This is a genomic window from Pseudomonas sp., assembly GCF_030683065.1.
GTDB lineage: Bacteria > Pseudomonadota > Gammaproteobacteria > Pseudomonadales > Pseudomonadaceae > Aquipseudomonas.
The window spans coordinates 1-57365 of record NZ_JAUXMX010000032.1 but is presented as its reverse complement, the minus strand read 5'-3'; the positions used below and the strand labels follow the sequence as shown (position 1 = coordinate 57365).

49 protein-coding genes and 2 pseudogenes are annotated in these 57365 nt (G+C 62.7%); 23 read left to right on the top strand and 28 right to left on the bottom strand.

Features of this window, described 5'->3' with window-relative positions:
• Positions 1-101: 101 nt before the first annotated feature.
• The 5 genes from Q8K09_RS09895 to Q8K09_RS09875 form a co-directional block, all read right to left on the bottom strand.
• Entirely contained in the window at positions 102-446 is a 345-nt protein-coding gene (locus Q8K09_RS09895; RefSeq protein ID WP_305254798.1) for a cupin domain-containing protein, read from the bottom strand.
• Positions 447-1578: 1132 nt separating this feature from the next.
• Positions 1579-3516, bottom strand: coding sequence for an ATP-dependent DNA helicase RecQ (locus Q8K09_RS09890; RefSeq protein WP_305254797.1), 1938 nt, complete (start codon positions 3514-3516; stop codon positions 1579-1581).
• Positions 3517-3752: 236 nt separating this feature from the next.
• A complete protein-coding gene (locus Q8K09_RS09885; RefSeq protein ID WP_305254796.1) occupies positions 3753-5294 on the bottom strand; it encodes a phosphoenolpyruvate carboxykinase in 1542 nt (513 codons plus the stop codon).
• Between the two features lie 160 nt (positions 5295-5454).
• On the bottom strand, positions 5455-6342 hold the full coding sequence (gene hslO, locus Q8K09_RS09880) for an Hsp33 family molecular chaperone HslO (RefSeq protein ID WP_305254795.1): 888 nt from the start codon (positions 6340-6342) through the stop codon (positions 5455-5457).
• A 134-nt stretch (positions 6343-6476) separates the two neighbouring features.
• Positions 6477-6758, bottom strand: a complete 282-nt coding sequence (locus Q8K09_RS09875; RefSeq protein WP_305254794.1) for a hypothetical protein — start codon at positions 6756-6758, stop codon at positions 6477-6479.
• A 130-nt stretch (positions 6759-6888) separates the two neighbouring features.
• Between Q8K09_RS09875 and Q8K09_RS09870 the strand changes: the two genes are divergently transcribed.
• The 4 genes from Q8K09_RS09870 to ppk2 all read left to right on the top strand — a co-directional run bounded on the left by Q8K09_RS09870 (position 6889) and on the right by ppk2 (position 12547).
• Positions 6889-8040 (top strand): glycerophosphodiester phosphodiesterase, encoded by a 1152-nt coding sequence (locus Q8K09_RS09870; RefSeq protein WP_305254793.1) that lies wholly within the window; start codon positions 6889-6891, stop codon positions 8038-8040.
• Positions 8041-8185: 145 nt separating this feature from the next.
• Complete coding sequence (locus tag Q8K09_RS09865) at positions 8186-9574, top strand: DUF2868 domain-containing protein (protein WP_305254792.1); 1389 nt, start codon at positions 8186-8188, stop codon at positions 9572-9574.
• 120 nt (positions 9575-9694) lie between these two features.
• Positions 9695-11071 (top strand): GTPase/DUF3482 domain-containing protein, encoded by a 1377-nt coding sequence (locus tag Q8K09_RS09860; RefSeq protein ID WP_305254791.1) that lies wholly within the window; start codon positions 9695-9697, stop codon positions 11069-11071.
• 657 nt (positions 11072-11728) lie between these two features.
• Positions 11729-12547: a polyphosphate kinase 2 gene (gene ppk2, locus Q8K09_RS09855; protein WP_370869502.1), complete on the top strand. Its 819-nt coding sequence runs from the start codon at positions 11729-11731 to the stop codon at positions 12545-12547.
• Positions 12548-12843: 296 nt separating this feature from the next.
• Here the strand turns inward: ppk2 and Q8K09_RS09850 are convergent, their stop codons facing one another.
• The 3 genes from Q8K09_RS09850 to Q8K09_RS09840 are packed head-to-tail and all read right to left on the bottom strand — an operon-like array spanning position 12844 to position 15231.
• On the bottom strand, positions 12844-13638 hold the full coding sequence (locus Q8K09_RS09850) for a thymidylate synthase (protein WP_305254789.1): 795 nt from the start codon (positions 13636-13638) through the stop codon (positions 12844-12846).
• Positions 13635-14438 carry a prolipoprotein diacylglyceryl transferase gene (gene lgt, locus Q8K09_RS09845; RefSeq protein WP_305254788.1) on the bottom strand — a complete coding sequence of 268 codons (804 nt, stop codon included), beginning with the start codon at positions 14436-14438 and terminating at the stop codon, positions 13635-13637. Before lgt ends, Q8K09_RS09850 begins: the two co-directional genes overlap by 4 nt.
• 10 nt (positions 14439-14448) lie before the next feature.
• Positions 14449-15231, bottom strand: coding sequence for a sulfite exporter TauE/SafE family protein (locus Q8K09_RS09840; RefSeq protein ID WP_305254787.1), 783 nt, complete (start codon positions 15229-15231; stop codon positions 14449-14451).
• Between the two features lie 268 nt (positions 15232-15499).
• On the opposite strand from Q8K09_RS09840, the gene Q8K09_RS09835 reads away from it, so the two are divergent.
• Positions 15500-16246, top strand: coding sequence for an NRDE family protein (locus Q8K09_RS09835; RefSeq protein WP_305254786.1), 747 nt, complete (start codon positions 15500-15502; stop codon positions 16244-16246).
• 193 nt (positions 16247-16439) lie between these two features.
• Here the strand turns inward: Q8K09_RS09835 and ptsP are convergent, their stop codons facing one another.
• On the bottom strand, positions 16440-18719 hold the full coding sequence (gene ptsP, locus Q8K09_RS09830) for a phosphoenolpyruvate--protein phosphotransferase (protein ID WP_305254784.1): 2280 nt from the start codon (positions 18717-18719) through the stop codon (positions 16440-16442).
• A 20-nt stretch (positions 18720-18739) separates the two neighbouring features.
• On the bottom strand, positions 18740-19219 hold the full coding sequence (locus Q8K09_RS09825) for an RNA pyrophosphohydrolase (protein ID WP_305254783.1): 480 nt from the start codon (positions 19217-19219) through the stop codon (positions 18740-18742).
• A 138-nt stretch (positions 19220-19357) separates the two neighbouring features.
• Here Q8K09_RS09825 and Q8K09_RS09820 point away from each other — a divergent pair, with 138 nt between their 5' ends.
• Positions 19358-20011, top strand: a complete 654-nt coding sequence (locus tag Q8K09_RS09820; protein ID WP_305254782.1) for an HAD family phosphatase — start codon at positions 19358-19360, stop codon at positions 20009-20011.
• Positions 20012-20177: 166 nt separating this feature from the next.
• Here the strand turns inward: Q8K09_RS09820 and Q8K09_RS09815 are convergent, their stop codons facing one another.
• Both Q8K09_RS09815 and ilvA read right to left on the bottom strand, forming a co-directional pair.
• Positions 20178-20615, bottom strand: coding sequence for a DUF2269 family protein (locus tag Q8K09_RS09815; RefSeq protein WP_305254781.1), 438 nt, complete (start codon positions 20613-20615; stop codon positions 20178-20180).
• A gap of 26 nt (positions 20616-20641) precedes the next feature.
• Positions 20642-22156 carry a threonine ammonia-lyase, biosynthetic gene (gene ilvA / locus Q8K09_RS09810; RefSeq protein WP_305254780.1) on the bottom strand — a complete coding sequence of 505 codons (1515 nt, stop codon included), beginning with the start codon at positions 22154-22156 and terminating at the stop codon, positions 20642-20644.
• A gap of 190 nt (positions 22157-22346) precedes the next feature.
• On the opposite strand from ilvA, the gene rpiA reads away from it, so the two are divergent.
• Positions 22347-23021 carry a ribose-5-phosphate isomerase RpiA gene (gene rpiA, locus Q8K09_RS09805; protein ID WP_305254841.1) on the top strand — a complete coding sequence of 225 codons (675 nt, stop codon included), beginning with the start codon at positions 22347-22349 and terminating at the stop codon, positions 23019-23021.
• Between the two features lie 219 nt (positions 23022-23240).
• Here rpiA and Q8K09_RS09800 read toward each other — a convergent pair whose 3' ends face one another.
• The 4 genes from Q8K09_RS09800 to Q8K09_RS09785 form a co-directional block, all read right to left on the bottom strand.
• Positions 23241-23588, bottom strand: coding sequence for a NirD/YgiW/YdeI family stress tolerance protein (locus tag Q8K09_RS09800; RefSeq protein WP_305254779.1), 348 nt, complete (start codon positions 23586-23588; stop codon positions 23241-23243).
• A 233-nt stretch (positions 23589-23821) separates the two neighbouring features.
• A complete protein-coding gene (locus Q8K09_RS09795; RefSeq protein WP_305254778.1) occupies positions 23822-24754 on the bottom strand; it encodes an SdiA-regulated domain-containing protein in 933 nt (310 codons plus the stop codon).
• Between the two features lie 100 nt (positions 24755-24854).
• Positions 24855-25520, bottom strand: a complete 666-nt coding sequence (locus Q8K09_RS09790) for a fumarylacetoacetate hydrolase family protein (protein ID WP_305254777.1) — start codon at positions 25518-25520, stop codon at positions 24855-24857.
• An 87-nt stretch (positions 25521-25607) separates the two neighbouring features.
• The gene (locus Q8K09_RS09785) at positions 25608-27002 is read right to left on the bottom strand and encodes an FAD-binding oxidoreductase (protein ID WP_305254776.1); all 1395 of its coding nucleotides are present in this window, start codon (positions 27000-27002) and stop codon (positions 25608-25610) included.
• A gap of 188 nt (positions 27003-27190) precedes the next feature.
• On the opposite strand from Q8K09_RS09785, the gene serA reads away from it, so the two are divergent.
• From serA to modC, 6 genes are all read left to right on the top strand, one after another.
• Positions 27191-28420 carry a phosphoglycerate dehydrogenase gene (gene serA / locus Q8K09_RS09780; protein WP_305254775.1) on the top strand — a complete coding sequence of 410 codons (1230 nt, stop codon included), beginning with the start codon at positions 27191-27193 and terminating at the stop codon, positions 28418-28420.
• A 196-nt stretch (positions 28421-28616) separates the two neighbouring features.
• On the top strand, positions 28617-29837 hold the full coding sequence (gene gltS / locus Q8K09_RS09775) for a sodium/glutamate symporter (RefSeq protein WP_305254774.1): 1221 nt from the start codon (positions 28617-28619) through the stop codon (positions 29835-29837).
• 105 nt (positions 29838-29942) lie between these two features.
• On the top strand, positions 29943-30569 hold the full coding sequence (locus Q8K09_RS09770) for a bifunctional 2-polyprenyl-6-hydroxyphenol methylase/3-demethylubiquinol 3-O-methyltransferase UbiG (protein WP_305254773.1): 627 nt from the start codon (positions 29943-29945) through the stop codon (positions 30567-30569).
• Between the two features lie 248 nt (positions 30570-30817).
• Positions 30818-31603 carry a molybdate ABC transporter substrate-binding protein gene (gene modA, locus Q8K09_RS09765; protein WP_305254772.1) on the top strand — a complete coding sequence of 262 codons (786 nt, stop codon included), beginning with the start codon at positions 30818-30820 and terminating at the stop codon, positions 31601-31603.
• Positions 31604-31717: 114 nt separating this feature from the next.
• Positions 31718-32395, top strand: a complete 678-nt coding sequence (gene modB, locus Q8K09_RS09760) for a molybdate ABC transporter permease subunit (protein WP_305254771.1) — start codon at positions 31718-31720, stop codon at positions 32393-32395.
• A gap of 3 nt (positions 32396-32398) precedes the next feature.
• The gene (modC, locus tag Q8K09_RS09755; RefSeq protein WP_305254770.1) at positions 32399-33487 is read left to right on the top strand and encodes a molybdenum ABC transporter ATP-binding protein; all 1089 of its coding nucleotides are present in this window, start codon (positions 32399-32401) and stop codon (positions 33485-33487) included.
• Between the two features lie 107 nt (positions 33488-33594).
• Here the strand turns inward: modC and Q8K09_RS09750 are convergent, their stop codons facing one another.
• Positions 33595-34176, bottom strand: a complete 582-nt coding sequence (locus Q8K09_RS09750; protein ID WP_305254769.1) for an alpha/beta hydrolase — start codon at positions 34174-34176, stop codon at positions 33595-33597.
• A gap of 260 nt (positions 34177-34436) precedes the next feature.
• Here Q8K09_RS09750 and oscA point away from each other — a divergent pair, with 260 nt between their 5' ends.
• The 6 genes from oscA to Q8K09_RS09720 all read left to right on the top strand — a co-directional run bounded on the left by oscA (position 34437) and on the right by Q8K09_RS09720 (position 39486).
• A complete protein-coding gene (oscA, locus tag Q8K09_RS09745) occupies positions 34437-34619 on the top strand; it encodes a sulfur starvation response protein OscA (protein ID WP_305254768.1) in 183 nt (60 codons plus the stop codon).
• Positions 34620-34787: 168 nt separating this feature from the next.
• Positions 34788-35783, top strand: a complete 996-nt coding sequence (locus Q8K09_RS09740; RefSeq protein ID WP_305254767.1) for a sulfate ABC transporter substrate-binding protein — start codon at positions 34788-34790, stop codon at positions 35781-35783.
• A 34-nt stretch (positions 35784-35817) separates the two neighbouring features.
• Positions 35818-36636, top strand: a complete 819-nt coding sequence (gene cysT / locus Q8K09_RS09735) for a sulfate ABC transporter permease subunit CysT (RefSeq protein ID WP_305254766.1) — start codon at positions 35818-35820, stop codon at positions 36634-36636.
• A gap of 10 nt (positions 36637-36646) precedes the next feature.
• Positions 36647-37519, top strand: a complete 873-nt coding sequence (cysW, locus tag Q8K09_RS09730) for a sulfate ABC transporter permease subunit CysW (protein ID WP_305254765.1) — start codon at positions 36647-36649, stop codon at positions 37517-37519.
• A 2-nt stretch (positions 37520-37521) separates the two neighbouring features.
• Complete coding sequence (locus Q8K09_RS09725; protein ID WP_305254764.1) at positions 37522-38505, top strand: sulfate/molybdate ABC transporter ATP-binding protein; 984 nt, start codon at positions 37522-37524, stop codon at positions 38503-38505.
• A 237-nt stretch (positions 38506-38742) separates the two neighbouring features.
• Entirely contained in the window at positions 38743-39486 is a 744-nt protein-coding gene (locus tag Q8K09_RS09720) for a hypothetical protein (RefSeq protein ID WP_305254763.1), read from the top strand.
• Between the two features lie 90 nt (positions 39487-39576).
• Here Q8K09_RS09720 and Q8K09_RS09715 read toward each other — a convergent pair whose 3' ends face one another.
• Positions 39577-40101, bottom strand: a complete 525-nt coding sequence (locus Q8K09_RS09715) for a DUF962 domain-containing protein (protein ID WP_305254840.1) — start codon at positions 40099-40101, stop codon at positions 39577-39579.
• A gap of 92 nt (positions 40102-40193) precedes the next feature.
• On the opposite strand from Q8K09_RS09715, the gene Q8K09_RS09710 reads away from it, so the two are divergent.
• Both Q8K09_RS09710 and Q8K09_RS09705 read left to right on the top strand, forming a co-directional pair.
• Entirely contained in the window at positions 40194-40877 is a 684-nt protein-coding gene (locus tag Q8K09_RS09710) for a Crp/Fnr family transcriptional regulator (protein ID WP_305254762.1), read from the top strand.
• A 113-nt stretch (positions 40878-40990) separates the two neighbouring features.
• Positions 40991-42949, top strand: coding sequence for an alkaline phosphatase D family protein (locus Q8K09_RS09705; RefSeq protein ID WP_305254761.1), 1959 nt, complete (start codon positions 40991-40993; stop codon positions 42947-42949).
• A 116-nt stretch (positions 42950-43065) separates the two neighbouring features.
• On the opposite strand, the gene Q8K09_RS09700 is transcribed toward Q8K09_RS09705, so the two are convergent.
• The 9 genes from Q8K09_RS09700 to arsS form a co-directional block, all read right to left on the bottom strand.
• The gene (locus tag Q8K09_RS09700; protein WP_370869501.1) at positions 43066-44367 is read right to left on the bottom strand and encodes an NAD(P)/FAD-dependent oxidoreductase; all 1302 of its coding nucleotides are present in this window, start codon (positions 44365-44367) and stop codon (positions 43066-43068) included.
• Between the two features lie 148 nt (positions 44368-44515).
• Positions 44516-45880, bottom strand: coding sequence for a glutamine synthetase family protein (locus Q8K09_RS09695; protein ID WP_305254759.1), 1365 nt, complete (start codon positions 45878-45880; stop codon positions 44516-44518).
• A gap of 572 nt (positions 45881-46452) precedes the next feature.
• Positions 46453-47985: a methyl-accepting chemotaxis protein gene (locus tag Q8K09_RS09690; protein WP_370869500.1), complete on the bottom strand. Its 1533-nt coding sequence runs from the start codon at positions 47983-47985 to the stop codon at positions 46453-46455.
• Positions 47986-48265: 280 nt separating this feature from the next.
• On the bottom strand, positions 48266-49342 hold the full coding sequence (locus Q8K09_RS09685) for an FAD-dependent oxidoreductase (RefSeq protein ID WP_305254757.1): 1077 nt from the start codon (positions 49340-49342) through the stop codon (positions 48266-48268).
• A gap of 88 nt (positions 49343-49430) precedes the next feature.
• On the bottom strand, positions 49431-50141 hold the full coding sequence (locus tag Q8K09_RS09680; RefSeq protein ID WP_305254756.1) for a DUF3047 domain-containing protein: 711 nt from the start codon (positions 50139-50141) through the stop codon (positions 49431-49433).
• Complete coding sequence (locus Q8K09_RS09675) at positions 50141-52282, bottom strand: FAD-dependent oxidoreductase (protein WP_305254755.1); 2142 nt, start codon at positions 52280-52282, stop codon at positions 50141-50143. Before Q8K09_RS09675 ends, Q8K09_RS09680 begins: the two co-directional genes overlap by 1 nt.
• On the bottom strand, positions 52275-53243 hold the full coding sequence (locus Q8K09_RS09670) for a hypothetical protein (RefSeq protein ID WP_305254754.1): 969 nt from the start codon (positions 53241-53243) through the stop codon (positions 52275-52277). Before Q8K09_RS09670 ends, Q8K09_RS09675 begins: the two co-directional genes overlap by 8 nt.
• Positions 53243-54622 carry a sodium:solute symporter gene (locus tag Q8K09_RS09665; protein WP_305254753.1) on the bottom strand — a complete coding sequence of 460 codons (1380 nt, stop codon included), beginning with the start codon at positions 54620-54622 and terminating at the stop codon, positions 53243-53245. The genes Q8K09_RS09670 and Q8K09_RS09665 overlap by 1 nt, the downstream gene beginning before the upstream one ends.
• Positions 54623-54723: 101 nt before the next feature.
• A complete protein-coding gene (gene arsS, locus Q8K09_RS09660) occupies positions 54724-55689 on the bottom strand; it encodes an arsenosugar biosynthesis radical SAM (seleno)protein ArsS (protein WP_305254839.1) in 966 nt (321 codons plus the stop codon).
• Between the two features lie 734 nt (positions 55690-56423).
• Here arsS and Q8K09_RS21275 point away from each other — a divergent pair.
• Positions 56424-56699: pseudogene (locus Q8K09_RS21275) on the top strand (methyl-accepting chemotaxis protein); the annotation flags it as partial.
• A 3-nt stretch (positions 56700-56702) separates the two neighbouring features.
• A complete protein-coding gene (locus Q8K09_RS21270; RefSeq protein WP_370869499.1) occupies positions 56703-57089 on the top strand; it encodes a CZB domain-containing protein in 387 nt (128 codons plus the stop codon).
• Between the two features lie 135 nt (positions 57090-57224).
• Here Q8K09_RS21270 and Q8K09_RS09650 read toward each other — a convergent pair.
• Positions 57225-57365: pseudogene (locus tag Q8K09_RS09650) on the bottom strand (4-aminobutyrate--2-oxoglutarate transaminase); the annotation flags it as partial.

Genomic DNA, 57365 nt, shown 5'->3' with positions numbered 1-57365 from the left:
CGGCAATCAAGTGGCCGGGTAAACCTTGTTGGCTATCGCTGCGCTCAACGCCAACCTACATACGCGCCTGGCTTGGCGGCATTGCTTTACGCAATTGTTTGTCAGGCGAAGACAAAGTATTTGCGCACCGTCTCAACCACTTCCCAGGTGCCGCACATGCCCGGCTCAACGATGAAAATATCGCCGGCCTTGAGGTGGATCGGCGCCTGACCATCCGGCGTGATGATGCAGTAGCCTTCTTGGAAGTGGCAGTACTCCCACTTCTCGTAGGCGACCCGCCATTTGCCAGGGGTGCAGATCCAGGTGCCCATGATCTTGCTGCCGTCTTCCGAGGTGTAGGCGTTGAGGTTGACGGTATGCGGGTCGCCGGCCAGTTTTTCCCACTTGCAGGCATCGAGCAGCGGCATAGGGGTGGTGTCGCGAAGAACGGTAATCGGGTTAGGCATGTCTGCTCCAAGTTGTTCGGCTGAAATAACACCTGCCTAACCTAGAGCGTCTGGCGCCTGCGTGGATGCCTGAAGTCGACCCATAAATGCCTGGAAACGCGCTGTTTGAGCGTGACGACCCCTCATCGCGGCGCCCCATCGCATGCCACACGCCAGCGCTGGCGGGGTTTATGCCCGTTCATTCCTGAGGCATTTGGTTTTATCGCCACATGTACTAAACGTCTCGCAAGAAACCGGACTATCTTATGATTCAGATCAGCAACAAGGAGGGCTAAAGCGAATGACGACACGCAGTATCACTTGTCCCCTAGTCAGCACCCGCGTGGTTCTGCACGCTGGCCACAGCGTCAATGTGCAGAATGCACGTGTAACCATGGAGTCGAAATATCCGGCCGTGGGTGCAGGTCAACAACACATGATGGCAACCCATCTGCGCGCTTAGCGCGTAATGCCGCAGTTCGCGTAGGGGTTAAATCGCACAAGGCGAAACAGGAGTACGGCAACACCCGGCCATAGGCCAGGATAGATAGCCATAGCGCTAACGAATATCCGTTCAACTGCAGAGCATGGCGACCCAACGCAACATCCTGGAACTCGTCCAGGCGGCCAACAACACAGATCCAGCGCCCCGCAAGGGGCGTGCATCAGAAAAATCCGGGACGGCCACTGACCCTTACCAGCGCCGCCTCGATTCTGATTCTCTCCTTCCCCTTGACGCACTTCATCCTGATCCAGCATCAGGATGAAGTGCGTTGTGCACGGCCATGATTTTGCTCGGGGATACCGTCCAACGCGGCGCCGTACCCAAATAGACCGTGCCCTGCGCAGCAACCGTGTTCCGCCTGCGGTGCGCACGGCGCACCCTACCGAACCGCAAAGGCCAGCATCAGAGTGGCGATTCAGGGTCTGCGGCGTGGCATCGACAGCATGGCTCAGCACCCTACTCACGCGGGCGGTGTTCTAGGCAGCAACCGCGTGTTGCCTGCGGTGCGCACGACGCACCCTACCGAACGGTACAAGCCCGCATAAGAGTGGCGATTAAGGGGCTGCGGCGAGGCATCGACAGCATGGCCCAGCACCCTACTCACGTAGGGTGCGCCGTGCGCACCAACTGCTGCCGCATCTGGTGGCGTCAGTGCGTGGCCAGTTGCTGCTCGGCCCAGGTACGCACCTCGGCATAGGGATAATCCGCCAAGACTGAGAAGCCGCCGAGCTGGCGTGCCTTGAGCTTGGTGAACAACGGCACGCTAATGCCGCAGAGGAAGCGGGTCAGGCATTCGCCGCTTGGGGTGTGGCCTTTCAGCTCGGCGTGGCGCTGGATAAAGCTGCTGCATAGCTGTTGCAGGTCATGCTCGGCCAATGCGGGCAGTGGCGGCGGCTCCGGTAGGTGGGCGACCTGCCCACGACACACCGAACAATGCCCGCACTGCTGCGGCGCATTGGCGTCACCGAAGTAGACAGCCAGGCGCTGGCTCAGGCATTGCTCGCTGGCAAACAGCGCGAGCATGGCGTGAATGCGGCGAATCTCACTGGCCTCTTGCTGGCTGAAATAGTCATGCAGTTCGGCGCTTAAGGCCGCAGGCTCGAAGTCTGGGTCGAGCAGTGCATAGACCTCGGTCATCTGTTTGCTTTCCAGCTCGATCCAGCCCTTTTCCTGGAAGTAGTCCAGCGCCTTGATCACCCTTCCGCGCTCGGCCTGGTGCTGCTGGTAGAGCGCATCGAAGTCCAGGGTGCACCAGGTGCGGGCGCGTTGTGAGCTGTTGAGGATGGCTTCGACGAACTGGCGCCGCTCGCCGTCAAACTTGGCCAGCAGGGCCTCGGGTTCGAGCAGGTACTTGAAGCGGTATTCGGCGAAGTAGGCGTAGCGTGGGGCGATGATGCCGCGCAGTTCCAGCTGTACCAGCAGGGTTTTCAGCGGCAGTTGGCGGATATTGCTCTGTTCGGACAGGGCATTGAGCATCAACTCCCATTGCCCGCCCTGGCTGTTCGCCAGCAGCTCATCGAGCACGCAGCGGATGCCTAGCTGCTCGGGCGTGTCGCCATAAACGAAGTTTTCCAGCACGTTGAGGCTGTCGCGGTTGGCCAGCACCAGACAATCAGACGGCTGGCCGTCGCGCCCGGCACGGCCGATCTCCTGGCTGTAGTTCTCGATCGACTTGGGCAGGTCGAAGTGCACCACGTTGCGAATATCGCTCTTGTCGATGCCCATGCCGAAGGCGATGGTGGCGACGATGCAGTTGATCTGCCCCGCCATGAAGCGGCGCTGGATCGACTCGCGGGCCTCATGGGCCATGCCGGCATGGTAGGCGCTGGCAGCGATACCGCACTGGCTCAGGCGTTCGGCAACCTGCTCGGCAGTTTTCTGCTGGGTCACGTAGACGATGCTCGGCTGCCCGGCCTTGGCACCCAGCCACTCTACCAACCGGCGCTGTTTGTCGGCGCCGCTGACCGGCTCGACCAGCAGGTTGAGGTTAGGCCGGTAGAAGCCGGTGGTAACCACGTCCGCCGGGGCGATGGCGAACTTGGCCTGCATGTCGGCGATCACCGGCGGTGTGGCGGTGGCGGTGAGCAGCAGCACTTGGGGAATGCCGAACTGACGCTGGTAGTCGGGCAGCTTGAGGTAGTCGGGACGGAAGTTGTGGCCCCACTCGGAGATGCAGTGGGCTTCGTCGATCACCAGCAGGGAAATCGGCACCTGGCTGATGAAGTTGCGGAAGCGTTCGTTTTTCAGGCGCTCGACCGAGATCATCAGAATCTTCAGCTCACCGGATTTGGCCTTGGCCATTACCGCACTGGCATCTTCGCGGCTCTGCGCCGAGTCGATGCTGGCGGCGCTGATACCTCGGGCATGCAAAAATGCCAGCTGATCCTGCATCAGCGCCAACAATGGCGAGACCACCACGGTCAGGTGCGGCAGGTGCAGCGCCGACAGCTGGTAGCACAGCGACTTGCCCGAACCGGTGGGGAAAATCGCCGCCGCCGAGCGCCCGGCCAGCACGGCACTGATCGCCGCCTCTTGGCCGGGGCGCAGCTGCTTGAAGCCGAAAACACGTTCGAGTGTGGTGTACATGAGCTGTCACTCCATTGACCGCTGAATGGCCTGTGACCATAGCGCGGTGAGGGTGTCTTGGGTAGGGTGCGCCGAACGCACCGCCGCCCGGGCACAGGAGAACTGGTGTGCTGCTCGCGTACGCCCTGCGCGGCTGCAAGGATCGCCAGCAAGCTGGCTCCTACAAGGATCCGCGCGCCTGCGCAATAACGACAAAGCCGCCCGAAGGCGGCTTTGTCCAAGGACTCGGCTACAGCTTAGAGCTGCGGGCCGGCCTGTTTGATGGCGTCGCTTACATCGAACTTCTGGAAGTTTTCGACGAACAGCTTGGCCAGGCCTTTGGCGGCTTCGTCGTAGGCGTTCTGATCAGCCCAGGTGTTGCGCGGGTTGAGCAGGTTGGTATCGACGCCCGGTACCGAAGTCGGCACGCTCAGGTTGATGATTGGCAACAATTCGGTCTCGGTGCCAATCAGCGCGCCACTCTGGATCGCCGCGATCACGCCGCGAGTGGTTGGGATGTTGAAGCGCTTGCCGACACCGTAGCCACCGCCGGTCCAGCCGGTGTTGACCAGGTAGACCTTGGAGCCGAAGCCTTGGATGCGCTTGATCAGCAGCTCAGCGTACACACCAGCCGGACGCGGGAAGAACGGCGCGCCGAAGCACGTGGAGAACGTCGACTTGATGCCGCTGCCGCTGCCCATTTCGGTGGAGCCTACCAGCGCGGTGTAACCGGACAGGAAGTGGTAAGCCGCCTGCTCTTCGTTGAGGATCGACACGGGTGGCAGTACGCCGGTCAGGTCGCAGGTCAGGAAGATCACCGCATTGGGCTCGCCACCCAGGTTCTTCTCGGAGCGCTTCTCAACGAACTCCAGCGGGTAGGCGGCGCGGCTGTTTTGAGTCAGGCTGTCGTCGGTGTAATCCGGCACGCGCTCCTCGTTGAGAACGACGTTTTCCAGCACGGTGCCAAACTGGATGGCTTTCCAGATCACCGGCTCATTCTTCTCGGACAGGTCGATGCACTTGGCATAGCAACCGCCTTCGATATTGAACACCACGCCTTCGCCCCAACCGTGCTCGTCGTCGCCGATCAGGTAGCGCGACTCGTCGGCTGACAGGGTGGTCTTGCCGGTGCCGGACAGGCCGAAGAACAGGGTCACATCGCCCTCTTCGCCGATATTGGCGGCGCAATGCATTGGCAATACGTCTTTTTCCGGGAGCAGGAAGTTCTGCACCGAGAACATGGCTTTCTTCATCTCACCGGCGTAACGCATGCCGGCCAGCAGGACCTTCTTGGCGGCGAAGTTGATGATCACACAGCCGTCGGAGTTGGTGCCGTCACGCTCAGGCACGCACTCGAAGTTGGCCACATTGAGCACCTTCCACTCGTCCTTGCCGGCCGGGTTGTAGGTTTCTGGATTAATGAACAGCTGACGACCAAACAGGTTCTGCCAGGCCGTGGCCGTGGTCATCTTCACTGCCAGGTAATGTTCCTCAGCGGAACCTACGTGGACATGGGAAACGAAGAAATCCTGGTTCCGATTGAATTCCTCAACACGGTCCCACAGGGCATCGAATTTGTCTGCCGGGAACGGACGGTTGATCGGGCCCCAGGCGATCTGCGCCTCAGTGCTTGGCTCTTGGACGATAAACCGATCAGCTGGTGAACGACCGGTGCGGTGCCCGGTACGTACAACCAGGGCGCCACTGGCGGCCAGTTCGCCCTCACCGCGGCGGATGGCTTCTTCGACCAGTTGTGCTGCGCTGATATCGGTGTACACGGCGTTGTTAGCTTGCGTCATGTGGGTCCCCGTCGGCCAAAGGGCCGAGTCTTCCAAACGTTTTGTAGTAAAAGCAAAAACACTACTACAGCGAGAAAAAAGTCGCCGGAGTATGCCAGAAAGGCTATGCCTTGGCAGCATCCGATCCGCTAAGCGGATCGATAGACGAACACTATCAGGCCTAGTGGCGGGTATCCGCAGGCTCTTCGCTACCGCCCCCGGCGAACAACTGAGCGATGTCAGCAGCGTCGAATGCATAGCGCTGATTGCAGAACTGGCAGTCGATCACCACTTCGCCGGCATTCTCGCTAAGCAGGAGTTCGGCATCGGTCTCACCCAAACTTACCAGCGCGCTGGCCGATCGCTCGCGCGAGCAGCTGCAGCGAAATTGCAGCGTGCGCGGCTCAAACAGGCGCAGCGGTTCTTCGTGGTAGAGACGATGCAGCAGGGTTTCATTGTCCAAGCCGAGCAACTCTTCGTTGCTCAAGGTGCCGGCCAGGGTCGCCACATGCTGCCAACTGGCCTCGCGCTCGTCTGGATCGGTCAGCCGGTCGGCGGGCAGCTGCTGGAGCAGCAGGCCGCGGGCGCGCTGACCGTCTGCGCACAGCCAGAAGCGGGTCGCCAATTGTTCGGACATGGCGAAATAGTTGGACAGGCAATCGCTCAATGTAACGCCATCCAGGTCGACGATGCCTTGATAACGCTGACCCTGAGTCGGATCAATAGTCATCGCCAGCACGCCATCGGGCATCAGCTCGGCCAGGCCGGCATCAGCACCAATTTGCTCGGCATGGTAGCGCGCGATACCGCGCAGCTCACCGGCGCTGGAGCATTCGACCATCAACAACGGCAGCGCACCGGATGAGCGCGCCTGCAGAATCAGCAGGCCGTCGAACTTCAGGGTGCCAACCAGCAGGGATGCAGCGGCCAGCAGCTCGCCAAGCAATTGCTCGACCGGCTGCGGGTAGTCGTGTTTAGCCAGCACGTGCTGGTAACTGTCGCCCAGGACGACCAACTCGCCGCGAATGTCGGTGTCGTCGAACAGAAAACGTTGGGTGAAATCGGGCATAGCGGGCTCGCCTGCAAGGGGAACTGCGAAAGGCTGGCGATTTTATGCACAAATGCCGGCCTAACCAAGGGCTGTGCGTCGAATGGCCACTGCGCGCGGCCAGATTGATGAGCCGGCCTTGAGCAATTTGCCCGTCAAGCCACACGCAAACCCCAGTCAACTTCTCTAAAAATGCGCACCGCCCGGGAAGGTACATGATTAGTTCGACCAGGGAGCGGCGCCATGCCCAGTACGTTCCTCCACAGCCAATGGCGCCTGCGCCCTTTGCTGATCTGCCACGCTGCTGCCTTGATGAAAAAATGCAGGGTCGAGGGGCGCGCCAATGGCCAGCGGATCACGGCACCTTCCCCGTCACTCGGCGCAGGCAGCGCCAGCCGCTCGCGGCACGCCGCGGCGATATGAATATCGAGCGCCATGACGATCACGTGCACGCGTATGCCCGCACATGAGCGCATTTCACCGCGGTTCATCTCACCCGGGCTGCCGGGTCGTCACCTTCGCCGGTGCATACTGGGGGCCCAAGATCCCGCACAAGGAGATGCCGCCATGTTCCAGAGCGCCCGCACACTACTTTGTGCCAGCCTGCTGACACCTCTACTGGCCACTGCGACTCCGGCCACCACCGACAACGTGCAAGCCGCCATCGACTGGGCCAGGCAGCAACCGCATCTGCACACCGGCAAACCCACCAGCAAAGCCCAACCACTGATCATCGCCCACCGCGGCGCCAGCGGTTATGTGCCCGAGCACACCCTCAGCGCCTATGCCCTGGCCATTCTGCAAGGCGCCGACTACATCGAGATGGATCTGGTAATGACGAAAGACGGGCAACTGGTGGCCCGCCACGACAACGAACTGAGCCTGACCACCGACGTCGCCCAGCACCCCGAGTTCAGCGACCGTCAGCGCACCCAAATGGTCGACGGGGCGAGCATGCACGGCTGGTTCAGCGAAGATTTCAGCCTGACCGAACTGAAGACCCTGCGCGCCATCGAGCGCATCCCGCAGATCCGCCCCGACAACACGCGGCTGGACGGCCATTTCGAGGTGCCAACCCTGCAGGAGATCATCGACCTGGTTAAAAACCTGCAACTCAGCCAGCAGCGGGTGATCGGCCTGTACCCGGAAACCAAACACCCGAGCCACTTCCAGCAGTTGGGCCTGGCCATGGAAGCGCCGCTGGTGGAGGTACTCAAGCGCAACGGCTACGACAGCGCCGAGGCGCCGGTGTTTATCCAGTCGTTCGAGGTGGACAACCTCAAGACCCTCAGCCGCCTGACACCGCTGCCCCTGGTGCAGCTGCTGTGGTTCGAAGGCCAGCCCTACGACCAGCAGTTGCAGGGCAACACGCTGAGCTATACGCAGATGATCACACCGGCCGGTCTAGAGGCCATCGCCCGCTATGCCGCCGCTATTGGCCCGGAAAAAAACATGGTCATCGCGCGTGATGCCGATGGCAGCCTTGATCCGGCCAATACCACCCAGCTCGTCAGCCGCGCACATGCCGCCGGGCTCAAGGTGCACCCTTACACCTTCCGCGCGGAAAACAGCTTTCTACCCGTCGATCTGCGCAGCAACGACGATCCGCAGGCCAAGGGCGATCTGGCGGCGGAAATTCGCGTCTTTCTCGATGCGGGTATCGACGGCCTGTTTATCGACCAGCCGGATAGTGCCGTGCGCTTGCGCGAGGAACCCTAGGTGACTGCCCGAGAATAGCGATTGACTGCACATTGCAGGCTGGCGCTGAGAGCATGCCGACTGCGGCAGCGCCGGCCGGATCAGAGTTTCTCGCAACCCACGCCAAGGGTTATGCTCAGGTTCGATATGGCCAACGAGACGCCGCGTGACCACCGACCCTGCTCCGAACAAACTCCAGCGCCTCTGGCTCAGTGAAGCGATTCGCCTGCGCGAAGAGCATGCCGGCCCACTGGACGACCGTGAAGCCAATCGTCGCGCCCAAGCCGGCGGCGGCAGTCTGGCCGAACGCATTCAGGCCCGCGCCCTGCTGCTCGCCGAGCGCGATGGACAGATGCAGGCGCTGCGCCACTGGCTGCAGGGCGCACGCCTGGCCCTGGCGGCGCTATTGCTGCTGGCCCTGCTCAGCGGCATCGGCCTGGCAGTGGCAGCGCTCGGCGACGGCCAGCGCCCGGTCAATGTGTTCTGGGCGCTGGGCAGCCTGCTCGGCCTCAACCTGCTGCTATTACTCGGCTGGGTCTTGGGCCTGCTGCTGGCGCGCGACAGCAGCGGCGCCCTCGGTCGGCTGTGGTTGTGGCTCAGTGAGAAGCTCGCCCGCGATGCCCAGGCCGCACAATTGGCGCCGGCCTTGCTGGTCATGCTGCGCCGCCAACGCCTGAATCGCTGGGGGCTGGGCGTGCTGGTTCATGGCCTGTGGCTGCTGGCCCTGCTGACGGCACTGTTGAGCCTGCTGATACTACTTGCCACCCGCCGCTACGGCTTCGTCTGGGAAAGCACCATCCTCGGCGGCGAAACCTTCATTGCCATGACCCAGGCCCTCGGCGCACTACCGGCACTGCTCGGCTTCAGCCTGCCGGATGCCGAACTGATCCGCGCCAGCGGCGACAATCCCCTGGCCAGTGAAGCCGCGCGCCTGAGCTGGGCTGGCTGGCTGGTCGGCGTGCTGCTGGTCTACGGCCTCCTGCCACGCCTGCTACTAGGCTTGTTTTGCCTGTGGCGCTGGCGCCGCGGTTGCGCCGCCCTGCAACTGGACGTCGGCCTGCCCGGCTACAGCCTGCTGCGCGAGCGCCTGCAACCGAGCAGCGAACGCCTCGGGGTATGCGATGCGGCGCCCGCACAATTGCCGCGGCCAAGCGCCGGCAGCAACTCACAAGACACCCAGGGCGCCGTACTGGTGGCCATCGAACTGGATGAGCGCCGGCCTTGGCCACCGGCACTGGCCCAGGGCATCAGCGATGCAGGGGTGATCGACAGCCGCGAACAGCGCCAGCGTCTGCTCGAACAACTCACCCGCTTCCCGCCGGCACGCCTGGCGATCGCCTGTGATCCGCGCCGCTCGCCGGATCGCGGCAGTCTGGCGCTGCTTGGCGAGCTGGCCCGCACGGCCGCCGCCACGCGCATCTGGCTGCTGCCGGCGCAACCCGGCGAAGCCTTGGACAGCGCACGCCTCGGCGACTGGCACCAGGCACTGGATCAGTTGCAACTGGCGCACAGTGACAGCGCCCCGTTGCACTGGCTGGAGACTGGACATGATTGACATCGACCCATGCGTAGCCCGGATGCAATCCGCGAGCTTTATCCGGCCCGGCAACCCTCCCCGGATTGCATCCGGGCTACCAGAACGACACAGACCTTGCACATGCACACGGGCACTAGGATGAGCAATCCGCTGAAACTCGCCGTGGTCGGCCACACCAATGTCGGCAAGACCTCGCTGCTGCGCACCCTGACCCGCGACGTCGGTTTCGGCGAAGTCTCGCATCGTCCCAGCACCACCCGCCATGTCGAGGGCGCGCGGCTGTCGGTGGACGGCCAGGCGCTGCTGGAGCTGTATGACACCCCCGGCCTGGAAGACGCCATCGCCCTGCTCGACTACCTGGAGCGCCTCGACCACCCCGGTGAACGCCTGGATGGCCCGGCGCGCCTGGCGCGCTTTCTCGATGGCAGCGAGGCGCGCCAGCGTTTCGAGCAGGAAGCCAAAGTGTTGCGCCAATTGCTCGCCTCGGACGCCGGCCTCTACGTGATCGACGCCCGCGAGCCAGTGCTGGCCAAGTACCGCGATGAACTGGCGATCCTCACCATGTGCGGCCGGCCCTTGCTGCCGGTGCTGAACTTCGTCGCCGGTCGCCAGCACCGCGAAGACGACTGGTACCAGGCCCTGGCCCGGCTCGGCCTGCATGCGCGGGTCGCCTTCGACAGCGTGGCGCCGCCGCTGGATGGCGAACGCCGCCTCTACGAGAGCCTGGCCCTGCTGCAGGAAAAAGCTCGGCCGCAGCTGCAACAGCTGATCGACGACCATCAAGTGCAGCGCCAGGCCCGCCGTCACAGCGGCACCCGGCTGATCGCCGAACTGCTGCTCGACTGCGCCGCCTGCCGACGCAGCGTGGCGGCCCAGCCAACCCTGGAGCAAGGCGCGATCCGCGAACTGCGTGAAACCATCCGCCAGCGCGAACAGCGTTGCGTCGAGGCCTTGCTGCGGCTTTACGCCTTCCGCCAGGACGACGCCAAAGCCGAAGCCGTGCCCCTGCTCGATGGCCGCTGGGGCGACGATTTGTTCAACCCGGAAACCCTCAGGCAGCTCGGGGTCAAGGTCGGTGGCGGCATGGCCGCTGGCGCGGCCACCGGGGTCGGCATCGACCTGTTGGTGGGCGGCGTCACCCTCGGCGCTGCGGCCGCCCTCGGCGCCCTGATCGGCGGCGGCGCACAGACCCTGCGCGGCTACGGTGCTCGCCTGAAAGGCAAACTCAAGGGCCAGCGCGAACTGACCGTGGACGACGCCGTACTGCGCCTGCTCGCCCTGCGCCAGCAACTGTTGCTGCAAGCTCTGGAAGCCCGCGGCCACGCGGCCATGGGCACCCTCGAACTGGCCGCACCGCAGGAGGCGCTATGGCGCGAGGGCAAACTGCCCGATGCCCTGCACAAGGCCCGCGCCCATCCCGAATGGTCATCGCTCAATCCTGGCGCGCGCCTGCAACAGCTGGAACGCCAGGAGCAGGTCGAGGCACTGAGCGCCACGCTGCTTGCCGCCGCCTAGCCGGATCGCGGCCAAGGGCGTTTAACCGCCGCCATGGACGTTGATCACCGGTCTGCCTAAGTACCGCGCATAGGCGAACGCCTGCGGCGCAAAGGGCTGCGAGCGCTGACTTCGGCATGGATCAATACCCTGGCAAGCGCTTGGCCCGCAGACCAAGCCGATAAGGCGACAGCCGTTGGGCACCGCTTGAGACAATCTGCGACGGACATGACCTGCGTCTATGTTTGTCATCTGCGGCAGAGTGAAAATCCTGAAGATTGATGCCGCGCGCAACGCAATTCGCCATTTAGAGAGCTGACCATGAGCGACACTTCTGCTGATACCGTAACCCCTCCCATCGCCCCAGCCACACCCGAGGCGGTCACACGCAGGCCGCGTCGCTCGTCCGTGCCAGCAGAACCGACCGGTGAAGCCATTCTCGGGGGTGCTCAGCTGCAAGAGAAAATGGTCCATGACTCAATCCAGGCGGCACACGATTCGACAGCTGTAGCGATTGAAGACATCCTCGCGCACGTTGACCAGAAGGACGTTCCGGGACTGCGCGATACGCTGGAAACTTTTATCAGCGGCCTTTCTGGCGACGACGCCGAGGCGCTACGCAAGGCTCTGGTGGTTGATGCCGCCAAGCCAACCAAGCCGGCGAACCCGGATGACGAGTTGGCCCCCGATTGGCGGCAGGGCGGTTACCCGTACAAGAACCTGATGTCGCGCAAGCGCTATGAATATGAGAAGTATCACCTTCAGGTCGAGCTGCTCAAATTGCAGGCGTGGGTCAAGGACACCGGGCAAAAGGTGGTCATTCTATTTGAAGGGCGCGACGCGGCCGGCAAGGGAGGATCAATCAAGCGCTTTATGGAGCACCTCAACCCACGGGGTGCGCGGATTATCGCGCTGGAGAAGCCTACCGAGGTCGAGCGCGGGCAGTGGTATTTCCAGCGCTACGTACAGCATTTGCCAACGGCCGGCGAGATCGTCATGTTCGACCGTTCCTGGTACAACCGCGCCGGGGTTGAACGGGTGATGGGCTTCTGTTCCGAGACCGAGTACCTGGAGTTCATGCGCCAGGCGCCGGAGTTCGAGCGCATGCTCGCGCACAACAACGTGCACCTGATCAAGTTCTGGTTCTCGGTCAGTCGCAAGGAGCAGCGCCGGCGCTTCAAGGAGCGCGAGAAGCATCCGCTCAAGCAGTGGAAACTCAGCCCGATCGACCTGGCGTCGCTGGACAAGTGGGACGATTACACCAAGGCCAAAGAGGCCATGTTCTTCTACACCGATACCGCTGATGCGCCATGGACGGTGATCAAGTCCACCTGCAAGAAGCGCGCGCGCCTGAACGCCATGCGTTATGTGCTGCACAAGCTGCCTTACACGGGCAAGGCCCTGCAAAACATCGACAGCCTTGATCCCCTGATCGTCGGCCGGGCCAATGTGGTTTATGAGCGCGGCGAAAAGGTCGCAGATCTACCTATTCTCTGATCCGCACTGAAGGGCTGGACCTGAAGCGTTGGTACCAGCCCGGGTTCGGCCGCGACCGGCAGCGCAGCGCTGGCGCTGCTGTTGCGCTACAACAGCCATTCCACCCCCAAACGGCCTGCTTAAGGACCGATATGCGGTGTGTATGGATGCTTCTTTCTAAATACCAGTGAGCGGGGCAGATCCGCCCCAAAGCTGCGCGCCTGAAGCCACTTCCCGGGTTACGCCTTCGGCTAACCCGGGCTACCGAAGGGCGTTACATCCCGTAGCCTGGGTTGAGCGCAGCGATACCCAGGGGCTTAGACCGCGACGGGCGCGCTGATATGCGGGTGCGCCTGGTAACCGAGCAGCTCGAAATCCTCGAATTTGAAGGCGAAGATATCCTTCACGTCGGGGTTGAGCTTCATCACCGGTAACGGCAGCGGCTCGCGGCTCAGTTGCAGGTCGGTCTGTTCCAGGTGGTTGGCGTACAGATGGCAGTCGCCGCCGGTCCAGATGAACTCACCAGGTTCGAGGTCGCAAACTTGGGCGACCATCAGGGTCAGCAGCGCGTAGCTGGCGATATTGAAAGGCACACCGAGGAAGATGTCGGCCGAGCGCTGGTACAGCTGGCAACTGAGCTTGCCGTCGGCGACGTAGAACTGGAACAGCGCGTGGCACGGCGGCAGGGCCATCTGTTCGACCAGCGCCGGATTCCAGGCCGAGACAATCAGCCGGCGCGAGTCCGGATTCTGCTTGATCATCTCGATCAGCTTGGCGATCTGGTCGATCGACTCGCCGTTCGGCGCCGGCCAGTTGCGCCATTGGTAGCCATAGACCGGGCCGAGGTCGCCGTTGGCGTCGGCCCACTCGTCCCAGATGCGTACGCCGTTGTCCTTCAGGTACTTGATGTTGGTGTCGCCCTGAAGAAACCACAACAGCTCGTGAATGATCGATTTCAGGTGGCACTTCTTGGTGGTCACCAGCGGGAAACCATCGGCCAGATTAAAGCGCATCTGCTGGGCGAACAGGCTGTAGGTGCCGGTGCCGGTGCGGTCGCTCTTGAAGGTGCCGGTCTCGCGCACCAGGCGCATCAGGTCGAGGTACTGCTTCATCGAGCGGCTCCCTGGGCAGCTTGGCGGTGGTAGGCGAACCAGATCAAGCCGATCCCGACCAGAATCATCGGCACGCTAAGGACCTGGCCCATGGTCAGCCAGCCACCGGCCAGGTAACCGAGCTGGGTGTCGGGCACGCGGACGAACTCGACGATAAAGCGGAAGACCCCGTAGCTCAGGGCAAACATGCCCGACACCGCCATGGTCGGCCGCGGTTTACGCGAGTAGAACCAGAGGATGGCGAACAGCGCCAAGCCTTCCAGGGCGAATTGATAGAGCTGCGAGGGATGGCGCGCCAGTTGCTGGGGATCAGTGGGGAAAACCATGGCCCAGGGCAGGTCGGTGGCCTTGCCCCAGAGTTCGGCGTTGATGAAGTTGCCGATACGTCCGGCGCCCAGGCCAATCGGCACCAGCGGCGCGATGAAATCCATCAGTTCGAAGAAGCTCTTGCCGTTGCGCTTGCCGAACCACCAGCTCGCCAGCATCACGCCGATAAAGCCGCCGTGGAACGACATGCCGCCCTCCCAGATGCGCAACATCTTCGCTGGTTCGGCGATATAGGCGGCCAGGTCGTAGAACAGCACATAGCCCAGACGGCCGCCGAGGATCACCCCCATGGCCACCCAGAACACCATGTCGGAGAGTTTGTCCTTGTTCCAGCTCGGCGCAAAGGCGTTGACCCGGCGCGAGGCCAGCCACCAGGCGCCACCGATGCCGATCAGGTACATCAGGCCGTACCAGTGAATTTTTAGCGGGCCCAGGGCGATCGCCACCGGGTCAATCTGCGGGTAAGGCAGCATCAGTAACTCCTCAAATCAAAAAACTCAGGCCCACGCTAAATAGCAGCAAGGCGAACAGACGCTTTAGCAGGCGTGGCGACAGACGATGCGCCAGGCGTGCGCCGAAACGGGCAAAGAACATGCTGGTAAAGGCAATCCCGGCCATCGCCGGCAGGTAGACGAAGCCCAGGCTCCAGTCCGGCAGTTGCGGATTATCCCGGCCCAGCCACATAAAGGTCAGCGCGCCGGCCACGGCAATCGGCAGCCCGCAGGCTGACGAAGTGGCCACCGCCTGCTGCATGGGTACGCCGCGCCACGTCAGGAAGGGTACGCTGAGCGAACCGCCGCCAATCCCGAAAATCGCCGAGGCCCAGCCAATCACCCCGCCGGCCGCAGTCAGGCCCAGCTTGCCTGGGACAACGCGAGTGGCCTTGGGTTTCAACTCCAGGGCCATTTGCAGGGCGATGATAATGGCGAATACACCGATGATCTTCTGCAGCAGCGCGCCCTGGATTGCGGCGGCGGTCACGGCCCCAAGGGCCGCGCCCAGCAGGATGCCCAGGGTCATCCAGACGAAGATCGGCCAGCGCACCGCGCCCTTGCGCTGATGCTCCAACACCGAATTGATCGAGGTGAAGATGATGGTCGCCAGCGAGGTGCCTACCGCCAGGTGGGTCAGCACGTCCGGCGCAAAGCCCTGGGCGGCGAAACTGAAGACCAGCACCGGCACGATGATAATCCCGCCACCGACGCCAAACAGCCCGGCCAGCACTCCGGCAGCAGCGCCAAGCAGCAAATAGAGCAGCAGTTCCATCGAAACCCCCGAAAACAAAGCGGCATGGTAATCGCCGCAGCCGGATGCGGGAAGCTGGACGTGACACTTGCGCAAGCCCATGTTCACGCTTCAAGCTTGAGTCATTGCGCTCAGCGACCAGGAACATAGCCAGCGCTACCGCCAGGGGCGTCGCAGTATGGTGCGCCAGCATGTAGTGCGTTAAATAACCCTGCGTTCACCTAGCGCAACGTCAGCAGTGGCGGCCGTGTTTTTTCATACACGCTCATGACTTTCTGGAGGGTGCTCCATGTGCCTGATCGTTTTTGCCTGGCGCCCCGGCCACTCGCACCCCTTGCTGCTGGCGGCCAATCGCGATGAGTTCTATGCCCGCCCCAGCTTGCCGCTGGCTGAGTGGACGGATGCGCCGGGGGTGTTCGCCGGACGTGACCTGGAAGCCGGCGGCACCTGGCTGGGCATTGGCCCGCGGCGCCGCTTCGCCGCCCTGACTAATATCCGCGACCCAAGCCAGCCTTCCGGCCTGCTCTCACGCGGTGAGCTGCCCGCGGCTTTCCTGCGTGGCGAACTGACGCCGCAGGCATATCTGCAAGACCTCGGCAAACGGCTAGAGGCCTACGCCGGCTTCAACCTGCTGGTCGGCGATGACCGGGAGTTGTGGCACCTCAACTCCCGTAGCGGCCAGGCCACCGCCCTGAGCAGCGGGGTTTACGGCTTGTCGAATGCCGGTCTGGACACGCCCTGGCCCAAGGTGCAGCGCGCCAAGCGTGCGCTGCAGCAATGCCTGGACGACCCACAGCCAGGCCGGCTAATCGAGTTGCTGAGCGATAACAGCCTGCCCATGGACAGCGCGCTCCCCGACACCGGCGTCGGCTTGGCCATCGAACGCCTGCTGGCGAGCGTATTCATCAACAGCCAGAGCTACGGCACCCGCGCCAGCAGCGCATTGACCGTCAACGCCGACGGCTCATGGCAACTGGTCGAGCGCAGTTACGGCCCGTATGGCGCACATCTGGGCGAGGTCAGCATCGAGCGCTAGCGCAGGCATGGGGCTAGCCATGCGGAGTGGCTACCCACCGTAGGGTGCGCCGCGCGCACCGACTATATGGATCATCCAGAGCCCGACCAAGCGCCCCGCCACCCTGGTGCGCACGGCGCACCCTACGACAGCTGAGCGCGACGACATCCATGGAGCCTGGCCCAACCTAGGTTTTGCGCCCGCCCTTGGCCGTTCAGGCCTGGATGTTCGACGCGGGATTGATCATGCGGCCAAGGCCGAGATTGCGCAGGGCCAGTTGCAGGGTGCTGTGGACCATATGCGGGTTGTCGATGGTCATGACCTGGCCCAGCAGCTCCTTGGCCTTGCCCAGGCTGATCTGACGCAGCAGCCACTTGACCTTGGGCAGGTTGGTGGCGTTCATCGACAGGCTGTCGAAGCCCATCGCCATCAGTAATACCGCAGCGGCGGGATCGCCGGCCATTTCGCCACAGATGCTCACCGGCTTGCCTTCGGCATGGGCACCTTCGACCACCTTGCACAGCGCTTGCAGCACGGCTGGATGGAGGAAGTCGTAGAGGTCGGCAACCCGCGGATTGTTGCGGTCCACCGCCAGCAGGTATTGGGTCAGGTCGTTGGAGCCGACCGAGAGGAAGTCCACCTGGCGCGCCAACTCGCGCACCTGATAGACCGCCGCAGGAATTTCGATCATCACCCCTACTGGCGGCATTGGAATATCCACGCCTTCGTCGCGCACTTCGCCCCAGGCACGGTGGATCAGGTGCAGCGCTTCTTCCAGCTCCTGAATCCCGGAAATCATCGGCAACAGGATGCGCAGATTATCCAGGCCTTCACTGGCCTTGAGCATGGCGCGGGTCTGCACCAGGAAAATTTCCGGGTGGTCGAGGGTGACGCGGATTCCACGCCAACCGAGGAAGGGGTTTTCTTCCTTGATCGGGAAATAGCTCAGGGCCTTGTCGCCGCCGATATCCAGGCTGCGCATGGTCACCGGCAGCGGATGGAAAGCCTGCAACTGCTCGCGATAAATCGCCAGTTGCTCCTTCTCGCTGGGGAAGCGCTCCTTGATCATAAACGGCACTTCGGTGCGGTACAGGCCGACACCCTCGGCACCGCGCTCCTGGGCGCGCTTCACATCGGCGAGCAGCCCGGTGTTGACCCACAGCGGCATGCGGTAACCATCCAGGGTCTCGCACGGCAGGGCGCGCAGGGCATCGAGTCCCTGGGTCAGCTGGCGTTCTTCCTCGACCACTTCGGCATACTGCTTGCGCAGGAGCTCGCTGGGGTTGGTGAAGACCTCGCCGTGGTAACCGTCGACGATCAGCTGAATGCCATCGATCTTCGAATACGGCAGATCGACCACGCCCATCACCGTGGGGATGCCCATGGCGCGGGCGAAGATCGCCACATGCGAGTTGCCCGAACCCTGCACCGAAACCAGGCCGACCAGTTTGCCTTCTGGCACCTCACCGAGCATGGCCGGCGACAGTTCCTCGCTGACCAGGATGCAGTTATCGGGGTACACCAGCGTTTGCTGCCGGGCCTGCTGCAGGTAGGCAAGCAGGCGCCGGCCGAGGTCCTTGACGTCGGAGGCGCGCTCGCGCAGGTAATCATCGTCCATCAGTTCGAAGCGATTGACATGCCCACTGACCACCTGGCGCAAGGCACCCTGGGCCCACTGTCCGGTCTTGATGAGCTTGACCACCTCGTTACCCAGGGCGGCATCTTCCAGCATCATCAGGTAGACGTCGAACAACGCGCGCTCTTCGGGGCGCAACTGGCTGGCCATTTTCGCCGACAAGGCGCGCATGTCGGTGCGTACACCTTCAAGGGCGGTATTAAATAGCAGCAGCTCGGCGGTGATGTCATCGACGTTCTTATCGGGCACCACTTCCAGATCGGCCGGCGGCAGCACCACCACCGCCGTGCCCACCGCCGCACCAGGCGAACCCGGCACACCGACGAACTTGGCCTCCTGAATACCTTTGCCCTGCCTGCCCAGGCCGCGGATCGAGCCGGTCGCCTCGGCATGCGCAATAACCCCGGCGAGCTGGGCACTCATGGTCACCAGGAAGGCTTCTTCGCCCTCGTCGAACTGACGGCGCTCCTTTTGCTGGATCACCAACACGCCCATCACCTTGCGGTGGTGAATGATCGGCGAGCCGAGGAAAGAGGCATACCGCTCCTCACCGGTTTCAGCGAAGTAGCGGTAGCGCGGGTGTTCGGAGGCGTTCTCCAGATTGAGCGGCTCCTCACGGGTGCCGACCAGACCGACCAGCCCCTCGTTGGGCGCCATGCTGACCTTGCCGATAGAGCGCTTGTTCAGGCCGTCGGTAGCCATCAACACAAAGCGATTGCTCTCCGGGTCGAGCAGGTAGACCGAGCACACCTGGCTGCCCATGGCCTCCTTGACGCGCTGCACAATGATGCCCAACGCCGCCTTGAGATCCTTGGCGGCATTAACTTCCTGGACGATCTTGCGCAGCGTATTGAGCATGGCTCGGCTCTAGTCCGTAATCAGTCCCGCACCAGCAGGCGCGGAGCGAGTTCCTTGAGTGCGCGGCGATAGACCTCGCGCTTGAATGTGACTACCTGGCCCAGCGGGTACCAGTAACTGACCCAGCGCCAGCCGTCGAACTCAGGCTTACCGGTCAGGTCCATACGTACCCGCTGCTCGTCCGACGTCAGACGCAGCAGGAACCACTTTTGTTTCTGGCCGATACACAGCGGTTGACTGTGGGTACGAACCAGGCGTTGGGGCAGACGATACCTCAACCAACCCCGAGTGCAGGCGAGAATTTTCACATCCTGCTGCTCCAGGCCCACTTCCTCGTTCAGTTCGCGGTACAGCGCTTCTTCAGGCGACTCATGGTCGTTGATCCCGCCTTGCGGAAACTGCCAGGCGTCCTGGTTTATCCGACGCGCCCATAGCACCTGACCAACATCATTGGTCAGGATGATGCCGACATTGGGGCGAAAACCATCAGGATCAATCACGGCGCACAACCTCGTAAACGCATGTTTCGGCATTGTTCCACAAAGGTCGCAACAGCAGCAACGCGAGCACCCGATTGGGCAGGCCTGGGAAAAGCCGTTATTCTGATCGCCCTTCTAGATTTTGTTCAAAGGTGCCCTGTGCGTCTGGCTTTATTCGATCTCGACAACACCCTGCTCGGCGGCGACAGCGATCATGCCTGGGGCGATTATCTGTGTGAGCGCGGCATCCTCGACGGGATTGCCTACAAGGCGCGTAACGATGAGTTCTATCAGGACTACCTGACTGGTCGCCTGAACATCACCGATTACCTGAATTTCAGCCTGGAAATCCTCGGCCGCACCGAAATGGCCCAGCTGGACCAGTGGCACCGCGAGTTTATGCGCGACTGCGTGGAGCCGATCATCCTGAGCAAAGGCGAAGCGCTGCTGGCCGAACACCGCGAAGCCGGCGACAAGCTGCTGATCATCACTGCCACCAACCGCTTCGTCACCGCACCGATTGCCGCGCGCCTTGGCGTCGAAACGCTGCTGGCCACCGAATGCGAAATACATGACGGCCGCTACACCGGGCGCACCACCGATGTGCCGTGCTTCAAGGAAGGCAAGGTCACCCGCCTCAACCGCTGGCTCGCGGAAACCGGCCACAGCCTGGAAGACAGCTGCTTCTATAGCGACTCGATGAACGACCTGGCGCTGCTGGAACAAGTCGCCCGCCCATTCGCCGTCGATCCCGACCCGAACCTGCGCGCTGAAGCCGAGAAGCGCGGCTGGCCGGTGATCTCGCTGCGCTAAATAACCGGAGGTACCGCACCCTTGTAGCCCGGATGCAATCCGGGGATCGGTTGTGCGGGCGCAATGGTTACCCCGGATTGCATCCGGGCTACGGCGCTCGTTGCGCTAAATCCGCCGCACATAAAAACGCCGCCTGATCAGGCGGCGTTTTTGTGTGAGGGACAGATCAGGCCGGCTTGGCGCCCATCAGGCCCATGATCACCAGCAGCAGCAATATGATCAGCCCGGCGTAGACGGCGCTTAGGCGCGGCACGCTAGCCGCGACGCTGGCGCCAGCCGCCTGCCAGGCTGCAAGGCGACCGGCCAGCAGCAGGGTCAACACCACCAGCACAACAAACAGCACATTGCTGAGTAGCAACCAGGTTTGGCTCAGCGGCAAGCCGACTATGCCAACCAGCGCCATCCCGGTTACCGGCAGGCTCAGGGCCAGCAGGCCGAGCACGGGCAGGCTGATCAGGCGGGTGCGTTTGAGCTTGCGTTGCAACACAGCGGCGTCGCCACTGCGCGAGGCTTTCCACAACATAAACAGATGCACCAGCACCCCAACCAGCAAGAGGATGCCAGGCAACATGTGCAGCATTTTCAGCAACGGGTAGTGTTCCATTAATTCAGTCCTACCGGGTTTCCGGCTTATCCAAGAAAGAGTTTATAGGCCGGGTTATCGCTTTCATCCCAGTAGGGATAACCGATGGCTTCGAGCGCGGCCGGCAGCAGATGACGCTCGTCACTGGGTACTTGCAGGCCTGCGACCACGCGACCATCGGCAGCGCCGTGGTTACGGTAGTGGAACATCGAGATGTTCCAGCGGCCACCGAGTTTTTGTAAGAAATTAAACAGCGCACCCGGTCGCTCGGGGAATTCGAAGCGCAGCACCACTTCATCCGGCACAGCGGCAGCATGCCCGCCGACCATGTGACGAATATGCAGTTTGGCCAGCTCGTTATCGGTCAAATCCAGCACCGGGAAGCCCTGATCACGCAGCCCTTGTACCAACGCGGCACGCGGGTCGGTGTCCGGATTGGTCTGCACGCCGACAAAGATGTGCGCCTCTTTATCCTGGTGGAAGCGGTAGTTGAATTCGGTGATTTGGCGCTTGCCGATGGCCTCGCAGAAAGCCTTGAAGCTGCCTGGCTGCTCGGGAATGGTCACGGCGATGATCGCTTCACGCTTTTCGCCCAGCTCGGCGCGCTCGGCGACATGGCGCAGGCGGTCGAAGTTGACGTTGGCACCCGAGTCGATGCCCACCAGCACCTGACCGCTGCAACCTTCGCGCTCCACATACTTTTTGATCCCCGCCACGCTCAGCGCGCCAGCCGGCTCGGTGATCGAGCGAGTGTCGTCGTAGATGTCCTTGATCGCCGCGCAGATCTCATCGGTGCTGACGGTGATCACTTCATCGACATGCAGGCGGCAAACATCGAAGGTGTACTGGCCGATCTGCGCCACCGCCACGCCATCGGCAAACAACCCGACACTCGGCAGCACCACCCGCTCACCCGCTGCCATCGCGGCCTGCAGGCAGTTGGAGTCGTCTGGTTCAACGCCGATCACCTTGATCTCCGGGCGCAGGTATTTGACGTAGGCAGCGATGCCGGCGATCAAGCCGCCGCCACCGACCGGGACGAAAATCGCGTCCAGCTGGCTCGGCTGCTGACGGAGGATTTCCATCGCAATAGTGCCCTGGCCGGCAATGGTGTGCGGGTCATCATAGGGATGGATATAGATGTAGCCCTTCTCGTCCACCAACTTCAACGAATGGGCCAGCGCCTCGGGAAAGCTGTCGCCATGCAGCACCACCTTGCCGCCGCGCGAGCGCACGCCCTGGATCTTGATTTCCGGGGTGGTCTTGGGCATTACGATGGTCGCCTTGACCCCCAGCACCTTGGCCGCCAGCGCCAGGCCCTGGGCATGGTTGCCGGCTGAGGCGGTGACCACACCGCACGCGCGTTCCTCGGCAGAGAGTTGCGACAGCTTGTTATAGGCGCCGCGAATCTTGAACGAGTACACCGGCTGCAGATCTTCGCGCTTGAGCAGAATCTGGTTGCCCAGACGCTCGGACAATTGATTGGCTACTTGCAGCGGGGTTTCCACCGCGACGTCATAGACGCGCGAGGTTAGGATCATCTTGACGTACTGTTCGAGCATGGCGTTATCGCAGGCGGCTTTTGGAGGGAGTCAACGAGTCTACCCCAGGCTCGCGCCGAACGACCATACAAGCAGACCACCTGAGAGCTACTGCGCTCGGTGAGGCGGCCTGACGGGTGAGGTTTTAACGTCACAAGGCACAGCCGCGCTATAATTCGCGCTTTTCCTCACTCCAACGCCAGGCCCCATGATGAACCAGGATCAACTCAAGCAAGCAGTCGCCCAGGCTGCCGTCGACTTCATCCTCCCCAAGCTCGACAGCAAGAGCGTCGTCGGGGTTGGCACAGGCTCCACGGCTAACTGTTTTATTGATGCGCTGGCCAAACACAAGATGGCATTCGACGGCGCAGTGGCCAGCTCCGAAGCCACCGCCGAACGCCTGAAGAGCCACGGCATTGAGGTGTATGAGCTGAATAACGTCAGCGACCTGGAGTTCTATATCGATGGCGCCGATGAAAGCGACGCACAGCTCAACCTGATCAAGGGTGGCGGCGCCGCCCTGACCCGCGAGAAGATTGTTGCCGCCGTGGCCCAGACCTTTATCTGCATCGCCGACGCCAGCAAGCTGGTGCCGGTACTCGGCAGCTACCCGCTGCCGGTGGAAGTGATTCCGATGGCGCGCAGCCACGTCGCCCGTGAACTGGTCAAGCTGGGTGGCGACCCGGTCTACCGCGGGGGCGTGACCACCGACAACGGCAACCACATCCTCGACGTCTACAACCTCGCCATCGTCAACCCGCGCGAGCTGGAAGCGCAGATCAACAATATCGTCGGCGTGGTTACCAACGGCCTGTTCGCCGCCCGCCCGGCTGACGTGCTGCTGCTGGGCACCGCCGATGGGGTAAAAACCCTGACCCGCAAATAGGCCAGAGTGGTCGGGTCAATTCACACAATGCTGTCAACCTGAGTCAAGTGAGCAGCTTTTTTTTGTAGCCCGAATGAACCTCAGGACCAGACGCTTGAGGGTAAAAATACGGCGCATCGTGTGTTCACTCGCAGAGTGCTCAACGCACAACCGCGCAGCCCGAAGCAAAAACTTCGGGCTGCGCGGTTATCTGGGTCAGCCGCGCGCGGCGGCCGGTTTTCAGTTAATCAGTTCTACGCTATCGACATCGATTTCGCGGCTGGTCAGGTCACGGTCGACCTCGCCGGTCAGCTTGACCATGGCCTTTTCGGAAACAGCCTGCGCCGGCCAATCTTCATCATCGATTTCGACCTGGATGGTGCCGGTGGCATCCTTGAACTCGTAGAGTTCATCTTGCAGGCGCTTGACGATCTGGCCCTGCAGCACAACCGGGGTATCGTCGGCAGCGTCCAGCGCAGCCGCCACCGTAGTGACCTGGGTGACGGCGCCTGGACCGGTATAGCCTTCAGCCAACACAGCGACCGAGAACAGCGGGGCAAGCAGCAGAACAAGTGCGGAACGCTTCATGGCGTATTTCTCTATTCGTTAAATGACCTGGTCAGAATAGAGGATGAGGCTGAAGCCAAGCTTAATCTGAGCGTAAGCCACACTTAACCGGCACACCCCATGCGTGGCGTATCCGTAGGGCGGCCGGGCCGCCGTCCGTTCGGAGCGCAGCGACAACCCGCAAGCGTTGTACTGTGCCCATGAACCACGGTGCACTGCCTCCGCCTGCACAGGGTGCAAGGACCTCAGGCCGCTTAATCGACCTGCCTGGGCAGCTCCACCGGCGCGTCCTTGCTGAACACATAGAGCAGGTTGGGTTCGCCGACAATATAGATATTGCCCGCCGCATCCATGGTCACGCCTTCGGCCTGTTTGATGCTGCGGTGCAGGCCGTTCAGACCACCAATCAGGCTGATAAAGCTGACCGGCTGGCCTTGGGCATCCAGCTCCAGGAGCAGACGCGACTCGTCGGAAAGCACCAGGGTGTGACCGGTGCGCGCATCGAAACTCAATGACGATATATCACGCACGAACGCGCGCTTGGAGGGCAAGGCCTGCAGCGTCCCGGCGGCGCCGTCTTCACCGGGAAACGGCAAGCTGAACAGCCCCAGCGGGCCGCGTTCCTTGCCGAGCAATACGCGCTGATTGAGCGCATCCCAGGCAATCCCCTCGAAACCCTTGTTGCCGGCATCGGCAAAGCCCAGGTCGAACGACGGATAGTCCGCCGCATCCAGGCTCTGCGTGTCGGCGTCGATGGTGAACGCAGTCAAGCTGCGCCGACGCTCGTCGATGATCGCCAGGCGCCCGCCGGAGATGACCTCGACACCCTCGGGATCGGAAAAGCCGCTGAGCGGGATGCGCCGCAGCACCTGACCATCCAGCGCCAGCTCGACCAATTGTGGGTTCTTGCCGGTTACGGTGAACAGGGTGTCGCTGGCGGGGTTATAGGTCAGCCCTGAGGTTTCGTCCCGCTCCAGACCGGCCAGCGGCCTGCCCTGCACAACGAGTCGGTAGCCTGGCAACCAGATGCTCGCCTGCTGCTCGGCGACACTTAGCTGACCTTCCTTGAGCCAGAACCAGGCGCGCTCGTCCAGACGCAGAAAGCTGACCAGCAACGCCGTGACAACAACCAGAGACAGCAGAAGCAAATGGCGCAGGCGGATGAATCCAAAGCGTTTGGCAGGCATCGGTACGACTCGAGAAAATCATGGCCGTCAGACTAGCGGCCAACGCTTAAGGTTCGATTACCGGTGGAGGCGCCTCCAGGCGCCCGGCAGGCGTGCGTCTTTACAGCACGCGGCTGACGAAACGCGAGTGCCCGACCAGCTCCAGCACCAACTCGTCGCCCCTGTGCAACGGCCCGACACCAACCGGCGTGCCGGTAAGAATCACGTCGCCCGGCTGCAGGCTGAAGTGGCCGGCGATGTGCTGGATCATCGGCAGGATCGGGTTGAGCATGTCGCGGCTGTTGCCGTCCTGACGCACTTCGCCGTTGATGCTCAGGCGAATGCCGATATCGGCCAGGTCCTCGACCGCATCGCCCGGCACGAAGGGCGCCAGCACGCAGGCACCGTCGAAGCTCTTGGCGGTTTCCCACGGATAGCCCTTCGCCTTGAGCGTGGCCTGCAAGTCGCGCAGGGTCAGGTCGAGGGCCGGGGCAAAGCCGGAAATCGCGTCCAGCACTTCTTCGGCATTCGGCGTGCGCGACAGCGGCTTGCCGATCAGCACGGCAATTTCTGCCTCGTAATGCACGTCACCACGGCCCTCGACCAGGGTAAAACCGTCATCCAGCGGCACCACACAGCTGCCGGCCTTGATGAACAGCAGCGGTTCGCTGGGTACCGGGTTGTTCAGTTCCTTGGCGTGCTCGGCGTAGTTACGGCCGATGCAGACCACCTTGCCCATGGGGAAGTGGATATGGGTGCCGTCGACATACTGGTGCTGGTAACTCATCGGGGACTCCTAGGGATGGGTAGGGTGCACCGCACGCACCACCATTGCCCTGCGCGGGTTTCTGGTGCGCACGGCGCACCCTACAGATCAGAGCGGGAAGATCTTGCCGGGGTTCATAATGCCGTTTGGATCGAACACCGCCTTGATTGCCTTCATATAGCCGATTTCGGCTTCCGAACGGCTGTAGTGCAGGTAATCACGTTTGGTCATGCCGACGCCGTGTTCGGCGCTGATCGAGCCGTTGTACTTCTGCACGGTCTCGAACACCCACTTGTTGACCGTGGCGCACTTGGTGAAGAACTCGTCCTTGGACAGGTTTTCCGGCTTCAAGATATTCAGGTGCAGGTTGCCGTCGCCGATATGACCGAACCAGACAATTTCGAAATCCGGGTAGTGCTCGCCGACGATGGCGTCGATGTCGTGCAGGAACGCCGGGACTTTCGATACGGTGACCGAAATATCGTTCTTGTACGGGGTCCAGTGGCTGATGGTCTCGGAGATGTATTCGCGCAGCTTCCACAGGTTCTGCAGTTGCTGCTCGCTCTGGCTCATCACGCCATCGAGCACCCAGCCCTGTTCGACGCAATGCTCGAAAGTGGCGAGCGCCGCTTCGGCCACCAGCTCGCTGCTGGCCTCGAACTCCAGCAGCGCATAAAACGGGCAATCGGTTTCGAACGGCGCGGGCACGTCGCCGCGACCCATGACCTTGGCCAGGGCCTTGTCGGAGAAGAACTCGAACGCGGTCAGGTCCAGCTTGTTCTGGAACGCATGCAGCACCGGCATGATCGAATCAAAATCAGCCGCGCCGAGGACCATGGCCGTGAGGTTCTGCGGCGCACGGTCGAGGCGCATGGTGGCCTCGACGACGAAGCCCAGGGTGCCTTCGGCGCCGATGAACAGCTGACGCAGGTCGTAGCCGGTGGCGTTCTTGATCAGGTCCTTGTTCAACTCCAGCAGCTCGCCGGTACCCGTGACCACTTTCAGGCCGGCAACCCAGTTACGGGTCATGCCGTAGCGAATTACCTTGATCCCGCCGGCATTGGTGCCGATATTGCCGCCCAACTGGCTTGAGCCGCTTGAGGCGAAATCGACCGGGTAGTACAGGCCCTGCTCTTCGGCGAACAGCTGCAATTGCTTGGTCACCACACCCGGCTGACAGGCCACGCTGCGGTCGAATTCATTGAACGCAAGAATCTGGTTCATGTAGTCAAAGGCTACGACCACTTCGCCGTTAGCCGCCACGGCAGCGGCCGACAGCCCGGTACGACCACCAGAGGGCACCAGCGCAATCGTGTGCTGGTTGGCCCAACGCACGATGGCCTGGACCTGCTCGATACTCTTGGGAAAGACGATGGCGCAAGGGGCCGGGGCGAAATGCTTGGTCCAATCCTTGCCGTAGGTATTGAGGGAATCGGCATCGGTCAGCACCTTGCCGGGCTCAACCAGGGTCTTCAGCTCTTCGATCAGCGCAAGGTTGGTCATCTACGGAACTCTCAAACGATTCATGGTCACCCTGAGCACGCTTCATCTGCCAGGGGTGGGCGTTTCGCGGGGTGCTTATGCTAGCATACGCACCCCGTGAATCGTGCTCCCGCGCCGATCTGCGGGGCCCGGTCAGCAACGTAGCTGGCCTTTCCCTGATCACTATTTGTGGGACAACAGGTACTCCGATGAGCAAGACCTCTCTCGACAAGAGCAAGATCAAGTTCCTTCTTCTCGAAGGCGTCCACCAGAATGCCGTGGACACCCTGAAGGCTGCCGGCTACACCAACATCGAGTACCACAAGGGTGCGTTGTCTGACGATGAGCTGAAAGAAAAGATCGCCGACGCGCACTTCATCGGCATTCGTTCACGCACCCAGCTGACCGCCGATGTCTTCGATTGCGCCAATCGCCTGGTCGCCGTCGGCTGCTTCTGCATCGGCACCAATCAGGTCGATCTGGACGCTGCCCGTGAGCGCGGTATCGCCGTGTTCAACGCGCCTTACTCGAACACCCGCTCGGTGGCTGAACTGGTGCTGGCGCAGGCCATCCTGCTGCTGCGCGGCATCCCGGAAAAGAACGCCTCCTGCCACCGTGGCGGCTGGATCAAGTCGGCGGCCAACTCCTTCGAAATCCGCGGCAAGAAACTGGGTATCGTCGGTTACGGCTCGATCGGCACCCAGCTGTCGGTACTCGCCGAAGCCCTGGGCATGCAGGTGTTTTTCTACGACACCGTGACCAAGCTGCCGTTGGGCAACGCCACCCAGATCGCCAAGCTGCACGACCTGCTGGGCCTGTGCGACATCATCTCCCTGCACGTGCCGGAACTGCCGTCGACCCAGTGGATGATCGGTGAGAAGGAAATCCGCGCCATGAAGAAGGGCAGCATCCTGATCAACGCTGCCCGCGGCACCGTGGTCGAGCTGGAGCACCTGGCTGCTGCGATCAAGGACGAGCACCTGATCGGCGCCGCCATCGACGTGTTCCCGGTCGAGCCGAAATCCAACGACGAAGAGTTCGAAAGCCCGCTGCGTGGCCTGGATCGGGTGATCCTGACGCCGCACATCGGTGGCTCCACCGCCGAAGCCCAGGCCAATATCGGCCTGGAAGTGGCGGAAAAGCTGGTCAAGTACAGCGACAATGGCACCTCGGTGTCCTCGGTCAACTTCCCCGAAGTCGCCCTGCCGGCGCACCCGGGCAAGCACCGCCTGCTGCATATTCACCAGAACGTGCCGGGCGTGATGAGCGAGATCAACAAGGTGTTCGCCGAAAACGGCATCAACATCTCCGGTCAGTTCCTGCAGACCAACGACAAGGTCGGCTATGTGGTGATCGACGTCGACGCCGATTACTCCGATCTGGCGCTGGAGAAACTGCAACACGTCAACGGCACCATCCGTAGCCGCGTGCTGTTCTAAGCGCCGCTGCTGGGTAAAAAGGGAAGCTTCGGCTTCCCTTTTTTTATGGCTCTGTCCCAATAGCGCGTTGCGTTCAGTTATCGCCACAGCATTTGAGGTGGTCTGGGTCTGTAGGGTGACGTGGGCCAGCGCTTTTTATGCCTGCCGCTCGCGACTGGTAGACTCCAGAGCCGATCTCAACCGCGCCCGCCTTGTTATGGATAACCCGAACATACTGCTGATCAATACCGCCACCACCCTGGCCCTGGCCATCATCGCCTTATGGCTGGGCTATCAGATCAACCGCCGGGTCGACTTTCTGCACCGCTACAACATTCCCCCGGCCGTGACCGGCGGCCTGCCGATCAGCGCCCTGGTGGCCCTGAGCGAGGTGGCCAGCGGCTGGCAGATTCGCTTCGACCTGGAGCTGCGCGACCTGCTGCTGATCGCCTTCTTCAGCACCATTGGCCTGTCGGCCAAGCTGCGGCAGATGCTCGATGGCGGCAAGGCTCTGGCCATCATGCTCGGCCTGGCCGTGCTGTTTCTGATCTTCCAGAACCTCACCGGCACCGCCCTGGCGCTGCTCGCCGGGGAAAGTCCGTTGTATGGCCTGATCGGCGGCAGTATCTCCCTGGCGGGCGGGCATGGCACGGCCATCACCTGGGGGCAGTTATTCGAGGAGCACTTCGGCCTGGCCAATGCCAGCACCCTGGGCATGACGTTCGCAACAGCCGGGCTGATCACCGGCGGCCTGGTCGGCGGGCCGGTGGCGGCCTACCTGATCCGCCGGCACCAACTGGTGCCCAATCACGCCGACCCCGAACTGCCGCATATCGAGATCAACCAGCAAACCACCTACCTGATCGAACTCAACAGCCTGCTCACCGCGGTACTGCTGATCGCCCTGTGCTTCGCTCTGGGCGCCAGCGTGTATGACTGGCTGTCCGGGCTGGGCATGCGCCTGCCGGCATTCCTCACCGCGATGTTTCTCGGCATCCTGCTGAGCAATGGCCTGGAGCTGTGTCGGGTCAAGCTGGATGCGCGCCCAATCCAGCTGGTGGGCGATATGAGCCTGCAACTGTTTCTCGGGATGAGCCTGATCAGCCTGCCGCTGCTGTCGCTGCAAGGCGCCCTGGGCCTGATCAGCCTGGTCATGCTGGCGCAGGCGCTGGTGATCGCCCTGTTCAGCATCTGGCTGGTCTTCCCACTGCTGGGCCGCAACTACGATGCGGCCTGTATCAGCGCCGGCTTTATCGGCATGGGCCTGGGTGCCACGCCAGTGGGGATCGCCAACATGAACGCGGTAACCAGCCGCTTCGGCCCCAGCCCCAAGGCTTACCTGGTGATTCCGCTGCTGGGCGCTTTTTTTATCGACATCGCCAACGCCGGCCTGGTGCAGTTGCTGCTGGGACTGAGGTGGTTCACCGGCGCACCTTAGCTAAACGCCACAAGCGCCCGCTCGCACCCCAGCACGGATTGAACGCCCCAGTCGCACCCCGGATCGGCTTTAATAACGCTTCGCTTTTGCTCAAGGTTCGCCTACATGCTGCTCAGCCCCGACGACCTCGCCCGGATCAGCGCCCTCACCCTGGAGCATTATCAGCAGTGCGCTGAGGAGTTCCGTGAGGGTACCCGCGATCACGATGTCAGCCAGAACATCGCCGCCCTACTCGGGCATATCCAGGCCGAGGCGCCCTACCAGATCCTCGATTTCGGCTGCGGGCCGGGCCGCGACCTGCGCACCTTCAAGGCACTCGGCCACACGGCCATCGGTCTGGATGGCTGCCCGCGCTTTGTCGAGATGGCCCGCACCGACAGTGGCTGCGAGGTCTGGCGGCAAGACTTTCTGGCCCTCGACCTGCCCGCCGCGCAGTTCGACGGTATCTTCGCCAACGCCGTGCTGTTCCATATCCCCAGTCAGGAGGTGCCGCGGGTGCTGAGTCAGCTGTACGCCGCGCTCAAGCCGGGCGGCGTGTTGCTCAGCTCCAATCCGCGCGGGGAAAACCAGGAAGGCTGGAACGGCGACCGCTATGGCGCCTACTACGACCTGACCAACTGGCGGATCCTGCTCGGCGCCGCAGGTTTTATCGAACAGCAGCACTACTACCGCCCTCCCGGTTTGCCGCGCGCGCAGCAACCCTGGCTGGTGAGCATCTGGCGCCGGCGCTAGAGCAGCGCGGGGAGGGAACTCTCGGGCTGCCGAACGACTGCCTGCGCAAGCCAAGTGAGCCGCCGTTTTTTCTAGCGCGGCTGAAGTCCGTGAGAACGAACGCTCCCGGCTTGCACCCAGGCGAGGCACCTGACGACTGACACAAGCGCTATGTTTCGCTGTATATAGCGCTGGGGCCAGGCTAAAGTACCCAGGCCACGCGCGGCCACCCAGGCGCGGCCTTCAAGTCAAGACTCCAGGAACCCTGCATGGATTACCGCATACCCCGTGCGTGGCTGGCGCTGCTCGCCAGCGCACTGCTGTTCAGCTTGCCGGCCCATGCCGGCAAGATCACCATCGCTGCCGCCGCCGACCTAAAGTTCGCCCTGGATGATGTGGTCGCCGCCTACCAACAGGTGCACCAGGGCGATGAGATCAACGTGGTCTACGGTTCATCCGGCAAATTCCATACGCAGGTGCGGCAAGACGCACCCTACGACCTGTTCTTCTCCGCCGATATCAGCTACCCGCGCCTGCTGGAGCAAGTCGGCCAGGCTGGCTCGCCGGTGGTGCCCTATGCCGTTGGCCGCATCGTGTTATGGAGTGCGACCCTGGATGCCAGCGCCCTGCGCCTGGAAGACCTGGCCAACGACAAGCGCATTCGCCACGTCGCCATCGCCAACCCCAAGCATGCGCCCTACGGCATGCGGGCGGTCGAGGCGCTGCAGGCTAGCGGCCAGTACCAGGGCGTCGAGCCCAAGCTGGTGTACGGCGAGAACATCGCCCACACCGCGCAATTCGTCGACAGCGGCAACGCCCAGGTCGGCATCATCGCCTTGGCCCTGGCGCTCAATCCTGAGCTGTCGGCCAAGGGCGGTTACTGGCTGATCCCGGACCAACTGCACGCGCCGCTGGAGCAGGGCTTTATCGTCACCAAGCGCGCCGAGAACAATAAACTGGCCCATGCCTTCGCCGCCTATATGAGTTCGCCGGCGGCGCGCGCAGTGATGACCCGTTATGGCTTTGTGTTGCCCGAAGCGCCCTCGCCGCAATGAGCGCGACCGATGTCCGGGAGCCAACCCGCTATATGGGCGGGTCGTAAGTTGCGACCCGCGACTCGGTGATGCTGGCGCCCAAGCACAGCCAGTGAAGTCCGCCTGGAGACACTGATGTTTCTCAGCCCTGAAGACCTGCAGGCGCTTGCCCTGACTGCCAAGCTGGCGGCCCTGGTCACCCTGATCCTGCTGCTCCTGGGCACACCCATAGCCTGGTGGCTGGCGCGCACCCAGTCGCGCTGGAAAGGCCCGATCGGCGCAGTGGTGGCGCTGCCATTGGTGCTGCCACCCTCGGTGCTGGGTTTCTACCTGCTGCTGACCATGGGCCCGGCCGGGCCGGTGGGGCAGTTCACCGCCTGGCTAGGCGTTGACCCGCTGCCGTTCAGTTTCAGGGGGCTGGTGGTGGCCTCGGTGTTCTATTCCCTGCCCTTTATGGTGCAACCGCTGCAGAGCGCCTTCGAGTCCATCGGCCAGCGCCCACTGGAAGTCGCCGCGACCCTGCGCGCCTCGCCGCTGGACTGCTTCTTCACGGTGGTACTGCCGCTGGCGCTGCCGGGCTATCTGACCGCCTGCATCCTCACCTTCGCGCACACCGTGGGCGAGTTTGGCGTGGTGCTGATGCTCGGCGGTAACCTGCCCGGTGAGACGCGGGTGGTGTCGGTGCAAATCTACGACTATGTCGAGGCCCTGCAATATGGCGAGGCCCATCGCCTGGCGGCGGTGATGCTGGTGTTCTCCTTTGTCGTGCTGCTGGCGCTCTATGCCTGGCGGCCCAAGCCACGCAAGGTATAAGCCATGGCCACGCAAGCAATCGAGGCGCGTTTCTGCCTCACCTATCCCGGATTTACCCTCGATGTGGACGTGCGCTTGCCGGGCCGCGGGGTCAGCGCGCTGTTTGGTCATTCCGGCTCAGGCAAGACCAGCCTGCTGCGCTGCATCGCCGGCCTGGAGCGCGCGCCGAACGGCTACCTGAGCGTGGCCGGCGAGGTCTGGCAGGACGGCAAAACCTGGCGGCCGACACACAAGCGGCCCCTGGGTTACGTATTCCAGGAAGCCAGTCTGTTTCCCCACCTGGATGTGCTGGGCAACCTGCGTTATGGCCTCAAGCGGGTGAAACATGCGCCACCAGAGGTGCTGGAGCAGGCTATCGAGTTACTCGGCATCGGCCATCTGCTGCAACGTCATCCCGATCAGCTGTCCGGCGGCGAGCGCCAGCGCGTGGCTATCGCCCGCGCCTTGGCGGTGGCCCCGCGCCTGCTGCTGATGGACGAGCCATTGGCCGCTCTTGACCTCAAGCGCAAGCAGGAAATCCTGCCCTATCTGGAGCGCTTGCATGAGGAACTGGACATCCCGATCCTCTATGTCAGCCATTCGCCCGACGAGGTGGCGCGCCTGGCCGATCATCTGGTGGTGCTGGACGAAGGCCGGGTTCAGGCCAGCGGGCCGCTGAAGGAAACCCTGCTCAGAAGCGACCTGCCCTTCCTGTTCGAGGAGGATGCCGAGGCCGTGGTCGATGGCATCGTCAGCCACTACGACGCGGAGTATCGGCTGCTGAGCATCCGCCTGGGCGGCACTGACGCCATGCTGCAGCTAACCCACGCGCCGCTGGCCGCGGGCAAGCCGGTGCGGGTCAAGGTCAAGGCGCGGGATGTCAGCCTGAGCCTGGAGCAGGCCCGGGACACCAGCCTGCTCAACCTGCTGCCGGCCAGCGTCGAACACTGGCTGACGCTGGCGAACCAGGCGCAGATGCTGGTCAGCCTGCGGGTCGGCGACGAGCGAATGATCGCCCGCATCACCCGCTATTCCTTCGACAAGTTGGGTATCCATGCGCAGCAGGCGCTTTGGGTGCAGGTCAAATCCGTCTCGCTGCTGGCGTCCGACTGAGCGCAGCGGTTCAGCGGTTGCGCACATACCGAGCGTCTCCAGGCGCTCGCAGTAGCCAAGCGTTTTTCACCCGTCCTCAAGACGCTGGCCGGCGCGCTGCAAGATCTTCAGGCCCGCTGACGAGTCTGTTGCGCGATGCGGCTCTGCAGGCAGTAGAGATAGGCGAAGCCTTGCTCCCAATAGCAATGCCCGGACGTCACATTGATATGCCCGGCGCCACTCAGAACCGCCGCCTCGCTGCCCCAGTCTGCAGCCATTTCGAGCGCGCGCGCGGCGCTGGCGGCGGAGTCGTTGTCCGAACCCACCAACTGACTAGGAAATGGCAACAACTGCCGCGGGATAGGCGCGAAGTTCCGCAACGCCTGCGGGCAGTTGCTGCGCTGCACATCAGCCGGCGCCACCAACAGGGCACCACGCACCCGCCGCGACAACTCGACCGGCGCACACGCAGCCCAGTGCGCCACGGTGATGCAGCCCAGGCTATGCGCAATAAGAATGGCTGGCCGCGGATCACTGGCGATGCTGCGCGCCAATTCGGCCACCCAGTCGTCAAGACGCGGCGTCATCCAGTCGGCCTGCTCCACCCGTGCACTGTTCGGCAGGCTGCGCTGCCAGTGGCTTTGCCAATGCTCATCGGCCGAGCCTTGCCAGCCAGGCACTATCAGGTAACGGATCGTTTCGTTGCGCATCGTGGGCGCCTCCCGCAGGTTGCAATGGCGTGCAGTGTAGGCAGACCTTACTAACCATAAAAAGAATAAGAAATTATTTGCTTATTCCATAAGTGGAATTTTGCGGGAATGGACTTCAGCCGCTCATATGCCAAAAAATGAATATAAATGTTCTTAAATAGTATTTTTAAGAATACATAAGCCTGCCTAGTATCCGCTCCATGCCCGCTGACAGAGGGTCTGCTGCAGCCAGTAGCGGGAACCTGCCAAGGAGCAAGAACATGACCGCAACCCTTCGTGACCTTGAAGGCCAGGACGCCGCCAGCCTTCTGCGCGAGATCCAGGCTGCCTTGCACGGCCTGAAGTTCGGCTCAGTGGAAGTCACCGTGCACAACGGCCAAGTGGTGCAGATCGAGCGCAAAGAGAAGTTTCGTCTGCAGCCACCGACCGGCAAGCACGCCTGAGCCAGATTACCCATAACCCCAACAAGCCCGACTGGACCACCGGAGGGCGTGACCATGAGAAGAGCCAAGACCATGACCACGCACCGGTACTGCAGCTGTCGCCCGCGAATGCGTAGCTGACCTTCCTAAAAAAACCACAACTCGAATCCAAGTTTTAGGAGCTGCACCATGTCCATTCGCCGTTTTGCCCTGGCCGCCCTGGCCGGCGCCCTGCTGGCCGGCCCAGCTGCCGCCCAGACCCTGCTCAATGTGTCCTACGACCCGACCCGCGAGCTGTACAGCGAGTTCAACGCTGCTTTCAATAAGCACTGGCAAGCCCAGGGCAACGCAGCCCTGACTATTCAACAATCCCACGGCGGCTCGGGCAAACAGGCCCGTGCGGTAATCGACGGCCTGCGTGCCGACGTGGTGACCCTGGCCCTGGCCGGCGACATCGACGAGCTGTACAAGCTCGGCAAGCTGATCCCCGAGGACTGGCAGAGCCGTCTGCCGCAATCGAGCACGCCGTACACCTCGACCATTGTGTTCCTGGTGCGCAAGGGCAACCCCGAAGGCATCAAGGATTGGGATGACCTGGTCAAGCCGGGCGTGGAGGTGATCACGCCGAACCCGAAAACCTCCGGCGGCGCACGCTGGAACTTCCTCGCCGCCTGGGCCTACGCCCAGCAAAAATATGGCAGCGAAGAGAAGGCCCAGGCGTTTGTTGGCCAGCTCTACAAGAACGTGCCGGTACTCGACACCGGCGCGCGTGGCTCGACCATCACCTTCGTCAACAACAACATTGGCGACGTGCTGCTGGCCTGGGAAAACGAAGCCTTCCTGGCCCTGAAGGAAGAGGGTGGCGACAACTTCGAAATCGTCGCGCCGTCGCTGTCGATCCTGGCCGAGCCGCCGGTGGCGGTGGTCGACAAGAACGTCGAGCGCAAGGGCACGCGTAAAGTGGCTGAGGCCTATCTCAACTACCTGTACAGCGATGAAGGTCAGCGTCTGGCGGCCAAGCACTTCTACCGCCCGCGTAATGAGGCCATTGCCGGTGAATTCGCCAAGCAGTTCCCGGCGCTGAAACTGGTGACCATCGACAAGGACTTCAACGGTTGGAAAACCGCACAGCCGAAGTTCTTCAATGATGGCGGCGTGTTCGACCAGATCTACCAGGCCCAGTGACCCGCGCACCCTACTCCTCGTACAGGTTTATGCCATGTCTAGCCGTACTTCCCCCGTCATACCCGGCTTCGGGCTGACGCTGGGTTACACCCTGGTGTATCTCAGCCTATTGGTGCTGATTCCCCTGGGCGCCATGTTCGTGCACGCCGCTCAGCTCACCTGGGCCGAGTTCTGGGCGATTATTTCCGCGCCGCGGGTGCTGGCGGCGCTCAAGTTGAGCGTTGCCACGGCCTTCGCTGCTGCCGTGATCAACGGCATCATCGGTACGTTGCTGGCCTGGGCGTTGGTGCGTTACACCTTCCCAGGACGCAAGGTGATAGAGGCCATGATCGATTTGCCCTTTGCCTTGCCCACCGCCGTCGCCGGTATTGCCCTGACCGCCTTGTATGCCCCCAGCGGGCTGATTGGCCAGTTCGCCACCGACCTGGGTTTCAAGATTGCCTACACCCCGATCGGCATCACCCTGGCGCTGACCTTCGTCACCCTGCCGTTTGTGGTGCGCACTATCCAGCCGGTATTGGCTGATATCCCTCGCGAGGTCGAAGAAGCGGCCGCCTGCTTGGGTGCCAAGCCGTGGCAGGTGTTCCGCCATGTGCTGCTGCCGGCGCTGTTACCGGCCTGGCTGACCGGCTTTTCCCTGGCCTTTGCCCGTGGCGTTGGCGAGTACGGCTCGGTGATTTTCATCGCCGGCAACATGCCGATGAAGACCGAGATCCTGCCGCTGCTGATCATGGTCAAGCTTGATCAATACGACTACACCGGCGCCACCGCCATCGGCGTGCTGATGCTGGTGGTGTCCTTCATTCTGCTGCTGCTGATCAACCTGCTGCAGCGCCAGATCGGCAAATCCTGAGGAGGTCGCTATGTCGTCTATCACCCTGACCGCGTCAGCCTCGGCCAACGCCGCCCGGCGCGGCAACGTGCTGGGTCGCCGGCTGCTGATCCTTGCGGCCTGGCTAGTGTTCGGACTGTTTCTCCTGCTGCCCTTGCTGGTGGTGCTCAGTGAGGCGCTGAAGCAGGGCCTGGGCACCTTCTTCGGCGCGATCTTCGAGGCCGACGCCATTTCCGCGCTGCAGCTGACCCTGCTTGCGGTGGGCATTTCGGTGCCACTTAACCTGGTGTTCGGTGTCTGCGCCGCCTGGTGCGTGAGCAAGTACGCGTTTCGCGGCAAGAGCCTGCTGGTGACCCTGATCGACCTGCCGTTCTCGGTGTCACCGGTGATCGCCGGGCTGGTCTACGTGCTGCTGTTCGGCGCCCAGGGCTTCTTCGGCGAATGGCTGCAGGAACATGACATCCAGATCATTTTCGCCCTGCCGGCCATCGTCCTCGCCACGGTATTTGTCACCGTGCCCTTCGTCGCCCGTGAGCTGATCCCGCTGATGCAGGAGCAGGGCACCCAGGAAGAAGAGGCGGCGCGCCTGCTCGGTGCCAATGGCTGGCAGATGTTCTGGCACGTGACCCTGCCGAACATCAAATGGGGCCTGATCTACGGCGTGGTGCTGTGTACCGCACGGGCCATGGGCGAGTTCGGCGCGGTGTCGGTGGTCTCCGGGCATATCCGTGGCTACACCAACACCCTGCCGCTGCATGTCGAGATTCTCTACAACGAATACAACCACGTCGCTGCCTTCAGCGTCGCCAGCCTGCTGCTGATCCTGGCGCTGTTCATCCTGCTGCTCAAGCAGTGGAGCGAATCACGCATCAACCGCCGGCGCCACAAGGCTGAGGACGAATAACCATGTCGATCGAAATCACCAACGTCAGCAAGAACTTCAACGCGTTCAAGGCGCTGAACGACATCAACCTGAATATCCAGAGTGGCGAACTGGTCGCCCTGCTCGGCCCGTCCGGCTGCGGCAAGACTACGCTGCTGCGGATCATTGCCGGCCTGGAAACCCCGGACAGCGGCAGCATCCAGTTCCACGGCGAAGACGTGTCGCGCCACGATGTGCGCGACCGCAAGGTCGGTTTCGTGTTTCAGCACTACGCGCTGTTCCGCCACATGAGCGTGTTTGACAACGTCGCCTTCGGCCTGCGCATGAAGCCCAAGGGCGAGCGGCCCAATGAAAACCAGATCAAGAAAAAGGTCCACGACCTGCTTGATCTGGTGCAGCTCGACTGGCTGGCGGATCGCTACCCCGAGCAGCTTTCCGGTGGTCAGCGCCAGCGTATCGCCCTGGCCCGTGCCCTGGCGGTGGAGCCGAAAGTGCTGCTGCTCGACGAACCCTTCGGCGCGCTGGATGCCAAGGTGCGCAAGGAACTGCGCCGCTGGCTGGCGCGCCTGCACGAAGAAGTGCACCTGACCTCGGTGTTCGTCACCCACGACCAGGAAGAGGCCATGGAAGTGGCGGATCGCATCGTGGTGATGAACAAGGGCGTGGTCGAGCAGATCGGCTCGCCGGGCGAGGTCTACGAACAGCCGGCCAGCGACTTCGTCTATCACTTCCTCGGCGATGCCAACCGCCTGTATGTCGGCGACGATCATCACGTACTGTTCCGCCCGCACGAGATTCACCTTTCGCGTCAGGCCGAAGAAGACCACCAGGCCGGTGAAGTGCGTGATATTCGCCCGCTGGGCGCGATCACTCGGGTGACCCTCAAAATCGCCGGGCAGAGCGAGCCGATCGAAGCGGAAGTGGCCAAGGATCACCTCAGCCTGGCCAACCTCGCCCGCGGTGAAACGCTGTACTTCAAGCCCAAGGCGGGGCAACCGACCTTTTAAGAGGGGCTGCCGCCTGGCAGTCCGCGATACTCATGCACATCCGCATGAGTATCGCTTCGCTCAACACATCCTACGAGCCATACCAACGCGAGATAGCGCCTCCTTGACGGCACATCTGCGACCAAATCACTCTTTCGAGGCATGCTTGCGCGCCGTGAGCGCAGTAGTCTCTTGCGGTTGATGGATATGTAACTCTGTCTCCATATTGCTCAAAAAAATAATAAGGAGCACCCCGGAATGCGCAACATGCCGTTCTTTCGTCAAATCTCCCTCTGCCTGCTCGGCACCCTCGCCTGCCTCGCGCCACTGGCTTTTGCCGAGGCGGTCAGCCAGCAGGAGCACGTCCAGGTTCAGGCCAGCCGGGCGACCAGCAGCCTGATGCTGTTACGCGGCGAAGGTTTCCAAAAGAAACACCAGGACACCCTCGACGCCGACCTGCAGTCACTGGCGGGTGCGGTGCAAAGCCTGCCGCAGGGCAGTGATACCCTGCGCAGCGCGCACCAGGAACTGGTGGCTCAAATCCGCCGTGGTGTGGCCTTTGGCCCGGACGAAGCAGACATGCCCTGGCGCTACCCGGAAGACCTGAGCAAGGCGCTACTGGGGCTGTTGCAGGAAGCACGTCAGCTGTCGCCAGAGGGCGACAGCGAGCTGGCCGCCAAGCTCGAATACCTCTCCGTGCAGTACCTTAGCCGCGCCTATCTGGGCAACTTTGAAATCGCCCGCGAGCAGACCGATACCTACCTCGGCCAGGACGAGCGCAAACTGGTGCCCGCTGTCGATAGCGAGCTGACTGTGCTGGATGCCAAGGCCGATCCAGACCTGGCCAAGCTGAAGGTTCGCTGGGAATACCTGAAAGCCGCGCTCAACGACCTCAACAGCCAGAGCAGTGCGCTGCAAAGCGCTTCCGGCCGAGCTTTTGCGCCCATGACCGTATACCGCCACACCCGCGCGCTGACCCAGCAGTGGATGGCGATGAACTGACAGCCCTGGCTCACTGTCAGCCTCGGCTCAACGAGGTTGGCCGTGAGCCTGGGCTGCCTGAGCATCAATCGTTGAACGGAGTCGGCGAAATCAGTCTATCGCCAGCTTCGCCCGGATGCAGGTCGGCCCCGCGCGCTGCACCACGGCCTGCTCGACCTCCTGGCGCAGACCAAGCAGAAAGGCGGCCTCTGCGGCGACAAACAGCGGCCCGATCACCAGGCCCATGACATCATCGACGAACGCCGGTTTGCGCCCCTCGTAGTAATGACCGATGAACTGAATGATCCAGCCGATGACGAACAGTGCCAGGCCGCTGCTCAGCCAGAGCATGGTCGACTGCAGCGCCAGCAGCGCGCCCGCCCACAGACAAAGCCCAAGCAATACAGTCATTAACAGGCCGAAACGCAGATCGAGGCGCAGGTAGAACAGCGCGGCGGCCAATGCGGTCAAGGTCGCTGGCGACAACCACAGACCCGCCAACTCCACAGCAGGGCGCGACAACAGCACGGCGACCGCCAGCACGATCAGCGGAATACCGATGAAGTGACTGCAGATATTGCGCCGGTCGCGGTGATAGGCGGCGTACTGGGCGAGGTGATCGACAAGGGTTTTCATTATGATTGTGCTCATGCATGACAGACCTGTGCATGGTGGCTCAACCCCATCGGGCCACACTGTCAGCTAGCCGACAAACGCTGGAGAAGCGCATGAAAGACCCTCACGACTACCGCGCCTGCCTGCGCAGCGGCCACTGGTTCAGCGCCCTACCCGCAGACCTGCAAGAGGCCCTGCTAAACACTGCCCACGTGCACAATCTGGACGCCGGCCAGCGCCTGTTCCATCGTGGCGATCCGCCCAGCGGACTGTATGCGGTGGTCGAGGGCGCCGTGCGCATCGGCGCGGTCAGCCAACAGGGCAAGGAGGCGTTATTGACCCTGGTCGAGCCGCCTTACTGGTTCGGCGAGATTTCCCTGTTCGACGGCCAGCCGCGCACCCACGACGCCTTCGCCGAAGGTGCCTGCACCTTGCTGCTGGTGCCCCAGGCCGCTCTGCTCGCCCTGCTCGAACGCCAGCCGCAGTATTGGCGCGACTTCGCCCTGCTGATGAGCCACAAGCTGCGCCTGGCGTTTATCGCCCTGGAGCAGATCAGCCTGCTCCCCGCCGCCCCACGCCTGGCGCGGAGGCTACTGATGATTGCCGAGAACTACGGCGAAGGCGAGCCGCGCCGAGTCCTGCACCTGCCCCAGGAGCAGCTGGCGCTGATGCTGGCGATCTCGCGGCAAACCACCAACCAGATTCTCAAGGAGCTACAAACCCAAGGCATCGTGCGCCTGAGCTATGGCGAGATCGAAATCCTCGATCTGCCGCGCCTGCGTCAGGCGGCGATGTAAACGGCACGCTACTCAACCCGCCCGGTGCACGCGATAATCGCTGCGGTGCCCTACGGCCCGGTTCTTCGACACAGAGTACGCATCCTTCCCGATAGCCAGAGCCCAATACCCCGATGCCCGTCATCTCAACCTCGAGCGACACTGCCACCCTGCCCCTGGTCCTGGCCGGGCCGCTGTTGCGCCGTTTGCAGCCTGATCGGCTGTTGCTCTGGCTGGTCGGTTCACAGCCGCTGCCACTAACCCTGCAGCTGGTGTTTGCTGCAGAGGGCGCGCCGACACGTTACGACTACCCGCTGACGGACGAATACTGCCAGGTGATCCAGATTGGCGAACGGGCGTTTCTGCACCTGGTCGACCTGCCACTGCAAACCCCGCTCCCCTGCGATGTGCAGATCGACTACGACCTGTTGGTCGCAACTGGCGGCCAGCCGCCACAAGGCATCGCACAGTGGGCAGCGCACCTGCTGTATGGCAACGCCCAACGTCCGAACTTCGTCCTGCGCTCACGCATCGACCAGTTGTTGCATGGCTCCTGCCGCAAGCCACACCACCCGGCGGCAGACGGCCTACTCTGCGCCGACCGACTACTGGCGCCCCCCCATAGTCCCAGCCAGCGCCCGGCCTTGCTGCTGATGAGCGGCGATCAGGTGTACGCCGACGACGTCAGCGGGCCGATGCTGCATGCCATTCATCAGTTGATCGAGCGCCTGGGTTTGTTTGGCGAGCACCTCGATGGCGCGCTGGTCGCCGACAGCGACGCGCTCTATAAGCACCCGGCCAACTACTACCAGCGCGCCGACCTGCTACCGGCGCTGGCGAGCAACGAAACCCTGCGCGAGAAATTCTTCGGCGGCGTGGCAAAGCCCATTTTCACCAGTAGCAGCGCCGACAATCACCTGGTCACCCTGGCCGAGGTGCTGGCGATGTATCTGCTGGTCTGGTCGCCAACGCCCTGGACCCTGCTCGCCACTGAAATGCCTACGCTCGGTGCAGAACAGGCCGCACGCTACGCGCGGGAACGCGTACCCATCGACACCTTCCGCGCCGGGCTTGGCGGTGTAGCTCGCGCCCTGGCCCACTTACCGACCCTGATGATCTTCGATGACCACGATGTCACCGATGACTGGAACCTCTCCGCGCTATGGGAACAAACCGCCTACGGTCACCCGTTTTCCAAGCGCATCATCGGCAATGCACTGATCGCCTACCTGCTGTGCCAGGGCTGGGGCAATAATCCAGACGTGTTCACCGAACACCTGCAACAGATCCAGGCGATGAGCAGCGGCCGCGACTGTCACAATCACCTGGACAGTGCTGCCCAGGATGGCCTGATCGAGCAACTGCTGCATTTTCACCACTGGCATTATGTGCTGCCCACCACCCCTGCACTGGTGGTGCTCGACACCCGCACCCGGCGCTGGCGCAGTGAGCACAACCTCAAGCGGCCATCAGGGCTGATGGACTGGGAGGCGCTGTGCGAGCTGCAGCAGGCGCTGCTCGACCATCCTTCGGCGATCATCGTCTCCCCGGCACCGATCTTCGGGGTCAAGCTGATCGAGGGCGTGCAGAAGCTGTTCAGTTGGGCCGGGCACCCCTTGATGGTCGATGCAGAAAACTGGATGGCCCATCGCGGCGCGGCCCAGGTGATCCTCAACATCTTTCGTCACTCGCGTACCCCGGGCAACTACGTGATTCTCTCCGGGGATGTGCACTACTCGTTCGTCTACGAGGTGCTGATTCGCCAGCGCAAGCGCGGACCGCACATCTGGCAGATCACCAGCAGCGGCTTGAAGAACGAATTTCCGCCGCGCTTGCTCGACTGGTTCGACCGTCTCAATCGCTGGCTCTACGCCCCCTGGTCGCCGCTCAACTGGCTGACCAAGCGGCGGCGCATGCAGGTTGAGCCGCGTATCCCGTCACGCAGCAAGGCTGGCGAGCGCCTGTGGAACGGTGCAGGGCTGGGCCAGGTGTTCTTCAACGACAACGGCCAGCCTTGTGCGATTTATCAGCTGAATGCCGACGGCTCGCCAGCGGTGGCCTTCGTTGATAATCGCGACAAGGCACCGACCTAGCAAACCTCACTCAGCCCCGCAGGAAGACGCTAAAGGCTCGCGGGCATGGCCCGCTCCTACAATAGGCGTAACCCTGTAGGAGCGGGCCATGCCCGCGATCTGTTATGGCGAATGGCTTAGCGCAGCTTCTCCAGCATCTGGTAGTACCACATGCCGGCGGCCAGCATCGGGTTGCCGAACAGGTCGCCGAGCGGCACCTTGATCTGCTTGCAGGCGGCGAAGGTGTCGAACTGCTGCAGCGTACCGGTCAGGGCGTTGGCCATGATCTCGCCCATGATGTGGCTGGTGGCGATGCCGTGCCCGGAGTAGCCCTGGCAGTACCAGACGTTGTCCGAGAGCTTGCCCAGCTGCGGGATGCGGTTGATCACGATGCCCATGGCGCAGCTCCACTGAAAATCAATGGCGACGCCCTTGAGCTGCGGGAAGGTCTGCTCGATGCCCGGGCGCAGCTCCGCAGCAATGTCCCGCGAGTCGCGCCCCGAGTAGTTGCAGCCACCGCCGAACAGCAGGCGACCGTCGGCGGTCATGCGGTAGTAATCAAGGACGAAACGGCAGTCGTACACGGCCAGGTCCTGCGGGTTGATTTCCTTGGCCAGCTCACCGAGGGGCGCGGTGGTGACGATGCCGCCCATGGCCGGGAAGATCAGACCCTTGAGCTTTTTCGCCTCCAGCTTGTGGTAGACATCACCGGCCAGCAGCACCTGCTTGGCATTGATCCGACCTTCGGCGGTGACCACCGCCGGGGTGGCGCCGTGGATGATCTCCAAAACCTGCGAATGTTCGAAGATCAGTGCACCCAGGCTTTCGGCTGCTCTGGCTTCGCCGATACACAGGTTGAGCGGATGCAGGTGCATGTTGCGGCTGTTCTTCAGCGCGCCGCAGTAGAGGTCGCTGGCCAGATGGCTCTGCACCCCGGCGCGGTCGAGCAGGGTCACGTCGCTGGCCATACCATGGCGCACGGCCTCAACGTGAGCGGCCTCCAGCTCGTGCATATGCACCGGCTTCATCGCTGCGTGCAGATGACCGTGCTTGAGGTCGCACTGGATAGCGTATTTTTCTACGCGGCTCTTGATGATTTCGTGGCCGCGCCAGCGCAGGTGCCAGATAAAGTCATCCACCTCCTCACCGAGGGTGTTGCGCATCTGTTTGGTCATCGCCGCATCGCCCGACAGACTGCCGGTGACCTGGCCGCCATTGCGCCCGGTGGCGCCCCAGCCGATCTTGTTGGCTTCGACGATGGCCACCTTGAGGCCGCGCTCGGCCAGTTCGACGGCGCTGGCGACCCCGGTGAAACCGCCACCGATAATCACCACATCGACATTCAACTCGCCCCTGAGGGTCGGGTAGTCGGTTTCCTGGTTGAGGGTGGCGCTGTAGTACGACGGGCAGCGCTCGGCTGCCGGGATGACGGCATTGATAGCGGCGGTCATGGGGAAATCCGTTGTTATGAGCCGCGGCCTTGGCGGCGGCTGTTGATCGGCGCGTTCGCGGCTAAAGCCCCTCCTACAAGGATCGCGGGGATCCGTGGGAGGGGCTTTAGCCGCGAAGCTTCATAATGGGGTCGACTCAGGCCTGGCTCAGGTACCAGCGCCAATCCTGCTCGCCGACTTCGGCCATGAACTGGCGGTACTCGGTGCGCTTGATCGCCAGGTAGACCTTGAGAAACTCCTGCCCCAGGGCCTCGCGGGCCCAGCTGGAACGCTCCAGCGCCTGGATCGAGATCAGCCAGTCGGTGGGCAGCAGCTCCTTGGCCTGGGCATAGCCGTTGCCCTCGATCGGTGCGCCCGGATCGAGCTGCTCGCGGATCCCGCGGTGGATACCGGCGAGGATCGCCGCAGCCGCCAGATAAGGGTTGGCATCGGCGCCGCAGATGCGGTGCTCGATATGCCGGGTGTTGGCCGGCCCGCCCGGCACGCGCAGGCTCACGGTGCGGTTATCCACGCCCCAGGTCGGTGCCAGCGGTGCGTAGCTGTTGGCCTGGAAGCGCCGGTAGGAGTTGGCGTTGGGGCAGAACAGCAACAAGCAGTCGAGCAGGCCCGCCAGCATGCCCGCGACAGCTTGGCCCAGCAGCGGCGTGCCAGCAGGTGCCTCACTGGCGAACAGGTTGCGACCCTGCGCATCGGCCAGGCTGACGTGCATGTGCATGCCGGTTCCGGCCAGGTGATCGAATGGCTTGGCCATGAAGCAGGCCTGCATCCCGTGCTTGTGCGCCACGCCCTTGACCAGGCGTTTGTAGCGTACCGCCTGATCCATGGCCAGCAGCGCATCGCCATGCTCCAGGGTGATTTCCACCTGGCCCGGGGCGTATTCGGAAATCGCCGTGCGCGCCGGGATGCCTTGCAGCTTGCAGGCCGCGTAGAGATCGGCGAGGAACGGCTCGATCTGCTCCAGCTCGCGCAGGCCATAGACCTGGGTGCTGCGCGGACGGCCACCGTCACGGTCGAGTGCCGGCTGCGGGCGACCCTGGCTGTCGCGCTGCTGGTCGAGCAGGTAGAACTCCAGCTCACAGGCCATCACCGGGTGATAACCCTCGGCCTTGAGCGTGTCTATCACCTGCACCAGCACATGCCGCGGGTCGGCAACGGTGGCTGGCATGCCCTCGCTGGGGTGCATGCTGACCTGCACGGCGGCAGTAGGTATCTGCCGCCAGGGCATGCGGGTCAGGCTGCCCGCCAAGGGATAGGCGCGGCAATCGATGTCACCGACCTCCCAGACCAGCCCGGTGTCTTCGACGTCATCGCCGTTGATGCTCAGGCCAAGGATAGTGCTCGGCAGTGGTCGGCCGCTGGCATACACCGCGAGCAGCTCATCGCGGTGCAGCAGCTTGCCGCGCGGCACGCCGTTGGCGTCGAGGATAAACAGCTCGAAGAGTTCGATATCGGGGTTTTGCACCAGGAAGTCCTGGGCATCTTGCTCGGAGGCGAATGGCATGAGGCTCTCGTTAGCGCCAAGCGGCGCACGTCCGGCCGGTGGCGGCAGGACACAATCATCGGAAGGGCTGCACACAAGCGCAGCCGACTTATTCAGATTAGAACGAAAGCGCTATCCGGTGGGCGGGCATGACGGCAATGCCATAACGCCCAGAACGCGAGAATTTCAGGCAGTAGCGGGTTGAGCCTATCGGCACCAAAAAACATGCACTCCCGTCGCGACGGGAAGAACAGAGGGCGAACCAGACAACTCACGGGCGAATTCATTGGCTGAGACTCGCATGCTGGCGAGCGAGGGTTAAACCTGACTTTTCACACGCTCAGTTGTGATGATGCTAAACATTCGACCGCCAAGCGCGAGCCAGGTCGCCGATCGTGCAGGCGCTCGTTCGCCGTCTTCGACGAAGCACTGTCGTGCAGCAAACTGGAGGTAACCGCGCTTGCTGGTCTGCTGGCACCTGTGGGAGCTAAGCGGACAACGTCCGCCCAACGATCAACAGCTTCGCGCCGGGTCAGCCTGCTACACGTGCGCGGGAAAGCGTTTGGGAGCAGCCGCAGTAGGCGAGCGTTTTTTTACACCTTCTCAGGCTTGTAGCCCAGGCGCAAACCGCCCCAGTGCCGGCCCTGCACCTGAATCGGCACGGACAAGTCGTGCATCAGTTCGCCGGTATCGCGCATGTAGGTTTGCAACAGCAGGCGCTGTTGATGACTGCCACAGCGGCTGCCGGTGCGGTCGTTGAACAGGCGCTTGCTGCGGCTCTTCGCCGTGTCCCGCACGCGGTCGCCGCTGGCCGGATGATTGAAGGCACTGTTGTGGGTGGGTACGTAGCCTTCCGGGGTGCTGGCGATGGCGAACACCAGCCCTTCGTGGCGCGCCAGCAGCGGCTCCTGCAACGTCGGCAGGACCTGATCGGCATAACGGTCGAAACGGGTCTGGTACTTGGCCGGAAAACTACCGGGAATCGGCTGATAGTGACGGTCGAACAGGTCGTCGAGACTGACCCGGCCAGCCTGGATATCGGCCTCGAACTGGGCGGCGATGCTCGCGGCCCCTTCACGGGCGAGGTCATAGATACGCTGGTGGTAGTCGTCCAGGCCCACGGCGGCGAGCTGTTCGCTGACGGTCTCCGCCTGGCCGACCAATTGTTCGGCGGCGCCACCCAGTTGGCGGGTCTGCGCCTCACTGGCATGCACGTCGCCGCGCAATTGCTCGACGGCGACAAACAGGCTGGCCAGACGCTCATGGTTACTCGCAGCGCCAGCGCTGATCTGCGCGACCTGACTCTCAACGTCCACGGCCAGCTCGGCGATGCCCTGCAACTGCCCGCCCGTCTCCTCGATCTGCCGGGCAGCCTGGTCCAGTTCGCTGGCTTGCTCCTGGATATGCGCCACCACCGCCGAGCTCTGCTGGCGGATATCGCTGACCATCTGGCCGACTTCTTCAGTGGCCGTGGCAGTGCGGGCGGCGAGGTTGCGCACTTCGTCTGCGACCACCGCAAAACCACGGCCCTGCTCGCCGGCCCGCGCCGCTTCGATGGCGGCATTGAGCGCCAGCAGGTTGGTCTGGCTGGCAATCGACTGGATCACCAGAGTGACCTGCTCGATCTGTTCGGTGCGGCTGCTCAGGCCGCCGATCAGCTCGCGGCTGGCCGCTGTCTGCGCGCTCAGGTGCTGCATCCGAGTAATCGCCTGAAGCAGCGCCTGCTGGCCGTCGGCACTGCTTTGGCGCACGGTCTGCGCGGCATTCAGGGCCTGCTCGGCACGTCGGGCACTGTCCTGTTCGGTATGGGTGATGGCGTCAGCGCCCTGACTGATTTGCTCGACCGCGAGCAGCTGCGATTTCAGTTTATCGGCCAGCTGCTGCACCGTATGCGCCACTTGGGCGGCGGACAACGCGTTATGGCAGGTGTGCTGGGAGAGGTTTTGGCTAAGTTCGGCGAAGTCTGCAGCCGCTGCACTGTGGTGCGCAGCAGTATCCTCACCGCGCCGCCAAGGACCAAACCAGGGCCATAGGGCTAGCACTAGCAACAACCCAATGCTCAGATAACCAGGCAGCGGGACTTGCTGAGAGACCACGATCAAGGCGACTAGCCCGAGCACGTGCATGATGCAGGCGGTGGGGGAGCGGGTAACGGCAGAGCGCATGACGGACCTCATAGTTTTTATTCTGGCGAAACCAGGGCCAACTGCATCCTTACTCACGCAGTTCGCACACCTGTCGCTCAAGCATCTGAACCGGGCGCGCAATGCAGGCGAATCGCTCGCCTACTCACTGAGTCGGCTGACGCGGGGCGATCTGTAGTCAGCCCCGATAGCCGCTGGCGCAACGATGCTTGATTCGATCACTCAACGCAGCGAGAAACCATGGCACTTTGGTAGCACATGGCTAGCCGCAAAGGCGATGGCGCTGGATAAACCCACGGTCGAGGTAATCCTTCCAGCGGCCAAACAGGCGGCCACCCGCGCTGTAGTCGCGCCAGCTGAGCAAGGCGCCACCATCGCCGGTGGCGAGCAGTGCCAGGCTTTGCCGCTGAGGGCGATAGTCGCGCAGCGGCAGACCGCGCAGCGCAGCGTTGAGGTTGGCCGCCAGCACCGGTGCCTGACGCACCGAATAGACCCCGCTTTTGCGCACTCCCGGCAGACTGGCGCAATCACCGACGGCGAAAATATGCGGATGGGAGAGACTTTGCAGGGTTGTTGCAATCTGCACAAAGCCGGCTTGATCGTCGCCCAAACCGCTCTGCGCCAGCCAGGGCAGTGCCTGCGCACCACTGGCCAGGAGCAGGCGCTGGCCGCGCCAGACCGGCGCCTCGCCACTGATCAGGCAGTCGCCGTCGATGCGACTGATTGGGCAATCTTCACGCACCCGCACGCCGCGCTGACGTAAATGGCCGAGGGCGCGCATGCGCAGGCCAGCCGAATGACCGGCCAACAAGTGACCACGGCAAAACAGCGCCAGCGCCGGCACTTGGTCGGCCAGCGCGAGGGCCAGCTCGACCCCGGCCGCACCACCGCCAAGGATCGCCATGGGCTGCGGATCGGCCTGCCAGTTCTGCCAGCCGGCAAGAAATTCCGCGAAGGGTTTTACCGCCAACACCTGCATGCCGGCGCCCACTTGCGGCGGATGGAAAACCTGAGCGCCAACATTCAACGACAGCCAGTCGGCATTCAGGCCCCGACCATCGGTCAGGTGCATCTGTTGCTGTACGGCTGACAGCGCCTCAGCCTGACCGATAATCAGCTCGACCTTGGCCGCTCGACACAGCGGCGCCAACTCGACCTGGCAATCGGCTGCGACGTAGCGCCCGGCCAGCAAGCCCGGCAACATCCCGGAGTACCACGCCTCGTACCCGGCACTCAGCAAGGCAATGCGCCCAGGCGGTCGTTCGATCCGCGCCCAACGGCGCAATACGCCGAGGTGGGCGTGGCCGGCACCGATCAATAGCAGGTCATAGTGGTTCATCGAGCCGAGGCTTCCCTTGATTCACGGCTGAAACAGTGACCGCATGGTAAAGACTATGCGCCTGGTCTGTCGTCAAGCGATAGCAGGTTCACGGTTTGACCTGCAATTTCGGTGCGCTGAAATGGCTCTCGACACGCTCGCGGGTGTTGTCGCTGTCGGCAGCAAACACCACGCCCAGGATGCGCCGCGGTGCGCTACCGAAGGCGGCAATTGCATCGGCGCGCAGGTCGCGACGCTCTTCCTGCCACTGCCCAAGCGGCGTCTCCGGGCCACGCAGTACCAGCATCTCTACCGTCTCGGTATAGGCACTGGGGGCGCGCGTACCGGGCGCGGCGCGGTTATCCCAGACATAGCTCAGGGTCGCAGCCGGCAGATCCGGGTCGAAGAAGGTGCGCGCCAAACGCAACTTCTGCCGGGTGACAAAGCTCAGCGAATCCAGCGGGTAATCCAGCAGTACATAGACCCGCGCCGCGTAGTCGTCACCCTCGCGGGTGGCGAAGCGGGCCTGCTCCAGCTTCTGTTCGGTGCGCCATTGCCAGCTCAGCTGCCAGGGCTGATCGCCTGGCAGATCCAGCGGATGCAGCAAGCCGCCAGCGGCGGCATCGGCCTTGATCTGCAGCACCTGCTGCCCACCCTGGTCGACCAGAGTGCGCTCGGACGGTTTGAGTTTGGGGATATCAGCCAGCCGCCAGGGTGATGACCATTCGCCTGCGGGCGGGCCGGCCGTCCAGGGCGTCAGCAGATTATCCGCTGGCGTGAACGGGGCGAAAGCCAGCAGCACCAGCAACCAGCCGCGCATCAGCTGCGCCTCCAGCCATGGAAGCGCTCGACCAGGCGCAACAACCCCTGGGGCGCGTGGGCGCGTTTCCACTCGCCGGCCGCGTATTTATTGGCCTCGCTCATGGTCGGATAGGTATGAATGGTGCCGAGAATCTTGTTCAGCCCCAGGTTGTACTTCATCGCCAGCACATACTCGGTCAGCAATTCGCCAGCGTGCTCGCCGACGATGGTGACGCCAAGAATCCTGTCCTTGCCGGGCACGGTCAGCACTTTGACAAAGCCATGGGCGGCCTCGTCGGCAATCGCCCGATCCAGATCGTCGATGCCGTAACGAGTCACCTCATAGGCAATGCCCTGGGCCTGCGCTTCCGTCTCGGAGAGGCCGACGCGGGCCACTTCCGGGCCGGTGAAGGTGCAGTGCGGAATCACCCGATAATCCACTTTGAAGCGCTTGAAGCCACTGAACAGCGCGTTAACCGCCGCATACCAGGCCTGGTGCGCTGCCACATGAGTGAACTGGTACGGACCAGTGACGTCACCCACCGCGTAGACATTCGGCAGACGCGTGGCCAGGTATTCGTCGGTTTCCAGGGTGCCGTTGGGCCGCACGGTAAGGCCCAGCTCCTCGACACCATAGCCGGTGACGTTGGCCACCCGGCCGAGGGCCAGCAGCAGGCCGTCGAAGGCGATGGTCACCTCTTCGCCGGTGTCCAGGTGACGGGCGATCATGCGCTGCTCGCCATTGACCATCTCAAAGCGTTCGGCTTGATGGCGCAGGCGCAAGTCGACACCATCGGCGCGCAGGCTATCCATCACCGCGGCACTGGCATCGGCATCCTCGCGCGGCAACAAGCGCCCGCCGCGCTCCACCTGAATCACCTGGCTGCCGAGGCGCTGAAACGCCTGGGCCAGCTCACAGCCAATCGGCCCACCGCCCAGCACCAGCAGCCAGCGCGGTTGTTCGCGCAGCCCCCAGATGGTGTCCGAGGTATAAGCCTGCACCTGCTCCAGCCCAGGGATGTCCGGAACCAAAGGCCGAGCCCCGGCGGCAATGATCAGATTACGGCTGGTCAGGGTCTGACCGTTGACCTCCACGCTCCAGGGCGAAAGGATTTTCGCCTCGCCCTGGATCACCTCGACCCCCAGACCGCTGTAGCGCTCCACCGAATCATGCGGCTCGATATCGGCGATCACCCGCTGAATACGCGCCATTACTGCCGCGAAATCCACGGTGCCCTGCACGCCACTAAAGCCCAGTGCAGGGCCTTTTTTTAGCTCGTTGGCCAGTTTGGCAGAGCGCAACAGCGCCTTGGATGGCACGCAGCCAGTGTTCAGGCAGTCGCCGCCCATCTGGTGTTTTTCGATCAGGCTGACCTTGGCCTTCACCGCCGCCGCGATATAGGCGCTGACCAAGCCGCCTGCGCCAGCGCCGATCACCAGCAGATTGCGATCAAAGACCTTGGGCTTGTGCCAACCGGCATAGACCCGCCGCGCCTGCACCAAGCCGAGCAGTTTGCGCGCGATCAAAGGAAACAGGCCGAGCAGAATGAATGCCCCGAGCAGCCCCGGCGAGAGAATACCGGCCAGCGAATCCAGCTGGCCCAGTTCGCGCCCAGCGTTCACATAAACCAGCGTACCCGGCAGCATACCCAGCTGACTGACCCACCAGTAGGTGCGCAACGGCAGGCGGGTCAGGCCCATGGCCAGGTTGATCAGGAAGAACGGGAACACCGGCACCAGGCGCAGGGCAAACAGATAAAACGCACCTTCGCGCTCGACCCCGGCATCAATCCCGGCCAGGCGCTGACCGAAGCGCAGCCGCACCCAGTCGCGCAACAGAAACCGGCTGCTGAGCATGGCCAGGCTCGCGCCCATGGTGGAGGCGAAGGACACCAGCACAAAACCTTCGAGTAAACCAAACAACGCCCCGCCCAGCAGGGTCATCAACGCAGCGCCGGGCAACGACAACGCGGTAACGGCGACATAGGCGATGAAAAACAGCCCCGCTGCCTGCCAGGGATTGCTCATGACCTGGGCGTTCAGCGCCGCCTGCTGCGCCTTGAGCGCGTCCAGACTGAGGTACTGACCGAGGTCGAAGACAAAAAAACTGCCCAGCAGGGCGAGAATCAGACCCATCAGGGCGATTTTGCGGCTATTCATCAGTCAGCGCCTCCTGAGCGCACAGGCGTTGGCACAGGCTGAAACCGGCCAGCAGGGCATGCTGTGGCTGATCCGCCACGGCGCCCAAAATACGTGAGCGATAAGACAACGCCGCCGGGCTGGCTGTCGGCCATTGGCGGTCGAAGTCGGCAAGAAAAGCCTCGTGAGCGTAGTGCAACGGCAGTGCCTCGATAAACAACCCATCCCGCTGGCAGCGATACAACGCTGCCGGATGGGCCGTGGTAGCAATCCGGCTGATCAGCCCGTAGTGGCCGTCAGCGAAGTTCGGTAACCCGGCCGCGCCATTATTAATCAGCGCGCCATGGGCCAGATTCAACGCCACCGCAGCGCAGGTGTGGCTGGTAGCCAACACCCTGACCTGCTTGGCCGCCAACCACTGATCCAGTTGCTGCTGGCGCCCAGGCTCGGCCAAGGCCTCACGGGCGCAGCTCCAGCCAGCCAGGGAGTATTCATCACCGTGACTGATCGCCACCCGCTGGCCGCCGACACTGACCAGCGCCGTGGCCGGGCGTGCGGCCAGTCGCGCAGCCATGCCAGGCAAGCGCTGCACAGTCTGGCTCAACTCGCGCTGGATGGCATTGGAGCGCTCAACCAGGGCGTCATCGACGCTTGCCGGGTAGGCGCAGCCGCAACCAGCGCCACTGTCATCGAGTCGCCCGAGTTCGGTTTCGACGTTGCCGCGCAAGGCCAGATGCCCGCTCAAGCCCTGCTCTACTTCTTGAAAAACAGGTGTATCGCAGTCGAACCAGTGGGCATCGCCGTTGAATACCACACGCGCCTGCGGCTCTGCATCCAACCGTTGCTGCAGCGCGGCCAGGGCCTGGCGATTGCCGTAGAGGCCACCAACCACATACAGACTCTGGCAGTCGAACAACGGCTCGCCAGCGAAGGCATCGCTGGGCAAACGGTAATCCAGCGGGCAATCGCGACCGGCGCGCATCAGGCTCGACCCCGCAGCCAGCCAGGAATCAGGTAACCGAGCACGCAGAGACCCAGGCCATACAGGTTGACGCCCAGCAGCAGCGCATATTTGCCGTCGCCGATGGCCAAGCTTTGCGGAATCCAGCCAAGAGTGAGGGCTACGCCCAGGCCCAGGCCAGTCCAGAAGCTCAGGTGAAAACCCAGTCGCGTCGGGGTGGTCAGGCCGTGCAGGATAAACACCGGCGCCAGGCCGATAACCATGGTGCCGCTGATAGTCGTGGCCTTGAGGATATCGGTACCAGCGATCATCGGCAGGTTACCCAGCAAGGCAAACACCACCATCACCGCCATGCCCACGCCGATGGCTTTCTGACCCAGGTCGCGGCCTGCCAGTTTCGGCAGCTCACGCCCGGCCAGCTTGGCCAGGCTGGAGAAGGTCGAGTCGAGGGTCGAGCCAGCGGCCGAAACCATCACCACCGTCATCACCAGCAAGGCACCGATGCCCATGGTCTTGGCCAGGGCCGCCGGCACGTTATCCGAGGCGGCCAGGCCGGTGAGCTGGGCATGCACGCCGATCAGGCTGAAGGCGAGAATGGCGAAAAAGCCCAGCACCCCGGCGATGACGAAGGAGCGGCGCATGGTCTTTTCTTCGCTGATAAAGCCGCGATCGGTCAGTACCGGGTCGTGGAAACCGTAGCTGAAGGCTTGCAGACCGGCGACCAGGAGCAGATCGACGCCGGCATTCAGTGCCCAGTTACTGGTGCTGACCAGCTCGGCAGGCGAATGCTTCGGCAGCACCAGGCTGAGCACCCAGACCAGCGCGACGATAAAGATGGCCGCCTGAGCGGCATCGGTGAGGATCGAGCTGCGCAGGCCGCCACGCAGGCTGTAGGCCAGGGTCACGGCAGTGAACAGCAAGGCCGAGGCGATAAACTCCAGGCTGCCGGAGTCGCCGTAATAGCCGCCAACCACCGCTGTATTGCTCCACACCTCGTTGAACAGGCGAATCAGAATGGCTGCCGAGAACGCCAGCGCCGCGCCACGCCCGTAATGGCTACTCAGGAAGCTCACCAGCCCGGTAGCCGCATAGCGCCGACGCAGGCGATAGATGACGAAACCGGTCAGCGGGATCGACAACCAGTACATGGCATAGGCCAGACCGCCGACCAGGCCATAACTGGCGCCAAGGTTGGCGGCGTTGGTCACCGACTTGGCGAAGATCCAGCTGATGAAAATACTCGAGGTCAATAACCAGGGTGCCGCGCTCCGCCCCTGACTGTCCTCGCCATTGAAGAAACCGCCAAGCGTCACGGCACGCGGCGCCAGCGCCAGCATCAGCACGCCGTAGAGCACAAGAAAGCCCCAGAAAAACAGCCCGGTAAGACTGGTGGGTTGCATGGAACGGTCCTTAGTAGATGGCTATATCGGCGGGTGTAAGGTGCACCGTGCGCACCAATGCTTCATTCCCTGCGGTGGTGCGCACAGCGCACCCTACGGGGTTAGTCATTAAGCGCGCCGCCACAGCTGGAGCCTTGCCCGGCGGTACAGGCATAGCAGTGATCACGGGTGACGATGGGGTTGCCATCAAGGTTGGCGCCCAGCAGATCGCGCAGGTGCGGCCGATCCCGGCCGATCACCTCAGGCAGCACCAGCGGCAAGTCGAGCATCTGGTTAAAGTCACAGTCGTACAGGTAGCCCTGCCAGTCGACGCTGACCAGGCTGCGACACATCAGCGGCTCGAGGTTTTCCGGGCGGTAGCTGTCGCGCAACAACTGCATATAACTGTTGAACTGGCCCTTGCTGACCAAGGTGCTACCGAAACGCGCGATCGGCTGGTTGGTGATGGTCAGCAGGTTGTTGAAGACAATGCCGAAGTCTTCGGCCAGGTGACGTTTGTAATCGGCCTCCAGCTGCGCTTGCGCAGGGGGCAGGCTGGCGCCTTGCGGGTTGTACACCAGATTCAGAATCAAGCCGCTGCCTTGCATGCCGTAGCCCAGTTTATTGAGCATCTGCAGGCCGACGATACTGGCGTCGAACACGCCATCGCCGCGCTGCTTATCGACGTTATCGCGCGAGTAGCAGGGTAAGGAGGCGCTGACTTCCACCCCCTGATCGGCAAGAAACTGCGCCAGATCCTCATAGCCCGGCTCACTCAGAATGGTCAGGTTGCAGCGGTCGATCACCCGCAGGCCTTCACGGCGCGCATGCAGCACGAGCTCACGAAAACGCGGATGCATTTCCGGCGCGCCGCCGGTGAGGTCGAGGGTGCGCACGGAATGGGCGTCGATCACCTGATGCAACAGCGCCAGACTCTCATCGGTCATCGCTTCGGTGCGCGTCGGCCCGGCATTCACGTGGCAATGCAGGCAGCGCTGGTTGCAGCGGTAGGTCAGGTTGATCTGCAGCGCTTCCAGTTGGCCACGGCGAATTGCCGGAAAGGCCAGTTGGTCGAGCAAAGGCAGCATGGCGTGCACGGGTGACTCCTTGGCGGGCGACTGCCGATAGGGCATCCGACTTTGGGTACGAACTATAGAGACAGACCGGGGCTTTTTGTTACGACGCCATTGATACGAATTATGAGCAAAAAACTGTAGACCCCTAAATCTGTCGACAGCGACGCGGTCCGGGCCTGCATACGCAGTGAAATCGGCCGCTGACACCGTCGTATGGGTCGCCACTTTATAGTACGAAGGCTCAATATTTATTGGCTGTGACCGAGATAAGATAGGCGCCCCATGCGTACAGACCTCAATACCCTTGGTCTTCAGGAGCAGTAACCATCATGTTTGACCGCAAATGGCGTTTGCGTTGTGAAAGCCTTGAACAGGAAGTCCGTCGTCTGGAGCAGGACAAGCTTGCCACACAGCGTGAGCTGGTTGAGCTACGTGCCTTTCAGCAGCAGACTCAGCTTGATAGTAATGAACTGAACCGCGTAACCCGCTATGAGCATGAACTGCATGGCAAGCTTGCCCGCTTCGAGGATTCTCTGCAGCAAACCCGCGATGGCGTAGTCCAGCAAGCTGAACGGCTTGGCCATGAGGTCGAAAAACTCAACCAGAACAGCGGCATCTTTCAGGAAACCTCTGCGCTACTGGCGGGCTTCTCCGACTCGCTGGGCAGCATGGCTGAGCAGGGCGTAAGCAGTGTCGAGAGCGTCAACCTGCTGCAACAACGGGTCAGCGAAATCAGCCGAATCGTCGAACTGATCAAGGCGATTTCCGACCAGACCAATTTGCTCGCGCTGAATGCGGCGATTGAAGCTGCCCGAGCCGGTGAACAGGGTCGTGGTTTTGCCGTGGTGGCCGATGAGGTACGCGCACTGGCCCAGCGTACCAGCCAGGCCACCCAGGAAATCAGCGCCCTGGTGGGCAGTATCAACCAGGAAACAGACAGCGCAAGCCGCTCCACCAGCAGCCTGTCCAGCGAAGCGACGCGTCTGTCCACGGACGTTGCACGCTCAGCACAGACCCTGGATGAGATGGTCGTACTCGGCGAACACATGAGTCAGCTGATCGAAAACATCGCCCTGGGCTCGTTCTGTGAGGCGGTCAAGCTCGACCATCTGCTGTTCAAGCTAACCGTGTACCAGCGCCTGTTCCTGCATGACAACAATACCCAATTGAGCACTCACACCACCTGCCGCCTGGGGCAGTGGTACCAGAACAGTGGAACCACGCAGTTGTATGGCAAACAGCGCAGCTTCCAGCAACTGGATACGCCGCATAAGACGGTGCATGAGCGCGCTCACGAAGCACTGGAATCCGCTCAGCAGCAGGATTGGAACAAGGTACTGCGCGCGGTCACCGAGATGGAGAAAGCCAGCATGGAAGTCAACTCACTGATCGCCGAACTGGCCCATCAATAAGCACCCAGTCACCTCAGGCCGCAACCCGCCACTGCGGCGCAATGTCCGAGGCGCAGCGTGCCGTATACAAAAGGCCCGCTTGCGCGGGCCTCAGTCAAACGCCCAACATGCTGAGCCGTGGGGTTTTCACTCGGGTCAAGCCAGCTCGTCGAAGCACTCGGCGATGATCGCCAGGCCACGGTCGAGCAGGGCATCTTCGGCGGTCAGCGGTACAAGCACCCGCAACACGTTGCCGTAGGTGCCGCAGGACAGCAGGATCAAGCCCTTGTCGCGCGC

Coding starts and splice junctions, on each gene's coding strand:
- Q8K09_RS09895 (WP_305254798.1), bottom strand. CDS start 446: ATGCCTAACCCGATTACCGTTCTTCGCGACACCACCCCTATGCCGCTG.
- Q8K09_RS09890 (WP_305254797.1), bottom strand. CDS start 3,516: ATGTACACCACACTCGAACGTGTTTTCGGCTTCAAGCAGCTGCGCCCC.
- Q8K09_RS09885 (WP_305254796.1), bottom strand. CDS start 5,294: ATGACGCAAGCTAACAACGCCGTGTACACCGATATCAGCGCAGCACAA.
- hslO (WP_305254795.1), bottom strand. CDS start 6,342: ATGCCCGATTTCACCCAACGTTTTCTGTTCGACGACACCGACATTCGC.
- Q8K09_RS09875 (WP_305254794.1), bottom strand. CDS start 6,758: ATGGCGCTCGATATTCATATCGCCGCGGCGTGCCGCGAGCGGCTGGCG.
- Q8K09_RS09870 (WP_305254793.1), top strand. CDS start 6,889: ATGTTCCAGAGCGCCCGCACACTACTTTGTGCCAGCCTGCTGACACCT.
- Q8K09_RS09860 (WP_305254791.1), top strand. CDS start 9,695: ATGAGCAATCCGCTGAAACTCGCCGTGGTCGGCCACACCAATGTCGGC.
- Q8K09_RS09850 (WP_305254789.1), bottom strand. CDS start 13,638: ATGAAGCAGTACCTCGACCTGATGCGCCTGGTGCGCGAGACCGGCACC.
- lgt (WP_305254788.1), bottom strand. CDS start 14,438: ATGCTGCCTTACCCGCAGATTGACCCGGTGGCGATCGCCCTGGGCCCG.
- Q8K09_RS09840 (WP_305254787.1), bottom strand. CDS start 15,231: ATGGAACTGCTGCTCTATTTGCTGCTTGGCGCTGCTGCCGGAGTGCTG.
- Q8K09_RS09835 (WP_305254786.1), top strand. CDS start 15,500: ATGTGCCTGATCGTTTTTGCCTGGCGCCCCGGCCACTCGCACCCCTTG.
- ptsP (WP_305254784.1), bottom strand. CDS start 18,719: ATGCTCAATACGCTGCGCAAGATCGTCCAGGAAGTTAATGCCGCCAAG.
- Q8K09_RS09815 (WP_305254781.1), bottom strand. CDS start 20,615: ATGGAACACTACCCGTTGCTGAAAATGCTGCACATGTTGCCTGGCATC.
- ilvA (WP_305254780.1), bottom strand. CDS start 22,156: ATGCTCGAACAGTACGTCAAGATGATCCTAACCTCGCGCGTCTATGAC.
- rpiA (WP_305254841.1), top strand. CDS start 22,347: ATGAACCAGGATCAACTCAAGCAAGCAGTCGCCCAGGCTGCCGTCGAC.
- Q8K09_RS09800 (WP_305254779.1), bottom strand. CDS start 23,588: ATGAAGCGTTCCGCACTTGTTCTGCTGCTTGCCCCGCTGTTCTCGGTC.
- Q8K09_RS09795 (WP_305254778.1), bottom strand. CDS start 24,754: ATGCCTGCCAAACGCTTTGGATTCATCCGCCTGCGCCATTTGCTTCTG.
- Q8K09_RS09790 (WP_305254777.1), bottom strand. CDS start 25,520: ATGAGTTACCAGCACCAGTATGTCGACGGCACCCATATCCACTTCCCC.
- Q8K09_RS09785 (WP_305254776.1), bottom strand. CDS start 27,002: ATGACCAACCTTGCGCTGATCGAAGAGCTGAAGACCCTGGTTGAGCCC.
- serA (WP_305254775.1), top strand. CDS start 27,191: ATGAGCAAGACCTCTCTCGACAAGAGCAAGATCAAGTTCCTTCTTCTC.
- gltS (WP_305254774.1), top strand. CDS start 28,617: ATGGATAACCCGAACATACTGCTGATCAATACCGCCACCACCCTGGCC.
- Q8K09_RS09770 (WP_305254773.1), top strand. CDS start 29,943: ATGCTGCTCAGCCCCGACGACCTCGCCCGGATCAGCGCCCTCACCCTG.
- modA (WP_305254772.1), top strand. CDS start 30,818: ATGGATTACCGCATACCCCGTGCGTGGCTGGCGCTGCTCGCCAGCGCA.
- modB (WP_305254771.1), top strand. CDS start 31,718: ATGTTTCTCAGCCCTGAAGACCTGCAGGCGCTTGCCCTGACTGCCAAG.
- modC (WP_305254770.1), top strand. CDS start 32,399: ATGGCCACGCAAGCAATCGAGGCGCGTTTCTGCCTCACCTATCCCGGA.
- Q8K09_RS09750 (WP_305254769.1), bottom strand. CDS start 34,176: ATGCGCAACGAAACGATCCGTTACCTGATAGTGCCTGGCTGGCAAGGC.
- oscA (WP_305254768.1), top strand. CDS start 34,437: ATGACCGCAACCCTTCGTGACCTTGAAGGCCAGGACGCCGCCAGCCTT.
- Q8K09_RS09740 (WP_305254767.1), top strand. CDS start 34,788: ATGTCCATTCGCCGTTTTGCCCTGGCCGCCCTGGCCGGCGCCCTGCTG.
- cysT (WP_305254766.1), top strand. CDS start 35,818: ATGTCTAGCCGTACTTCCCCCGTCATACCCGGCTTCGGGCTGACGCTG.
- cysW (WP_305254765.1), top strand. CDS start 36,647: ATGTCGTCTATCACCCTGACCGCGTCAGCCTCGGCCAACGCCGCCCGG.
- Q8K09_RS09725 (WP_305254764.1), top strand. CDS start 37,522: ATGTCGATCGAAATCACCAACGTCAGCAAGAACTTCAACGCGTTCAAG.
- Q8K09_RS09720 (WP_305254763.1), top strand. CDS start 38,743: ATGCGCAACATGCCGTTCTTTCGTCAAATCTCCCTCTGCCTGCTCGGC.
- Q8K09_RS09715 (WP_305254840.1), bottom strand. CDS start 40,101: ATGAAAACCCTTGTCGATCACCTCGCCCAGTACGCCGCCTATCACCGC.
- Q8K09_RS09710 (WP_305254762.1), top strand. CDS start 40,194: ATGAAAGACCCTCACGACTACCGCGCCTGCCTGCGCAGCGGCCACTGG.
- Q8K09_RS09705 (WP_305254761.1), top strand. CDS start 40,991: ATGCCCGTCATCTCAACCTCGAGCGACACTGCCACCCTGCCCCTGGTC.
- Q8K09_RS09695 (WP_305254759.1), bottom strand. CDS start 45,880: ATGCCATTCGCCTCCGAGCAAGATGCCCAGGACTTCCTGGTGCAAAAC.
- Q8K09_RS09690 (WP_370869500.1), bottom strand. CDS start 47,985: ATGCACGTGCTCGGGCTAGTCGCCTTGATCGTGGTCTCTCAGCAAGTC.
- Q8K09_RS09685 (WP_305254757.1), bottom strand. CDS start 49,342: ATGAACCACTATGACCTGCTATTGATCGGTGCCGGCCACGCCCACCTC.
- Q8K09_RS09680 (WP_305254756.1), bottom strand. CDS start 50,141: ATGCGCGGCTGGTTGCTGGTGCTGCTGGCTTTCGCCCCGTTCACGCCA.
- Q8K09_RS09675 (WP_305254755.1), bottom strand. CDS start 52,282: ATGAATAGCCGCAAAATCGCCCTGATGGGTCTGATTCTCGCCCTGCTG.
- Q8K09_RS09670 (WP_305254754.1), bottom strand. CDS start 53,243: ATGCGCGCCGGTCGCGATTGCCCGCTGGATTACCGTTTGCCCAGCGAT.
- Q8K09_RS09665 (WP_305254753.1), bottom strand. CDS start 54,622: ATGCAACCCACCAGTCTTACCGGGCTGTTTTTCTGGGGCTTTCTTGTG.
- arsS (WP_305254839.1), bottom strand. CDS start 55,689: ATGCTGCCTTTGCTCGACCAACTGGCCTTTCCGGCAATTCGCCGTGGC.
- Q8K09_RS21270 (WP_370869499.1), top strand. CDS start 56,703: ATGGTCGTACTCGGCGAACACATGAGTCAGCTGATCGAAAACATCGCC.